The sequence below is a fragment of the Paenibacillus filicis genome (assembly GCF_038070315.1).
Lineage (GTDB): Bacteria > Bacillota > Bacilli > Paenibacillales > NBRC-103111 > Paenibacillus_G > Paenibacillus_G filicis.
In genome coordinates this window covers 56,724-114,394 of record NZ_JBBPCC010000020.1, presented here as the reverse complement: position 1 = coordinate 114,394, position 57,671 = coordinate 56,724, and the positions used below count along the sequence as shown (strand labels likewise).

Genomic DNA, 57,671 nt, shown 5'->3' with positions numbered 1-57,671 from the left:
GGGCATTGTTGATATTCGAACCGAAGAAATAGACCGCCACCAGCAATAGCACGCCGAAGGCATACAAATAATGCGAAATCTTGGTCAAAATCCGATAATCAAAGTAAGCCATGCCCAAGAAAGCCAAAATCGAGATGATATAAATTACCGTGCTCTTCTTCACATCGAATGCAAACTTGGGATTGCCCACCCCGACACTGTATTGCAGAAAAGCACCGATCAAGATGAGCACAATAAGCAGCGCAACGATCAGGGGATCTATCTTCTTAAACTTGTGCAGCACCTTGCGTTCATCCTATCCCGAAAAACTTTTTCATTTTCCCGAACATCCCCGCACGATCTTCCAGCTGCATCAAAGGCACCGTGTCCCCGAGCATACGGCGTGCGATGTTCCGGTAAGCGATGGCCGCTCTCGAATTCGGATTCATTACAGTCGGTTCCCCAGAATTCGCGGCCTTGATCACATACTCATCATCCGGCACGATCCCCAGCAGATCAATCGCTAGCACCGAGCAGATTTCGTCGATATCCAACATCTCGCCCTTCTTCATCATAAGCGGTCTGATCCGGTTGATGATCAGCTTAGGCGACTCTACATTCGGCTCCTTCTCCAGCAATCCGATAATCCGGTCGGCATCCCGCACCGCAGCATTCTCCGGGGTGGTGACGACGATCGCTTTGTCCGCGCCGGCTACGGCATTCTTGAAGCCCTGCTCAATCCCTGCCGGACAGTCAATAATGACGAACTCGAACTCACGCTTCAGTTCCAGCACGATCTGCCGAACCGCATCCGGAGAGATAGCGTGCTTATCCTTGGTTTGGGCAGCAGGAAGCATATACAGCTCGTCAAAGCGCTTGTCCTTCACCAGGGCTTGAGCCAGGCGACAGCGTCCTTCGGCCACATCGATCAGATCATAGATGATCCGGTTCTCTAGCCCCATGACGACATCCAAGTTACGCAGGCCGATATCCGTATCGACCATCACAACCTTCTTCCCTTGCAGCGCCAAAGCCGTCCCAATGTTAGCCGACGTCGTCGTCTTGCCAACGCCGCCTTTCCCTGAAGTGATGACGATTGCCTCTCCCATAGGTCTCACTCCTTCGTAAGCCTTTATTTATCTGTCTGTTCGATTAGCGGGATTGCACGCATGACATACCCCCTACAACCGGCTCCATCCGTTCAGACCGGATGCGGAAGTGAAAACCGGTGCATATGATGCACCTTATCGATTTCCATCTTGCCTTCCTTGATATACGCAAACTCCATGTACGCATCAAAAGCTTCGCTGAGGTCCCATTCGTCCGGCGGACGAGAGATGATCCCCCCAATGCGAAGCTGCGTTGGACGCATGTGTGAAGCTGCGATGATCGTCCGCTCGTCGCCGTCCGAACCGGCATGGGCCATCCCGCGCAAAGATCCCATAATATAAATGCTCCCCGTGCTGACAATCGCACCGCCTGGGTTCACATCGCCCAGGAACAGCATATTGCCCTCATGTGTCAGCGTTTGACCGGAACGAACAATGCCCCGGATAATCTTGACATCCGTAGGGTCCGGCATGGCCTTCTCATGCGACGGGTCGAGCGTCTCCATCGATTGAATAAGCAGGTTGCCCTTCTGGCCGATAATACGGCGGACCTGCTCTTTTTGTTCATCTGTCACGGCCCGCTTGCCGAGCTTGACATATACGTGAATGATCGGCCCTGTTAATATTTGCTGATGCGTCTTCTCCAGCTTGTGGCTCAGCTCATCGAGCACTTCGGAGAATTCGCAGGCATCGTCCAGCAAAAATACGAGTCCGTCCTTCACTCCCTTGATGGTCACATGATGTTTCGCTGCCGTCATAAACGTTCCTACCTCCTAAGCCTATACAATTCGGCCTGGCGCAGAGGTTCTCCTGCCGAAGAAAGGAAATTTTATTCCTCCTTCTCCGCCGGCTTTCCAGGCAGGCTTTCGAACATGCGGCGGACCGGAACGTAGATGGCCAGTGCAAAAAGCAGGTTAATCAGCATACTGGGCAACATCTGGTGAAGAAAGACCCATTCGAAGGGCACATTGGTCACACGGAACAGCCGATTAATGCCGTATAAGACCAAATCGTAGAACAGATGCCCGCTCCCAATCACGAACATGCTGATCACGATGCTGGAGTACATGCGTCCCTGCATCAACCCGGCCGCATAACCGGCGACCCCCATCGCGAACGAAGTCGGTCCCAGCATCGGATAAGATAGAAGAAAATCATACAGAAATCCAAAAACAAGACCATACGCCAACGCTACATGCCTGCGTATGTATAAACCCATATAAAGAATAACGACCAGGACAAAGTGAGGGTTGACCTCTACATTTGTCTGCCAGCTCAGTGGTATCAGCCAAGGAAGCAGCGTCGGTTCCAGTAAAAACAATACAGCGAGCAGCAACCACAGTTTTGTATGATTCATCATCGGCTACTTCAGCTCCGGTACTTCAACAACGAATACTTCACGAAGGTGATTGAACGAGGCTAGCGGTTTGATCATCGCTACGTGTGTAATCCCGAGGTCGCCTTCCTTCCGCTCAACGACCGTCCCGATCTCAATCCCGCGAGGGAACACCAAGCCTGCTCCGGAAGTGATGATTTTATCGCCTACCTTGAGCGGGTCGTTGCGATCAATCTTGGTCATCACCAGCATCTGGGTATCAGGGTCGTAGCGCTCAATAAGACCGAAGGATTCATTGACACTTCCCTTGGATGTTACCGCTATTGCCTTAGAAGCCAGCGTAGTCCCTTTGGAATCAATGGAAGCCTTGTCGTCAATACCTGTAAGCAGCTGCACATTCGAATAAAATGGCGCTACCTCTGTGACACGGCCAATCAAACCTTCTACCGAGACTACAGCCATATTCGTGCGGATGTTGTCCTTCGCACCTAGATTAATCGTGATCGTCTTGCCCTGCTGAATGAACTGCACGACCTCCGCGATGCGGAATTTGTACTTGTTCATCTGCTTCTGCTGCTCCGTGAAGCCCAGGTCATTCATAAGACTCTGGTTCTGCAGCTCCAGGTCATTCAAGCGGGTCGTATCGCGCGCATACCGCGACAGCGTCTCCCGAAGAACGCGATTTTCTTCATAAACCGTACGAAGACGGCCAATATCCTGGAAATATTCCACAACCGCACCCGTCGGTTTGTAGATCAGTCCTTGTACGAACGACACCGTATCCTTGACAAATTTCCCCGGCCAGGTTTGATACCCGCTTTTCCCGTAAGTCAATCCCATGAGCACGATGAAGCAGATCAGACCGAGCATCAGGATCAACAGTCTTTTGTTCCCCAATAGCTTCAATGCTTACACCTTCCATACTTACGAACTTAGTGGCTGCCGGAAGCGGACCTGGGCTTCATGAGCTTGCAGGTCCGCTAAGGCGGCCAAGGATTAACGGCGTGCTCTGCTAGCAGGACCGGATTTGCGGAACAGATGAATATTTTCAAGCGCGCGCCCTGTCCCGATTGCCACACAGTCTAGCGGGTTCTCGGCCACCAGTACAGGCATGCCTGTCTCACGGGCCAGCAGCTTGTCCAGGTTGCGGAGCAGCCCTCCGCCTCCGGTCAAGACAATACCGCGGTCCATAATATCTGCGGACAGCTCCGGCGGACATTTCTCCAGCGTGACCTTCACCGCATCGACAATGCTGTTTACCGTATCGGCCAGCGCCTCCGTGATTTCGTCGGAGGATACCGACATCGTTTTCGGCAGGCCCGATACCAGATCGCGTCCGCGGATCTCCAGCTTAATCGACTGCTCCATCGGAAGCGCCGAGCCGATCTCCAGCTTGATCTGCTCGCTAGTCCGCTCACCAATCATCAGGTTATATGTCCGCTTAATATATTGCGTAATCGCTTCGTCCATCTCATCGCCAGCTACCCGGATCGACCGGCTGGTCACGATGCCTCCGAGGGAAATGACAGCAACCTCCGTCGTTCCTCCTCCGATATCGACAACCATACTGCCTGTCGGCTCCCATACCGGCAGATCAGCGCCGATCGCCGCCGCAAACGGCTCTTCGATCGTATAAGCGTCCCTTGCCCCAGCCTGCCGCGTCGCATCCTCGACGGCACGCTTCTCCACGGCCGTAATCCCGGAAGGCACGCACACCATCACGCTTGGATGGCGCTGGAACAGCAAGCGCTGCTTCTGCGCCTGACGGATGAAGTATTTGATCATCGTGGAGGTTGTTTCAAAATCAGCAATAACCCCGTCCTTCATAGGGCGAATGGCGCGAATATTGCCAGGCGTGCGCCCGATCATTTTCTTGGCATCGTTGCCGACAGCCTCAATGGTCTTTGTATCAGTACGGATCGCCACAACAGACGGTTCTCTGACGACGATCCCCTTTCCTTTCACATACACCAGCGTATTGGCGGTACCTAAGTCGATTCCTAAATCCTTGGTGAATCCTCCGAATCCGAACATCAATGTTTCTCCCTTCTCTATTTGAAGGCGTGTTGCACGCGTCTGCCTATTATATTACATCAATCCGAGTTCCTTCAAACTCACAAAACGACGGTCGCCGATCACCAGGTGATCCAAAATTTCGATCCCTACGATCTCGCCGGCCTCCACCAGCCTCTGGGTTAATTGTATATCTTCTGGACTCGGAGTCGGATCGCCGCTCGGGTGGTTATGCGCGCATACGATGGATGCGCTGCTGCGTTTAATCGCCGCTCGGAATACTTCCCTCGGATGAACAATGGAAGCATTCAGGCTTCCCATCGACAGCGTCTCTTGTCCGATCACATGATTTTTTGTATTCAGAAACAAGCACACGAAATGCTCCTTCTGCAAATAACGCATATCTTCCATCAGCAGTGCGGCTGCATCCTGCGGAGAGCGGATCGTCACGGTCTCATTCATCGCCGATCGGGCCATTCTTCGTCCGAGTTCGATGCCTGCTTTAATCTGCAGCGCCTTCGCGGCGCCGATTCCTTTAATCTCGGTCAACTGCTCGATACTGACGTCGGCCAGCTTACGCAAGCCTCCGCTTTCTCTCAGCAGGCGCTCGGCCAGTCGGACAGCCGATTCGGCAATCGTGCCGGTGCGCAATAGAATGGCGAGCAACTCCGCGTTGCTCAAAGCTTCAGCCCCATGCTGCAACATTCGTTCTCTAGGTCGGTCTTCATTCGGGACATCGCGCAATGTAAAATTGAGCGATTCCATGTATTCCCCCCTTTTCCATTCGAGCTTTCATTATACCATTTCATCGGGTTAAAAAACAGCAAACAAATAATCGGTAAGCGGGCTCGACGGGAGCTCTTCTCCCGTGCTGGTTCTCGTACTCCGGTTGGGGTTTTGGCAGTTCTCTATGTAAAGATTAACCAGACTTATCCCGGTTATTCAGGGGATTCTTATCGGTGGGCTCCTCGACTTTAAAATATTCGTTGGGGATAGTGAAATTTAGTCTATTTTCGGAAAAAAGCATGATGTTTTTCAGCAATGCCTCTGTCGCCTTCCCACGCAACCAAACAAGCCGATTCGGGCTATTACCACGAAGCGGCTTGTATATCCGATCATATGACATCCGTCAGGCTGGACGCTAGAGAACATGAACGCCAAATTCCTCCAGCATATCGGACAGCAATGAAACAGGCAGTCCGACCACCGTAAAGAAATCCCCATGAATCTTCTCCACGAGGGTGGCCCCCAATCCCTGGATTCCGTAGCTCCCGGCCTTGTCCATAGGCTCGCCCGAGCGGATATAGCTGCGAATCCGGCTTTCATCTAGCGGCTTCATGAACACCTCGGTTTTCTGATGCGCTACCTGTTGCTTGTTTCCTCCGGCCTCCACAATAGCCACACCCGTGTACACCCAGTGGGCCCGGCCCTGCAGCATATCCAGCATGCGGTAAGCGTCCTGCTCATCCTGCGGCTTACCCAAAATTTCGCCGTCGCAGACGACGACGGTATCCGAACCGATCACCAGACCCTGGTCGTAACGGGCAGCGACCGAGCTGGCTTTACGGAGTGACAGGATCTCCACGAACTCTTCCGGCGCGGTACCGGGAGCTACGGTCTCATCCTCGTCGCTCGGATGCGTTTGGAAGTTCAGCTTCAACCCCTGCAGCAGTTCTTTTCTGCGGGGCGAAGACGAAGCTAGAATAACAGGAACTATCGACATAAAACGAGACCTCGTTTCGAAATATTGTAGAATCATGTAGAATGAGTATAAGTCTGTCCCAAAATCGGGCTAATTATAGCCTACGGAAGACCCAGAACCCTGCAGCAAGGCCCATAATACTGATCAAGTTAAGCCGGATATGAAGGTCAAGATCGTAACGGATCACGAGCAGATCGGCCTTCGGCTGCCAGGACAATTCGACCGATTTGGTCAAAAACGAAAGGGCCGCATACGAGGACAACAGCTGCCCGACAAGGGTTCCTGCCACGAGTCCGATCATGAGCAAGAGGATGAGCGTGAGCGTATTTTTTTTCACGGTAGGGATAACCTCTTTCCACAGCATAAGATTCAGGGGGCAGCTGGGCAAGCTGTCCGAACCCTTGTCATTATATCATATTCGTTACTTGCAGCGGTTTTTTTATGGGTAGGAAACATGAAAAGGAGTGGAAGGATTGAAAACAAAATGGCTTGGGGCTGCGCTCGCTGCATTTTGCTTGTGGGCCTCCCCTGGACAAGTCCTAGCAACGACCGTCGTCGTCGATGCTGGTCACGGCGGCACCGATCCCGGTGCGATCGGCGTGAATGGCTTGCAGGAGAAAACCGTCAATCTGGAGATTTCACGCAAGCTGCGCGACCTGCTCGTTCAGCGCGGCTATGATGTGCGGATGTCCCGGGATTCCGACACGTATCTCTCACTCAGCGAGCGTGTGGCTTACACGCAGGCACAAAAAGCGGACTTTTTCGTATCCATTCACGCGAATTCCTATAGCAACCCGGCAACAAGGGGGGCGATGGTGCTTTATTATGACGATGCGCATCCACAGGACAGCTATCCGGCCAGCGAAGCGATGAAGGCGCTGACACCCCAAAGCCGCGACCTGGCGCAAAAGGTACTGGACGGCTTCCTGAACAAGGCGGGCGGCGAGAACCGCGGCCTGGTGCCCAGTGCCGTCTATGTCGTAAGAATGGGAGACATCCCGAGCATTCTGGTCGAAACGGCCTTCTTATCGAATGCCCAGGATGCGGCGCTGCTGGCCACGGATGAGGCGCGTAGTAAGATGGCTGTGGGCATTGCCGATGGCATCGAAGCTTATATGTCCGCTTCGCTCTCGCCATTTCCCGATATTAAGAATCACTGGGCCCGTGAAGCGATCCTGCGGCTCAAGGAGAGCGGGATCGTCGACGGTGCCGCCGGCGGCCGCTTCGAGCCTGCGCGAGCGCTAACAAGAGCAGAATGGATCACCCTGCTCAGCCGGGTGTTCGATCTGAAGCATCCGGGACAAGCCTGCACAGACAGCAAGAGCTCCGTGTCCGGCGCGGTGTACGGAGATTGCACGCCGGCCAAGACCAGTGACAACGGCGCGGGTACAGGCAAGACCCCAGGTGCTCCAGGCACGACAGTGGATGCAGCCAAACCAGGAACGACTCCCGACAGGACCTCCTCTGTTCGAGGTGCCGCGGATGCAACAGGCAAAGCCGGCTCCGGCCAGCCAGGCGGCTCCCTGCTAAGTGCTTCTGCCTTTAAAGATGTCACCCCCAAGCATTGGGCATACGATCAGCTAGATCTGGCGGTGAAGGCAGGGCTGCTGGAGGGATATCCCGACGGCACGCTTCGCCCCAATCAGACGGTCAGCCGTGCCGAGGTCGCAGCGCTATTCCAGCGGCTGGCGAAGACTCCTGCGTCGACTATTACCGCTAGTCCGTTCCTCGATCTGCCAGCCGACCATTGGGCCGCTCAGGCTGTCGCCGCCTTGAAAAGCAGCGGGCTCATCGACGGTGCCACCGCGACGGGCTTTGCTCCGGATCGGTCCATGACCCGCGCGGAGGCTGCAACCCTGCTTGACCGTTACATCAGCCGCAAGGGTAAGTAACACCTGTCTGCCGCGAATCAATGTCAAAGTACCGTCATATGCGAAAAGAAAATAAGTATTAATCCGTAAGATTAAACTAGCTTCAACAATAAAAGCAGCGGTAGCCTTGGACGAGATCATAAGTCCTAGACTGCCGCTGTTTTATTAAGCTAACGTGCTGGTTTTAGCTTAAGCCCATTGTGTTATTACCAGCTTGAATTTTTGACGACTACCGCCTTCAGGACCATTCGGAATCGGTTCGTCTTGAGGTTCGAATCCAAACTTTTGATACAGCCGTCTTGCAGGCTGCCCATCTGGGATATCATCACCAAAAGTAATAACCGATATTTCTGCTGGGACATTAACACATTTCAGTACATGTTTCAGTAGTTCAGATGCTATGCCTTTATTTCTAGCTCGAGAGGAAACAACTAACCATCCTATCTTGTAGCTTGGTGCACCTACTGACGAGAATAATATTCCACCGAGTAAACAAGCTCCTGGAGCACCGTCGTTTTCCCTAATGCAGAATGCACTGCTGTAGTTCATATTTTTCTCTATGGCCCGAATAAATGTTGGATCGCTTACCATTGGACCAAATAAGTATTCAACTTCAGCAGCCAACTCTAACCATCCGTTCAAATCATCTTTTGTAGCACTCACAACGTTCATAATAAGCCCCTTCGAAAGAATGAATATGATTGGTGTAATTGTACCACATTATGGAATTACTCAATCCGTTAGTTGAACAACAAACCAGACATATGTATCAAATATCTTATTTTGTGATCATGTAACGAAGGCAGCTACCAAAACCGCAAGGGCATTCGACCGGCAAGGACTTGCTGAACAGCTGCACCAAGGATGAGATCGGGGAACGCGGCAACATCCATATCGTGTACTGACGCATTCCGAAATCCAATTCGGGAGTAGGCCATAATAATGTTAAAACGCTACTGACATACTGTTGTCAGTAGCGTTTTTATATAATCGGAGTAAGTAAACATAAAGGAGTGAAAGATAAATGCGAAGTATTCTGGCCCAAAATGATAGGATACGGTCTTGTATCATTTATTATAGGAAGGGTGGTATCTCGTGAATTTTGCTTCTGTACGCATCATTACCGACGACGTGGATCGTCTCGTCGAGTTCTATGAGAAAGTCATGGGTGTTTCGGCGGAACGCCCCGCGCCTGTCTTTGCCGAACTCGTTGTGCCTTCGTGCACCCTGGCGATCGGCCACTCCCAGACGGTGCAACTGTTCGGCGCCGGTTCCGCAGTGGCGGCCGCCAATCACACGGTCATCATCGAGTTCCGGGTCGACGATGTCGATGCCGAATACGAGCGCTTGAAACCGTTTATCGATGAGTGGGTAAAGGAACCAACCACGATGCCGTGGGGGAACCGTGCTGTGCTGTTTCGCGATCCCGACGGCAATCTGGTTAACCTCTTCGCGCCGGTGACCGAGGAAGCGATCAAACGGTTCAGCGGCAGACGTTGACGGACAGTTGAATAGGTATGCAAGAATTTTCATGGACAAGTCAAAGGAGCAGCTACGGCTGCTCCTTACGTTTGCCCCAGTCTAACGCCCTTACGATTGCATATTTATTCATAATAACGTATATTAATGTAATGATATATAGGAGGTTTACATGATGTCACTTGTCATAAGATTTGCTGAACTTGATGATTTGAATGGTTTGACCGAGGTCATGTATGAATACATCGTTGGTTTTTATAAGAACCCCCGACCTGCCACTGAAAAACTTCATCAGTTGATTCAAACGCTCTTGGAAAAACAAGAAGGTGTTCAGTTTGTGGCCTTACAGGATGGGAAGATAGTTGGTTTTGCAACATTATACTTTACATTCAGCACCATGAAAGCAGCTAAATACACGGTTATGAACGACCTCTTTGTCATTGAACAATTACGGGAGACAGAAGTGGAATCACAGCTGTTTTTAGAATGCCACAAGTACACAAAGGAGCATCAATTTACTCACATGACTTGGATAACGGCTGCTGATAATAAACGAGCTCAACAGTTTTTTGATAAAATGGGAGCCATTCAAGGTGATTGGGTCAACTACTCAATGAGATAAGTATCTGAATTCTTTAAGATTGAGAGCCATGGTTTGACTTATCTGCCTGGCGGTTTTCTTAACATGATATCCCTCGTCCATTAGGAAACTGCTATCGATTTCAACAAATCCTTCTCCGCAACCAGATACTGCATGATCGCCGTTTGGGCCTGCCACATCAGCGAGGTGGACGGGTTCTTCTTATATTCCTCCAGCGTGACCACAGCTGTATTGAGAGCGCTGTTCAGCTTGGGAAGTGCAGTTCTGCCCGCCTCGCCCAATCCATCGCTGATCGCGGATGCCGACTGGGACCATGACTGATGTGTCGTCTTGATGGTCTGCAGCGCCTGCTCGTCCAGGGGCTTAGGCTCCTTATCCACAACGTGGAGAGACGTTTGCGCAGCGATCAGCTGAACCAGCTTGCTGCCCTGATTCATGTACGTTGCGAACAGCTCAGGCTGCTTGCCCGTCCAGCGGATGTGCGAGACAGCTGGAATCTCATAAGGCTTCAGCATAACGTCAATTTGCTTGTCCTTGTACGTCTGAGACAATCCGAGCGATTCATCGCGGCTCGCAGCGACTCCGACAAATACCGTATACTTATCACCCGCTTCGCTCACTGCGGACAAGCCCTTCTTGCGGAAGTTGCCAACTTCCGTCTCAGCGCTTTGAGCTGTGCTGAACACGCCTCCCTGCAAGATCGTGTAGCTGCGTGCCGGGAGAGATACGGCTACGCCTGCTCCCGCCGTCGCCGGTACGGAGCCTCCACCGCTCGTGCCAGTCCCAGGCTTCGCAGCACCCGCTTGCCCGCCTGCAGAAGCCTGAGCGGACTTCTGCTGCTCGGGCTTGCCGCCCTTCACCTGCGAAGCCTGGTCTCCCTCCGGAGCCGAGAACATCGACAGCACCAGGAAGCCGAAGGCTACCCCGGTTACCACCGCTCCGGCGACAGACGCTGCGATACGCAGGAAGGAACCGCCTCCGCCCGGGGAACGTGTAATCCGCACATGACCCCCACCGTACCGGCTGTCCCGGCTTGGCTCGATTGGCCCCTTCATCGCGGGTCCATAACCCGGACTCGCTCCGCTGTCCTTCCGATCATGCCGGTCGTGCCTGCCGTCCAGCTCATAGTCAGGCTGATCCCGCCTAGTGTATCCGTTCTCAGGATGAACGGCAGCCTCACGAGAGCTGCGAATCATCTCCTCGACTCGGCTCGTTTCCTCATCAAAGGAGCTCTGCCAGCCTCCGTAATCGGTCGTATAATCGTTCAATGGCTTGACGCCGCTAGTATGAAGACCGGCGTCCGTTGCCGGTGAAGCTGCCGAAGGCTGCTCACTCGTCTCCTTGCGGAGTTCGTCCGTCCAGACTCCCCGATCTTGAGCAGCACGATCCGGCAGATGAACAGGCTCCTCCACGACGCGGTACTCCTCCGCATGAAGGGGGACGACCTTGGAGTCGCGATGCCTGCTCCGCTCCTCCGGCTTACGGTCTTGTGAAAAACGAAACGTCATCTTGGCTTTGTTCATAGCTTCAACTCTCCCTTGTTCAGTGATCTTGCTACTAGACTATGAGAGTTGTCCCGGGAATAGAACCAAAAAAAGAGGAAGACCCGGCACATGCCGAATCTCCCTCCCTTTCTATCCGGGCGCTGATGACCCGGCCTGGAACTATGCTTAGAAGCCGCCACCGGCGTCTTAACGTTCATGTTTGGATCAAAACCGTAACGACAGACCTGTGGGGAGCAGCTTAGCCCTTCGATGCCTCGCGCTCTTCCAGCGTCTTGGCAAGGCCCACAGCTGTTTTCCAAATATCGCCGGCTCCCATCGTGATGACCAGGTCGCCCGGGCGAACCGCATCCAGCAGATACGTCTGTACTTCTTCCTTCGTCGGAATATACTTGACATTGGAATTGCTATTCTCGCGGATCAGCTCTACCAGCTTGGCAGACGAGATCCCTTCGATCTGCTTTTCCCCCGCAGGGGAATAAATGTCCGTGATAATGACTTCAGCCGCCTCCGGGAACGCCCGGCTGAACTGCTCGAACAGGAAGTAGGTGCGTGTATATCGCTGTGGCTGGAATACCGCTACAATCCGTTTGCCTGTAGCCTTCGCCGCCTGAATCGTCGCCTCGATCTCGGTAGGGTGGTGAGCGTAGTCATCGATGACCAGAATATCGTTGACTTCACCAAGCACCTGGAAGCGGCGTTTCGCTCCGCGGAACTCGGTGATCGCTCCGGCTACCTGCTCAAAGGTCAATCCCGCTTCCATGCAAGTGATCAAGGTCGCCAAGGCATTGTATACGTTATGCTTGCCGGGAACCGATAATCGAATCGTCCCCAGCACTTGCCCGGACCGGACCACCTCGAACGATACCTTACGATCACCCAGCTCGATGTTGCGGGCGATAAAGTCAGCATCGGAATCGATGCCGAAGGTGATCACCTCACTGCGGATATCCGGCATCATCTCACGCAGGTACACGTCGTCCTTGCTGATGACCGCCTTGCCCTCCGGCTTAACCTGACTGAGGAACTGGGCGTAAGCCTGCTTTAGCTTATCGAAGCTTCCGTCATAGTTCTCCAGATGGTCGGCCTCAATATTATTAACCAGCGAGATCAGTGGCTGGTATTGCAGGAAAGAACCGTCGCTTTCATCCGCTTCGGCCACCACATATTCACCTTTTCCGGCCTTCGCATTGCTGCCTACGTTCAAAATCTCCCCGCCGATAATAAAGGTAGGGTCCTGACCGCATTCCTCCAGCACCAGCGCGATCATGGACGACGTTGTCGTCTTGCCGTGAGCGCCGGCGACAGCTATGCCTTTTCTTTCATTCATCAAGCGGGCCAGCATCTGGGAGCGGTGCAGGATCGGAATGTTCAGCTCTTCCGCTGCGACCATCTCCACGTTATCCTTGGACAGTGCCGTCGAGTAAACGACAATGTCCGCGCCCTTCACGTTCTGCGCCTCGTGCCCGATATATACCTGTGCGCCCTTGGCGGCAAGCTTTTCGGTCAGCTCGGCCTGCGCCAGATCAGATCCCGAAATTTGGTAGCCCATTTCCAGCATCACCTTGGCAATGGCGCTCATACCATACCCGCCGATGCCGATAAAATGGATGTGCTCCGATGTATTCACGCCCGTTTCACCAGCCCTTTTCAGAATCAGATTGATGCTTGATCCAGGAACGTACATCCCCAATCAAATATAACGTACCGGACACGACGGCCAGGTCATCCTGTCCCGTCAAGCGCTTCAGACGGTCCAGCGCCTGCTTCCAGTCCGGCTCGATCACAACTTCCACTTCTTCACGTCCGAGCTCCCTCAGCATCCCCTTGGCTAGCTCAGCCAGCTCCTCGGCAGATGCTTTCTTGAGCCAATTCGGTTCGGTCAAGATCAGGGTATCCACTATTGGCAGTATATGCCGGAAATACCCAGTATGATTCTTATTTGTCAGCATCCCCATCATAAAATGCAGCTTGTCCCGCTTGTAGGTATCGGTCAAAGCCGCAGCCAGCATTTCTGCGCCTTCGGCGTTATGCGCCCCGTCGATCAGGATGCGTGGCTCTGTGGAGATGAGCTCCAGCCTGCCCGGCCACTGGGTGGCCTTCAGCGCACGATCCAGATCCTCGTCGTCGATGATCAGCGCATAATACTGCCGCAGCACCTCCAGCGTCATCAGCGCAACGGCCGCGTTCTTCACCTGATGCGGTCCGTTCATCGTGATGGCAACGTCCGGAATACGGCGGAACAGCCCCTCGAAATGAAAGACCTGCTCATTCTCTGCCCGGGACACGAGCTCCGTCCGGTAATCGCGTCCTAACAGATACAGGCTGCTTTTCTTCTCGGCCGCCTTCTCCTCGATGACCGCAATCGCCTCCGGCTGCTCGACCGCACTGATGACAGGCACACCGGCCTTGATGATCCCCGCCTTCTCCCCTGCGATCGCAGCGAGTGAATCGCCGAGAAAGTCCATATGGTCATGACCGATATTGGTAATGACGGAGACAAGCGGCGTCACCACATTGGTCGAATCCAGCCGCCCGCCCATCCCTGTCTCCCAGACAACGAAATCGGGATAGGCCGTGCGCGCGAAGTACTCAATCGCGACCACTGTTGAGATTTCGAACATGGACGGCTGTCCGTATTCGCGGGTGACCTCATCGATGATAGGCTTCACCTTGTTAATCGTCTGCAGCAGATCCTCGTCGCTGATATTCTGACCGTTTAACCGGATGCGCTCGTTGTAGGACTCGATATAAGGGGACGTGAACGTCCCCACATCATAGCCCCCCGAACGGATCGCTTCGGTCAGAAAGGCGCATACGGAGCCTTTGCCGTTCGTTCCAGCCACATGAATAAACTTCAGGCGTCTGTGCGGGTTATCGAGCAGCTCCATAATCTTCTCCATCCGCTCTAGACCGAACTTGATGCCGGCCAGCGGGATGAATCGGACGATCCAGTCCACCGCTTCCCGGGCTGTGCTGAACGCCTGCTCAGCTGCCCGTCCTTCAGTTTCTTCGATAGTCATCGGCGGCTCACCCCTTCAGTTCGGCGATGCGCGCCGTCACTTTATCGCGTTTGTCCGCATAGTCCGCCAGCTTCGCTTTTTCTTCTTCGATGACTTTAGCCGGAGCCTTCGCCACGAAGCCTTCGTTCGACAGCTTCTTCTCGATCCGCTCAACCTCGCCGTGCAGCGTCTTCAGTTCCTTATCCAGACGCGCTATTTCCTGGGCAATGTCGATCAGACCCGCCAGCGGAAGGAACAGCTCTGCACCCGTCACGATGCCTGTCATCGCTTTATCCGGCGCAGCTAGCGCCGCATCGATCGACAAGCTAGACGTGTTGCTGAAGCGGCGCAGATACTCTTCGTTGCGCTGAAGAATATCGAGCGTTTCGCCGTCGGTCGGCTTCACCAGCAGCTCGATCTTCTTGCTCATCGGCACATTCACTTCGGCACGTATATTGCGAACTGTGCGAATGATATCCATCAGCAGCTCCATCTCTCGGACAGCCCCCGGCGCTTCAAATACGCCGTCGAAGACCGGCCATGGCGCCAGCATGATCGTCCCGCCTTCATGCGGCAAATGCTGCCAGATTTCCTCGCTGATGAACGGCATGAACGGGTGCAGCAGACGCTGCGTACGGTCCAGCACATAGGCCAGCACGGATTGCGTCGTCTTCTTGGCGGCTTCGTCCGTTCCATACAGCGACAGCTTGCTGAACTCGATGTACCAGTCGCACAGATCGTCCCAGATGAAGTTGTACAGCAAACGTCCGGTCTCCCCGTACTCGTACACATCCATCAGACGCGTCACATCGCGGACCGTCTCGTTCAGGCGGTGCAGGATCCAGCGGTCGGCCGTCCCTAGCTTGCCGCTCAGATCGATCTCCTCGTAGCTGAAGCCCTCCAGATTCATCAGGGCAAAGCGAGACGCATTCCAAATCTTGTTGGCGAAGTTACGCGCCTGCTCGACCTTCTCCCACCGGAAGCGAAGGTCCTGCCCCGGCGTCGAGCCAGTGGACAGCATAAAGCGCATCGCGTCCGCGCCATATTTCTCGATCACCTCGAACGGATCGACGCCATTGCCCAGCGACTTGGACATCTTGCGTCCTTCGGCATCGCGTACCAATCCGTGGATCAGCACGTCCTTGAACGGAATACGGTTCGTCAGCTCCAACGAGCTGAAGATCATCCGGGATACCCAGAACGGGATGATATCATAGCCGGTAACCAGCACGTTGTTAGGGAAATAGCGCTTGAAGTCCTCCGTCTCCTCCGGCCAGCCCATCGTCGAGAACGGCCACAGCGCCGAGCTGAACCACGTATCCAGCACGTCATTATCCTGACGCAGATGCTGGCCTCCACAGTGTGGACAAGCCTCTACGTCGTCCCTCGAGACGATAACCTCTCCACAATCGTCGCAGTACCAGGCCGGGATGCGGTGTCCCCACCAAAGCTGGCGGGAAATACACCAGTCGCGGATATTTTCCATCCAATGCGTATACGTTCTATCGAAGCGCTCCGGCACGAAGTTTGGACCTTCGCCAGACTTCTGCACCTCAACCGCCCGCTCGGCCAGCGGCTTCATGGCGACGAACCACTGCGTGGACAAATACGGCTCGACGACGGCGCCGCTGCGCTCGCTGTGGCCGACCTGATGGACATGCTCCTCGATCTTCAGCAGCACGCCCTGCTCCTTCATGTCCGCAACGATCTGCTTGCGGCAGTCGAACCGGTCCAGGCCGTTGTAAGGACCTGCGTTCTCGTTCATCTTGCCCGATTCGTCCATGACTAGCACCTGTGGCAGATCGTGGCGAAGCCCGACCTCGAAGTCGTTCGGATCATGGGCCGGCGTAATTTTGACCGCGCCGCTGCCGAACTCCTTCTCAACATAGTCGTCACCGACAATCGGAATCTCGCGGCCGACGATCGGCAGCACCAGCGTCTTACCGATCAGATGCTTGTACCGCTCATCCTCCGGATGCACAGCCACCGCCGTATCGCCGAGCATCGTCTCAGGACGAGTTGTCGCTACCACGATGAATTCGCTGCTATCCTTGACCGGATATTGCAGGTGATACAGAGCCCCTTGCACTTCCTTGTATATGACTTCAATATCCGAGAGCGCCGTGCGCGCTGCCGGGTCCCAGTTAATGATACGCTTACCGCGGTAGATCAGGCCTTCTTCGTAACGGCGCACGAATACCTCGCGTACGGCCTTGGAGAGACCTTCGTCGAGCGTGAAGCGTTCGCGCGAATAGTCCAGCGACAGACCCATCTTGGCCCACTGGTCGCGGATGTTATTCGCATACAGATCCTTCCACTCCCATACCTTCTCCAGAAATTTCTCCCGTCCGAGATCGTAACGGGTCAGCCCTTCCTCGCGCAGCTTCTGCTCGACTCGGGTCTGTGTCGCGATGCCCGCATGGTCGGTCCCCGGCAGCCACAGTGCGTCGTAGCCCTGCATACGCTTGAAGCGGATCATGATGTCCTGCAGCGTTATATCGAGCGCATGGCCGATATGCAGCACGCCCGTCACGTTAGGAGGCGGGATGACGATGCTGTAAGGCTCGGCGTCAGGCCGGTTGCCTGCCTGAAAATATTGTCCTTCAAGCCAGAAGTCATACCACTTCTTCTCGCTTTCCTTCGGATCGTACGTCGTGGGCATGGAGGTTTCCGGCGCCGCTTGTTTGTTCTCTTCCATCCTGATTCACTCCTTGAGCAAGTATAAAGTTATGACATGTTCTTGTCGTCCGCTGACCGGTGCGTGAAGCTGGCATCGTACCTGATTCTCCGGACTTCCTGGAGCCTATATGACTTTCCGCTGCGCGCTGCGCGAAAAACATGAAAAAAAGCCTGTCGCCGCAAAGGACGAAGGCTTACGCTTCCGTGGTACCACCTTTATTCCGCATGCAGGATCGCTAACAAGCGGGCAGCTCCCGCCGGACTGCGTGCATACGGCTCTTGTACAGATAACGGCTGTGACCGGCCGAATCTAAGCTCAGCGCTTCAATCCGGCAACTCCGGGGCGACTTCAACAGGTACGTCCTGCAGAACCTCTCAGCTTATGGCCGGTTCCGCTCTCTGAAGGATTCGCTGCTTACTACTCCCTTTCCACGTTATTACAGCATCTTATGCGTTCTATGATAAACAATCCCAGGGTGAGAGTCAATATAAGCCTTGTTCATCCAAGCCTCTCCCTGCTACCAGTATAGCCAAAAAAAGCCCGGACCAAGCCTCTGAAGGCTAATCCGGACCGTTTTTTTTGTTCACATCCCCATCCGCTACCGCGGAATATATACAATCTGGCCGGCTGCCAGCTCGTTATCTCCGAGCCGGTTATATAGAATAAGTTCCCTCGGATTTAGCTCGTATTTCTTGGCGATCGTCTCCAGCGTGTCCTCCTTCTGTACAATCACCAGCCTGACCTTCTTGAACTCCTGCTGTTCTCCACGCCGGGATAACAGCAGATTGCGCAGCTCCACCTTCTGCGCCGATGCGGCCTCGGCGGCAGCCTGGGCCTGGGCCGCCTCTTCCGCTGCGCGCGCTTCGGATTTGGACGCGCTGTAGTTGATCAGCGAGGACAGCCCGAAAGCCCCCGTCTTCGGACTTACCGGTGCCGGTGTTTGTGCCGCGGCAGTCTGCTGCTCTTCGGAGGTTTTTTTGCTCCCGAAGCCAACCTTCAGCTCCTTCTTCTCTTCCTCAACTGCGGGCGCTGGCTCCGGAAGCCATTCGTTCACAGCTTCTTCCGATTGCACAACCGGTACAGGCTCGGCTTCTTCCTCCTCGTTCTCGTGCTCCGCCGCACTCACCGGGGGGTGAGGCTCCTCGTGACGGCTGCCCTGCCAGCTTGCCGGGTCCGCCGCCGGCTCCTGAAAAGCCCCCTGCTCCTCCTCACGCTGCCTAGTCTCGACATCTGAGATGTATTCCTCGAGCTGTGCTGCCGAAGGCTCGTGCACGAACACAACCTCTTCCTCCGTCTCCCGCCACGCCGGCTCGGTTCCGTTGCTCGAGCTGGACACCTCCAGCCCGTTCAGCGACAGCACCCCGGTAATATTCAGGCTTCGCGGCGACAGCAGGTCCACGTCGAAGTTCTCGATCTCTACGGCGATTTCCTCGACGCGGGTCACGCGGCTCATCGGCAGCGTGATTTCCACGGGAATCAGATGCTCCAGCCTTTGCCCCTCGCGCTCCTGCTCATCCACATAGCTCCCGGTAAGGAGCAGATTGCCGCGCAGCAGAGCTTGTTCTCCCTGCGAGAGCACCTGAATATGCGGAACCAGCTCAACGCCCTCCAACTGCCTGATGCCGAGCACTTCATCGCTGACGTGCACCCGTTCGTAAATATCGAACCGCAATCCGTTTGATGGTGTTGTCAATGTCATGTCCTCCCTTTCGTCATCCTATCTCGGGCCGTAGAAAAGAAGATGCCAGAGCGCCGTTGTCCTATCCCATTTATATGGCACTCCCGGAAGGAGCATGACATCTATTTTTGCAATCGCGTCTGGAGCGCCTTCAGATCCATAGGCCATGGTGCCTCCACCCCAATACGCTCGCCAGTCAGCGGGTGGGGAAAGGTCAGTCGTTCTCCATGCAGCGCCTGACGCCCGATCGGGTCTGCGGGACCGCCGTAGAGCGTATCTCCGAGCAGCGGATGTCCCAGATGGCTCAGGTGAACGCGGATTTGGTGGGTGCGCCCCGTCTCCAGCGTCAGCCGGACCAGCGTTGCCCCCTTGAAGGTCTGCAGCCGCTCGTAGCGCGTTACGGCACGGTCGCCCGTAGGCGACACCCTCCGCCGCGTCGGATGATGCCGGTCGCGTCCGATACTGCCGTCCAGCCGGCCCTTCGGACGGACTACCTGCCCCTGGACAAAGGCCACATACGTGCGGTCGATCCGCTTCTCGCTCATCCACACATCCAGCTTGCTCTGCACCCATGCATACTTGGCAAAGAGCACCGGGCCAGTCGTATCCGCGTCCAGCCGGTGAATATGGCGGGGACGGCATGGTCTTCCCTCCCGCTCCAGCAGCAGGCTTAACGTCTGGGACAGCGAACCACTCTCGCCTGGCTCCGTCGGATGCACCTTCATTCCGGCGGGCTTACCCGCTACCAGACAGAAATCATCCTCATACAGCAGCTCAACCTGTTCGGCCGCTTCTGCTTCATTAGAGCTATGCTCGCCGCTCTCCTGCGGAAACAGATGCAGACGGAGACGGCTGCCGTTCCAGAGCATGCCTTCACTGTGCAGCAGCGTCTTACTCCATTTGTCTCCGATCAGTGCTGCCGCAAGCTCCAGCGCCTGCTCGCGGCCCTCCAGCTCGCTGCTATGCTTAAGCTCCAGCCACTCTCCTTTTCGCTCCCAATTCATGACGGGTTCGTCTCCTTTGCGGCCTGTTGCCGGATTTGCTTGCGGAATCGGCTGTGTTCATAGAAGGCGTAGCCCAGAATGATCACCAGCGCTAGTCCCACCAGTCCGAAAACCAGCAGCGTTTCCAGGGTCAGTCCAAAAAAACTATATCGTTGCAGCACATGCTCAGCCCCATTCGTTCATATACGTGTACTACATGTCATTCTACCAAAGGCACAGGCGATTCTCAAAGCGGTTACACTACCAGTAATCCCTTCATCTGACTCTCGCATTTCCTGTTAAATACAGTCGAGTTATGATAGAATGTATGGAAGATTCACAGACACATTAGGGCAAGAGCCCTATTACGGGAGAGGAATGCATTTGAACGGCAGTTTGCAAGCGATTCGTCAGTGGAGTTTGATCAAGAAGACATTGTTTGTCATCGCGCTGCTTACCTTTGTTACATCCAGCTTTCTGTACCTGACCGCTCCAGGCGGCAAGATCCGCCAGTGGCTTGCGGAAACCGTCATTACAACTCAGCATCGTAGTTGGGCCTGGATCTTCGTTGGCGCAGAGCGCCGTGACCTGATGGTCAAGAAATTGCAGAACGACATCGAGCTCGCTGCAGCGGAGGAGCAGAATCTGGGACTTGTTTCCGTACGTAAACATGACCAAAAACACCGTTCCATCAATGAACTTATCAAGGTGGAGGATATCTCGTCACAGTTCTATAAAGGCAAGAAAATGTATGTATATGACCCAACCACTATCAAAATCATGACCCCGAGCAAGGTTGGCGAGGGCGAGCGGATCACCTCTATGGTCAATCGAACCGGTGCGGTCGCTGGCCTCAACGGCGGTGCGTTTAATGACCCCGAAGGACTCGGCAACGGCTTTGCGGCACTGGGCATGATCGTTTCGGAAGGCGAAATAATTTTCACCGATCAGGACGGATCCATCCCCCAGCATATCGTCGGATTTACGAAGGAAGGCCGTCTGGTCGTCGGCAAATACGACGCCTTCGAGCTGCGGGATATGGGCGTTACGGAAGCCGTTTCCTTCTACCCCCGGCTGATTGCCAACGGCAAGCCGCTTATCACCAGCGGTGACGGCGGCTGGGGACGCGCACCCCGGTCGGTTGTAGGGCAACGGGCAGATGGAACCGTGATCTTCATCGTCGTCGACGGACGGCAGACGCATAGCGTCGGGGCGACCCTCAAGGAAATGCAGGATTTGCTGCTAGAGGAAGGCTGCGTCATTGCAGGCAATCTGGACGGCGGCGCTTCCTCGGAGCTCGTCGTAGACGGAGAACTGGTTACCAAGCCATCCAGCCGGTACGGCGAACGCAGATTGCCGTCGGCCTTCCTGGTCTATGATAACCCGGGCTCTGTCAAAGCCCCGAGGATCTGGGATGGTATCGACAAAATCGATGCAGGCGGCTCCTATGACCATCCGGACTTCCTGCGCGAGCAGGCCGAGAAGAAAGCCAAGCAGCAGAACAATCCTTCCAACCCTCCGGCCAAACCGGCTACGGAGACGGACAAAACGAAAACAACGCCAGGCAAGCAGGACTCAGTCAAGCATGATACGGAAAAAACACCGAATGGCAGCGGAACTCCAGCTGACAACAAAGACGGTAAAGATAACAAGGATAATAAAGCAAACACTCCTACCGGCGGCAAAACATCGCCTCCAACAGGGACAACAGGCAAAGGAGCAACAGGTTCTCCCGGCAAGGGAGAAGGAACTGGAATCGGCTCTGGAGCAGGCTCCGGCAACCCTGCCAACGCGGAGGGGGACAAAGAAGGAAGCGGCGGCATAAGTGATAACAACAAGGCGCCTGCCAGCAATACGCAATCTCCAGGCAAGAGCGATTCGAATCCGAGTGAGACGCCTGCCGGCTCCAAGGGAACGACGCCCGGAAACAACACAGGAACGGGAGCCGCAGACTCCTCTTCCCCCCCGCCGTCAGGCGGACAGGCCAATAATCCAGCCAAGACTGGCGAACCCCCTTCGGGTTCCACAGGCTCTAACGCCTCCGGGCAATCCCCGGCTTCGGGCAACAACAATCCGGAGAAGTCCGATGCAGGCAAAACAGCTCAAGATCCCAACCCGCCTGCGCAACCGCCAGCCGGCACGAAGACACCTTAGCTTGCTCGTACATAGTGTGCGTGGGCCGAGCACCTTGAGCCCGAGTCGCTTGTATGCATCAGCAAAGAACCCTCCAGCCAGTTAAGGCTGGAGGGTTCTTCTTTGGTTGTGCTGCGATTATAGCGAACGAAGGGCTTCACGGTGCGCCGCGATGGTCGCTTCGATATCTTCGTCCGTGTGGGCAGCCGATACGAACAAACCTTCGAACTGAGACGGAGGAATGCTGACTCCCTGGTCGAGCAGCGAAGCGAATACTTGGTTGAATCGCTGCAAATCGGACGTTTTGGCCAGCTCGTAATTGGTAACCGCCTGTTCCGTGTAGAATGGGCACACCATGGAACCGATCCGGTTGATCGTAAGCGGGATGCCCCGCTCAGCCGCATTGGCGGCGAAGCCCTCTTCCAAACGCGCTCCGTGACGCTCCAGCTTCTCGTACACGCCGGGCTCACCTAGCAGCTTCAACGTCGTATAACCAGCCGCCATCGCGAGTGGATTGCCTGACAGCGTGCCGGCCTGGTAGATCGGGCCAGACGGTGCGATCCGCTCCATAATATCCCGTCTGCCACCATACGCGCCGACGGGCAGTCCGCCGCCGATGACCTTGCCGAGACAGGTCAGATCCGGAGTAATGCCGAATCGCCCTTGAGCACAGTTCAAGCCGACACGGAACCCGGTCATCACCTCATCGAAGATGAGCAGGCTGCCGTGAGCCTTCGTGATGTCCCGCAGGCCCTGCAGAAAGCCGGGCTGTGGCGGGACGACCCCCATATTGCCGGCTACCGGCTCGACGATAACCGCCGCAATCTCGCTGCCGAATTTATCGAAGGCAGCACGGATCGCTTCCAGATCATTGTACGGCACGGTGATCGTATTCACGGCCACGCTCTCCGGTACCCCAGGGCTGTCGGGAAGTCCTAAAGTAGCGACACCGGACCCCGCCTTAATCAGCAGCGAATCCGCATGACCGTGGTAGCAGCCCTCAAACTTCACAATCTTGTTACGTCCGGTATAGCCGCGAGCCAGACGCAATGCACTCATCGTCGCCTCTGTGCCGGAGCTAACCATCCGTACCAGATCCATCGACGGGACCCGCTCAATGACCAGCTTAGCCATCTCCGTCTCAAGCTCCGTAGGGGCACCGAAGCTGGTCCCCAGCTCCGCGGTGCGCTTTACAGCCTCAATAACCTCGGGATGGGCATGACCGAGGATCAGCGGGCCCCAGGAGCCGATATAATCGATAAACTCGTTGCCGTCGATGTCATAGACGCGCGACCCTGCTCCTCTTTTCATGAACATCGGCGTTAGGCCGACGGATTTGAAGGCACGGACCGGACTGTTCACACCGCCCGGAATAACCTGCTTCGCTTCCTCAAATGCAGCTGCGGAGCGGGCATCCGACCGCTTGGAAGTTTCACTCATTTCCTCCCACACCTTTCCCATAAATTAACTTGAAAACTAAGAAAAACCGCTATATAATGAACCGGAAAATGGGCGGAATCTGCTGGACAGACCTGCCGGTCCCCTTCCGATACAGAGAGAAACGAGGAGAAATCATGATTGATTTTCTAAGGAATGTTCCACTGTTCAGCAGCCTGAGTCCCCAGCAGCTCGACAGCATCGCGGCGATCTGCCACAAGAAAACCTTCGCAGGCGGAACCGTCCTGTTCGAAGAAAAGGAGCCCGGCTCCATCTTCTACATCGTGTTCAGCGGTTCGGTCAAAATCTACAATCGCTCGCAAAGCGGAGAAGAGAAAGTATTGTCAGTGTTCAAGGCCGGCGATAGCTTCGGAGAGCTGTCCCTGATCGACGGAAAGCCCCGTTCCACCTCTGCCCAGACGCTGGAAAACAGCGTGATGATCACCTTGGCCGCCTCCAGCTTCCTGGCGCTGCTCCGCACCAACTTCGATATCTGTCTGCTCATCATGCAGGAGCTAAGCGGACGGCTGCGTGAGACGAACCAACATGTGTATGATCTGACTTTTCTCGATGCCCGGTCTCGCGTGATCAAAAACCTGATCAAGCTGGCCAATAAAAACGGCACCCGGCAAGGTCATATCGTCACCATCCGCACCATGCTGGACTACAACGAGATTTCGCAGCTTGCCGGGGTTCAGAAGCCGGTACTGATGCAGGTCATCCGCGATCTTCAGGAAAAGCAGATCCTGACCTTTCAAGGCAGCGATATGATCTTGAATCTAAGCAAGCTGGGCACCGCCTGAGCAGACGCGGCAGGCCGCTCCCTCACTTGAGGCCTGCTGGCTTCAGCCGCTTGGCCAGCTGCAGCGCCGTCTCCTTGCCCTGACGGATACAATCGGGCAACCCGACGCCGTAGAAGGCCGCTCCGGTCGCCAGCACGTCAGGCAGCTCGGCGGCCAAGCTTTCACGGACACGGCGAATCCGCTCCAGATGACCAACCGGGTACTGCGGCATCGAGCGGAGCAGCGGCGTCATCTCCGTGAAGAGCGGCTCTGCCGAAATCCCCATCGTTTCCTTCAAATCCTTGCGCACCGCGCGGATCACTTCATCCTCGGTCATATGCATCCACCGGTCGTCGCCGGAACGGCCGACATAACAGCGCAGCAGCACTTTCCCCGTAGGGGCCGTATGCAGCCATTTGACCGACGTCCATGTACATGCGGTGATGAATCGCCCTTCCCCGCGGGGGACGACGAAGCCTGAGCCGTCCGGCTTCTCCTTCAGATCGTTCTCGTCGTAAGCCAGGACGATATTGGCGACCGACACGTGCTGGATCGCCTTCAGTTCCTCAGCAGCTCCGGGCGCCGCTTCCGCCAGCAAGGCAGCCGTCGCATAAGCCGGCAGCGTCACGATGACGCCATCAGCCTCCTCCAGCTCCCCATCCTCCCGGACAAGCTCGTATCCATCCCCAGCTCGCGTAATCGATGAGATGCCACAGCCCTTCACGAACCGCACATTATCCAGCGCACCGATCAGCCCGTGGATGATCGTCTCCAATCCGTCCTTGAACGTCAGGAACGTCGTATTCTTTGCAGCTTCAGGCAGTGTGCGGCTTTCTGCACCGCCTTCCTTGCGGTTCTTCATCATGCCCAGAATCAGGCTCCGGTGCTTCTGCTCGATGCTGTGGAACTGAGGAAAGGTTGCTTGCAGGCTCAGGGAATACGTATCCCCGGCATAGATGCCTGCGAGGAGCGGCTCGGCGATCTGCGACAGCACCTCAGGCCCCAGTCTCCGCTCCAGAAAGGCCCCCAGCGACTCATCCTCGGGCGATGTACGCTTCGGCAGCACCAGATCGAGCGCCGCTCTCAGCTTCGCCTTGGGCGACAGCAATCCGGTGCGCATGAAAGGTCCGAGCCGGGTCGGGATGCCCAGCATCAGCCCCGGAGGCATCCGGTGCAGCTTGCCTCCGGACAAAATATAGGTTTTCTTCGCATTCGGATTCGTGCCGGTCAGATCCTCCTCAAGACCGAGCTCACGGGCCAGCTCCACCATCGCGGGCTTGCGGGCCAGGAAAGAATCCGGTCCCTGCTCGATCACGAAGCCATCCCGGTGGAGCGTCTTGATTTTGCCGCCGAAGGAGTCGCTTTTCTCATAGACCGTGATCCGGTAAGGCACTCCGTCCGCTTCCATCTGTTTTTTCAGATAATAGGCCGCGCTCAGACCGGTAATACCGCCTCCGATAATGACCGCGCGCCTGGGACTCGTTTCCATAGTCGTCATTCCTTTGCGGCGAACGCACGCTCATACACGACATCGCTCAAGGTTTCCATGTAGAGAGGATCTGTGTTCAACGAGCGCGTGCGTTCCAGATGAATGCCAAGCTCCTTGGCCGTACTCTGCGCTTCAATGTCGAGGTCATAGAGCACCTCCAGATGGTCGGAGACGAAGCCGACCGGACAGACGAGCACATGCTCTGCCCGCTGCTCTTCCTTAACCGTGCGCAGCACGTCCAGCAGATCGGGACCAAGCCAAGGAACGCCGGTCTGACCCGCGCTCTGCCAGCCGAACTGCCACTGCGTGACGCCGGCCTTCGCCGCGATCGCCCTCGAGGTTTCCAGCAATTGCTCCGGGTAAGGATCCTTCATCTCCAGTATCTTCTCCGGAAGACTATGGGCTGTGAACATGACCAGCACCTTGTCCTTAGCCACGCCTTGGAAGCGGGTCAACGTTTCCTCCACACGGATCGTGAGCGCTTCGATCAGCTGCGGATGCAGATGATAGCTGCGCACGAAGCTGATGCTAAGCCCCAGCTCATCCGCCTTCTCCTGTGCGCGCTTGATATAGCCGCCCACGCTCATGATCGAATAATGCGGAGCCAGTACGACGCCGACCGCTTCCGTAATGCCGTCCGCCACCATCCGTTCGACGCCGTCCTCGATGAGCGGAGACGCATGCTTAAGGCCCTGGTAACAAACGAACTCGGCGTCCGGGTGCTTCTCGTTCAGCCGGTTCTCCAGCGCTTTGACCTGATTGTCGGTATTCTCGCGAAGCGGGAAGACCCCCCCGACGATGGCTTCATACCGGTCGGTCAGGTCCTTAAGCTGCTCCGGCGACGGGGGATTGCCTCTCCGGATATGGGTATAGTAAGCCTCGACCTGCTCGATGCTCTCGGGTGTCCCGTAGGACATGACGAGCACGCCGATTTTCCGGCGGCCCGTCTGGTTAGTCGTCAGATCGCTCATCTTATGCGCCGCTCCCTTGTTTGACCGCAGCCTGCTCCTTCAGCGCCTGCCGCGAATAGTCATGTACGAAGTCCGTTAGCTCCTTAAGCTTCTCCAGGGAAGCCTCCGGGAACAACCCATGGCCGAGATTAAACACATAGCCCGGCTGGCGCACGCCCTCATCGATAATGGCCTTGGCCTGCTCCTGGATCACCGACATCGGTGCCGTCAGTATATAAGGGTCCAGGTTGCCCTGTACCGCGTAGCCGCCGCCCAGACGGCGTCTGCCCTCGTTAATCGGCACCCGCCAGTCCAAGCCGATGACGTCCGCCTGGAGACCCTGCAGCTCAGGCAGCAGCTCTCCAGAGCTGACGCCCGGGAAATAAATCTTAGGCACGTCCAGATGGCTTAGCTCGCTAAAAATACGGCGCATCGTCGGCAGCACAAATACGCGGAAATCCGCCGGAGAGAGCGCACCCACCCAGCTGTCGAATACCTGGAACGCTTTCGCGCCCGAGGCGACGTGGGCCTTCAGGTACGTAATCACCATGTCTCCAAGCTTGTCCATAAGCTGGAACCACACCTTCGGATCACCGTACATCAGCGACTTGGTCCGGATATAGCTCTTCGATGGCCTGCCTTCGATCAGATAGCTCGCGATCGTGAACGGAGCGCCTGCAAAGGTAATGAGCGGTACCTCGAGATCGGCTACCAGCAGCTCGATGGTACGCAGGATGTGAGGCAGATCGGCCTCCACCTGGATCGGACGTAGTCTCTCCACGTCAGCCGCCGTCCGGATCGGGTTGTCGATGACCGGCCCGATATTCTTCACAATATCGAAGTCAATGCCTAGCGAAGCAACCGGATTCATAATATCGGAATATAGAATCGCCGCATCAACACCCAACTTCTTCACTGGCATCAGCGTGACTTCAGCTGCCAGCTCCGGCTGCTTGCAAATTTCCAGCAGGCTGTATTTTTCCTTGATCTTCCGGTAATCCGGATCGTATCTTCCCGCCTGACGCATGTACCAAACCGGCAGCTGGTCGACGGGCTCACTTTTACAAGCACGTATAAATAAATCGTTATAACTCATGGATGCATCCTCTTTTCCGCAAACTTCCAAGCCTATACCTACCATTATGCCCTATTTGGAAACGGGTAACAACGCATGACCGGGTTCGTTTTCCGACAAAAGTTTGACATTGCCCGGCCTGGCTGCAAAAAACGTCCTGGCTCCCCGAGAGGAAACAGGACGTTGAGCAGCCGGGATACCTGGCTAAGCTTGCAGCCAGCGAACGATATCCTTGGCAAAATACGTAATGATGAGATCCGCGCCGGCGCGCTTGAAGCCGACCATCGTCTCCAGCACGACAGCCCGCTCGTCGATCCAGCCCTGAGCTGCGGCGGCCTTGACCATGGAATACTCCGCGCTTACGTTATAGGCGACCAGCGGCAGCTGATAGCGGTCGCGCAGCATGCGCAGCACATCCATATAAGCGAGCGCAGGCTTTACCATCAGGAAGTCGGCGCCCTCGGCGATATCGCTCTCCGCCTCGCGCAGCGCTTCTCTCGCATTGGCCGGGTCCATCTGGTACGTCTTGCGGTCGCCGAATTGCGGCGTCGAATGCGCGGCGTCACGGAACGGCCCGTAGAATGAGGACGCGTACTTGACCGAATACGACATGATCGGTACATCCTCATACCCTGCTGCATCCAGGCCTTGACGGATCGCATGGACGAAGCCGTCCATCATATTGGAAGGCGCGATAATATCCGCTCCGGCCTCCGCCTGGGAGACGGCCGCCCGGGTCAGCAGCTCCAGCGAAGGATCATTCTTCACATCCGCTTTCCCCTTAGCCTCATCCACATGGATCACGCCGCAATGGCCGTGATCCGTGAATTGACACAGGCAGGTATCGGCCACGATCAGCAGCTGCGGCGCCCAAGTCTTGATCAGCCTTGTCGCCTGCTGCACGATACCGTTAGGGTCATAGGCCGAGCTGCCGTGTGCATCCTTGTCGTGCGGCACGCCGAACAGCAGCACCGCCTGAATGCCCAGCGCCACGATCTCGCGGATTTCCTCTTCAAGCCGGTCCAGGGAGAAATGATACACGCCCGGCATCGAAGAAATTTCATCCTTCACGTTCGTGCCATGTGTCACGAAGATCGGGTAGATCAAGTCATTCACCGTCACGGCGTTCTCGCGCACCAGATTGCGCAAAGCGGCCGAGGAACGCAGCCGGCGGTTTCGGATGATCGGAAAACTACTCATGGTAAATCTCCTCCTTGCCGTTCTCGGACGGCACAGATTAATCGGGATTGGACGGCTCCAGTATGCTGTGGACCAGGGAATCGACTGTAGCTTCGTCCGCCACATAATCGACCTTCAGCCCCAGCTTCTCCGCCGTTTGGGCCGTGAGCGGCCCGATACAGGCGATCTTGCAGCCCTTCAGCAGCTCCAGCGGCTCCTCCACCTCAAGACGCTTTAGCGCCTGAATGAGATTCGTAACCGTCGATGAGCTCGTAAAGGTAACGATATGAATCATGCCTTGCTGCAGCAGCCCGACGACCTCGTCGCCGCCTTCCGTCTCCAGCACATTTTCGTAAATATCGATTTTGACGACGTCCATCCCCAGCTCCCGAAGCTTCTCGGGCATCGCCGTACGGGCGATATCCGCCGTCGCGAGCAGCACGCGTTCTCCCTGCTTCAAGCGGGGAACGAGCGTCTCCAGCAGCGCATCGCCTTGGAACACCGGCGGGATGGCTTCGACGAGCAGCCCTCTCTCTTCTAAAGCCGCCGCTGTCTTAGGTCCGACAGCAACCAACCGTGCACCGGCCATGGAGCGGATATCCAGACGCAGCTCCTTCAAGCGGTCAAAGAAGGCCTCCACCCCGTTCACACTTGTGAAGATGACCCAGTCGAACGTGCCAAGGCTCCCCAGCGCTTGGTCGCGAAGCTCCCGCGCTTCCAGCCGGCTCGGCGGCTGCGTACGGATCACCGGAAACTCCACCGCCTCGCCGCCCCGCTCCTCGATCTGGCTGACCAGCTCGCTCGCCTGACTGCGCGCCCGTGTTACGAGAATACGCCGCCCGAACAGCGGCTTCTTCTCGAACCAGGCCAGCTTATCGCGGAGCCTCACGACCTCGCCGACGATCGTGACGGCAGGCGACTGGAATCCGGCCGCCCGGACCTTCTCCGCGATATCGGCCAAGGTGCCGATCAGCGTTTCCTGCTCCATCCACGTTCCCCAGCGGATCAGGGCTACCGGGGTCTCCGGGGATTTGCCGCCCTGCATCAGCTGCGCACAGATCGTCTCCAGGTTGGCTACGCCCATCAGGAAGATCAGCGTTCCGGACGCTTGCGCAACATTGGGCCAGTTAACGCTGGAATACGTCTTGTTCTTATATTCATGTCCAGTCACGATCGAGAAAGAGGACGTGAAATCGCGATGGGTCACCGGAATGCCCGCATAGGCCGGTACAGCGATCGCAGAGGTGATACCCGGTACGATCTCATAGGGAATGCCGTGCTCAGCGAGAAGCTCCGCTTCTTCCCCAACACGTCCGAACACGCTCGGATCGCCGCCCTTCAGCCTCGTCACGGTCTTGCCTTGAAGCGCGAGGTCCACCAGCAGCTGATTGATCTCTCCCTGCTTCATCATATGCTTGTCCGGCAGCTTGCCGACGAAAATTTTCTCCGCTCCCCGTTTCATGTGCCGGAGCAATCTCGGATTGGCAAGCCGGTCATAGACAACAACATCGGCCCGCTGGATCGCCTCCAGTCCGCGCAGCGTGATGAGCTTCGGGTCGCCGGGACCCGCTCCTACCAAATAAACGGTTACGTTGCTCATGAGACGCTTTCTCCCCTCACCCTGATTATCTCTCTCTCTGATATGCCGCCGCTACTCCCGGGCAGCATCCAGCAGCTCGGCCGCTCCCCGGCCGATCAAGATCTCAGCCAGACTCGTTCCAAGCAATTCCGGGTCATAGCCGGTGACGGTGTCCTTCAAAATCTGCTTGCCATCCGGCGAGCCGACCATGCCGGTCAATTCGATACGCGGACGCCGTTGTCCGTCCAGCTCCCCTGTCAGCTTCGCATAAGCGCCGATCGGCACCTGACAGCCGCCGTTCAGCTTGCCAAGGAAAGTGCGCTCAGCCTCGGAGACGATTGCCGTTTCCTCATGGCTGTACTTGGCGAGCAGATTCAGCACGAACTCGTCGTCGCTGCGGCACTCCATGCAAAGCGTTCCTTGGCCCACGGCCGGCAGGGAAAGCTCCGGCTCCAGGTAGGCGGAGATGTGGTCCTGCAGGCCCAAGCGGTTCAGCCCGGCTACCGCCAGCACGATCGCATCGAAGCCTTCCGTCTCCAGCTTGCGCAGCCTGGAATCGATATTCCCGCGCACCGGCTCGATCTGCAGATCGGGACGCGCATGCTGGAGCTGGCTCGATCTGCGCAGGCTGCTGGTGCCTACCTTTGCGCCCTGAGGCAGGTCGTCCAGTCCGTAGCCGTCCCGCATAATCAGACAATCGCGCGGGTCCTCGCGCTCGGGTATGGCTCCGAGCACCAGCCCTTCCGGCAGCTCAAAGGGCATATCCTTCAAGCAGTGTACAGCGATGTCCGCCTCGCCATCCAGCAGCGCCTGCTCGATTTCCTTCACAAACAGTCCTTTGCCGCCTACTTTGGACAAGGTCACGTCGAGAATCCGGTCGCCCCTTGTCACGATTTTCTTGATCTCGAATTCCGCTTCTATGGCATGCTCGGCGCACAGCTTCCGCAGATGCTCCATCACCTGCTCAGCCTGCGTTAACGCCAGCGTGCTTTGTCTCGTTGCTATTACGATCTTCCGCATCGATGATTGCCCCCCCGTTTTTATGTATAGTCGTGCTTTCCCAATTCTTCGAGCCATGTCCCGATCCTTCGAATCCCATCCGCTGTAGGTTCGCCATGCAGACGCTTCATCAGCTCTTCGAACAGTGGCCCGGGCAAGCGCTCTCCATCCTTCATATGCGGCCTGAGATTCCACTGCAGCATGCCGCGGAACATCGACTGGCGTTCCCGGGAGTCGGATACGAGCTGCTGAACGGCCAGCCTCAGCTCCAGCAGTACCTCCAGGTAAGCGTCATATCCATCGCCGAGCCAGTCACTAATCTCATCGCGGACAAGCTGCGCCATCCCGGGGCTTGCGCCTGCCGTGGACACGGCGACGGTCAGCAAACCCTGCCTCAGCACCGCAGGCAGCATGAAGTCACCATGCTCGGCCTCGTCCGCTCCGTTCACCCAGATGCCGAGAGCGATACCTTCCTCGCGAACGGCAGCGTTGACAGCCGGGTCATCGGTTGCTGCGAAGAGCAGCGACGCCTTTCCTGCCTCCGCCATCCCGCGCTCAAAGGGGCTGTCTATCCATTGCAGCAGCCCTTCTCCAGCCAGCCGCCTCAGCTCCGCTGTAACCTGGGGACTGATCACGGTTACATCAGCACCGGCCCTGAGCAGCCCGGCTGCTTTACGCTCGGCTACTCTGCCACCGCCGACCACACAGCAGAGCTTCCCTTCCAGCCGCAGCATGACCGGATAGTATAACGTCATCTCTGAGGCCTGCTTTCCCTACGACCACTGATGGAAGGTCGAGTAGTAGTTGGTTAATACAAAGTTAGCCAGCATAATCACGAAGGCCCCCAAATTCCACAACGCCAGCCGGTTGCCCGGCGACTTCAACAGCATCCGCTGGAACAAATAAAACACGTAAGCCAGCAGCACAAACCATGAATTCAACACCTTCGGATCCAGAAACAGCGCGTAGTCCCCTTGGATGGAGATCCAGACAATGCCCAGCGAGATCGTCATCAGCATGAGCGGAGCGCCGATGAGTACCGATACGAATGCAAAATGATCCATCCGCTCCAGACTTGGCAGACGCTGCATCCGCTGCGACCACTTTTTCTCCTTCAGCCTGCGGTGCAGGAACAGATACATGCCCGAGAAAACGGCCGATACGACGAAAGCCGCATACCCGGCCACCGCCAGCGAGATATGGATGAACAATAGCTCGTCCTTAATATTCCAGTGAGACAGCGCAGGCGACAAGCCCGGCTTGGAGAACATATTGAGTGCCAGTACCGCAAACCCCAGTACGTTCACGAAAAACACAAACAGCTCGATCCGGAAAAACCGGCTGATCGCCAGTGACACGGTCACAAGCAGCCACGCGAATATAAACAGCGTCTCAAACATCGAGAACGCGGATAAGCTGGCATGGGCCGCCAGGCTGGAGATCAGATAGCCTGTCTGCAAAACCCATACAAAAAGAAGCAACCCTGTCCCCATCCGTTTGGCGCTTCGGTTCGGATTGCTGAAATCCGCGAAGTAAAACAGGAGGCTCAGGGCATACATATAAAGTATTGCATCGTAAAACCAGGTTTGGGTGACCATGGTCTATCCTTTCCGGATCAGGCCTTAGCCAGCATGTCGCCGGGCACGGATACTCGCACTTTCGCAAGCAAATCCTCTTTGGCGCGCTCTTGCGCAGCCTCCGCTTCCCGCTGCCGCAGTTCTTGCTCCGCCTGTTTCTGCCCATCCAATTGCTCCTCGAGAGCAAAGATTTTCGTGAACATCTCCAGCGCCTCGTCTCCGTGACGCTCAGCGGCCATTTCTTTGATGCGGACGATCGGATCGCGCAGCATCTGATTGACGATGCTTTTCGTTAATTTGCTGATGACTTTGAGCTCGCGCTCATCCAGCTCAGGCAGCTTCTTCATAAGGCTGTCCATGGTCTCCTCATGAATCACGGATGCCTTGGACTGCAGCGCCTGGATGACAGGGCTGATACCTAGCGTTCTGGACCATTGCTCGAAAGCTGCCAGCTCGGTTTTGATCATTTCCTCAATCTGGACAGCCGCTTTATGTCGCTCTTCCATATGGGCATTCACCAACGATTGCAAATTGTCGATATCGTACAGAAATACGTTCGGCATGTCGCCGAGACGAGGATCCAGGTCCCGCGGAACGGCAATATCCATCATGAACAGCGGCCGGGACCTACGCCGCTGCAGAATACAGGATACTTGCTCGGCGGTCAGCACATAACCCGCCGATCCGGTCGAGCTGATGACAATGTCAGCTTCCTCCAGGTGGAGCGACAGCTTGTCCATCGTACTTGCCACGCCTCCGAAACGTTCTGCCAGCTCTTGGGCACGGCTTAAGGTGCGGTTAACGACGATCACCTTGCTGGCACCGCTGCTGCGGAGATGCTTGACCGTAAGCTCGCTCATCTTGCCCGCCCCGATAATCAGCACCTTCTTGTTCTCGTAGCTGCCGAAGATCCGCTTGCCCAGCTCTACCGCCGCATAGCTGACCGAAACCGGATTCTCGCCAATCCCCGTCTCGAAATGCGCCCGCTTGGCCATCGTGATCGCTTGCTTGAACAGCGTATTGAACAGCACACCCGTTGTTTTGAGCTGCTGCGCCAGCAGGAATGCATCCCGCATCTGGCCGAGAATCTGAGTTTCGCCGATCACCATCGAGTCCAAACCGCTCGTCACACGCAGCAGATGCTCAATCGCCTGCTCATTCTCATAGATGTATAGATATTGGTTAAATTGCTCCTTGGGCACATTGAACCATTTCTCGATAAAGGTTCTGAGGTGATGGCCGCACAGATGCTGCGTATCGACCGCAACATACAATTCCGTCCGGTTACAGGTGCCCACGACGACGCATTCCATCACGCTCCTGGTTGCTTTTAGTTCTTGCAGCGCCAACGGCAAATCATGTTCGGCGAATGTGAATTTTTCGCGAATAGAAACGGGTGCCTTCCGATAATTTAAGCCCGCCACGACGATATGCATCTGGTTCACCTGCCCCCTCCTCATAAATTCAAGCTTCATTATATCATAGCCCTGTGCGGTTCTTCGACAATATTTATGAAAACTTTTTTAACGTTCCGCACAAAGGTCGGTCCTGCCATTTTTAGTTTCCTCTGAAAATGCCCGTCGTATACCTCTCTAAAGCTCTCAATTCAATGTTTAGAGTCATGATTCAATGTTTAGAGTCATGCTTCCGAACTGCATGCAAAGAAATAACCCCGGAGTGACCTCCGAGGCTACCATATGTGAGTGTCTGATTACTTCATCCATTCAGCTTGCTGCATGACCGGTGTTTCAACTTGCAATTCGCCAATGCCACGAACAATTTTCTTCGCATGTACCGTGTCAGGCTTCAGCACGGACAGCATGTACTCGATCGCAAGTCCGGGATCAACCGTCTCGCCGCAAGTATAACAATCTAGTGCTGCGAATCCTCTCTCAGGATACGTATGAATGGAGAGATGACTTTCCGAGAGCAAGACGAGAACCGTTGCTCCTTGGGGTTCAAATTGCTTGGACTGTACCGACATCACAGTTGCACCACATGCTTCAGCTGCTTCTACCATTTGCGCCTGTAGCCATTCTGCACTGTTGAGAAGCTCAAAATCAACTCCCCATGCGTCTACAGCTACGTGTCTTCCGAAAGTTGAGTATTCCATCTTTCGGTTCCCCCTTCCTAGGAATAAAATGTTTTGAAAATTTCATCCGCTAGGACCTACGTCATTCACTTCTCGAGGGAGCAATCTCTCGTAACATTCGATGTCCTGAGTGAATCCTGGTTCCTATTTTGTTTTCAACGAAAATAAAAATAACATCTATTGACCAGAAATGCAATGCTTTTTGGGAAACTAAATTTTGAAGATTTTTCCGCAGACACACATGAGCACAATATGTACGAAGCTTGGCTATTGTGACACCCTCTCCACCTGCCCTTTTGACAGAAAAGAACCCGCCCTCCCGTACAGACTGGGAAGCGGGTTTCCTGACAGATGGGCATGGCTCATATATAGACTAAGATTAGGCTTCGAGTACGAATAAGCGATGCGTCAGCTTATTCAAGCGGCCGTCGATCTGCTCGCGCAGACCTTCGTCCTGCTGTTCATTTCTCAAATCCAGCAGTTGGTTGATTTGCCCCCGGATCGAACCGATTTCAGCCTCCACCTCGTTTTTGTGGAAGAGCCGCTCAAGCTGGCCCAGCGTATCGCGGTATTCGTAGACCACTTTTTCTGCTGCATCGGTATTTTCCGTGATCTTCACTACCGAACCTTGCTTATACGTATAGATCATCTTATAACCTTCATAAATCCGGTGAACAACCGCATCTCCCTTGAACAGGGCCACGGCTTTCCGCATGGCGTTGACGATATTTTTGTTATGAATGCGGCAGGTTCCTTGGCAGATGTACATGTTCATATGACGCTCGAACGACAGGACGATAGCCTGACCGGCGTCATCCTCCAATACCACCTCTTGATTGCCGTTTTCCAAAACTTGAATTTGCATAGAAGCTCCATGGTCCTTAAACATCCGAATAAAGCTGTTCATTTCAGCTTCCGTTAACTGTAGGCAGGTTTTGACGTATTCAGTCGCTAACCTATTTGCCATAAAAATCCCTCAATTCATCGGTTTCGAACCTTGAAGCCTTCAATGATTTTGGTATTGTTCTATACACATTATACTACATATTAATTTAATATTCCTGTCTGTGACCCTGAGTATTTCGCCGGAAATCAGAAAAATCCGCTTTTTACCGGAAAAGATTGAAAAAAACAACCTGAATACTCGGTTTTCCTCCCGATGTCCCTTTCTCTGCCTGCTGCGCAATATGAAGGCGGATTAGTGCGTGCCCGTTTTTATTAACTGGGAAGCCGTCGTTTACAACACTATTCAAAGCGTTGCAAGCCTTTCCAAGGTTCTGGCGGTCTTCGAGCCCTTACCGGTTCAGGGTCTCCTCTTCATTGGTGCAGTGGCCTTGGGACAAATCGAAAAGACCTCACCCGTCCAGGTAAGGTCCATGCGTATGCTATTGCCTAGCCAGGTGCTCGATTACTCTCCTGCATCGGTCAGAGCTTCAGCTGCTGGCTCCCCGGCAGTCTCATCGGCCACACCATAGCCGATATACTGCTCAATCACGCTCCACAGCTCGTCCTTGCCGAGTCCGAGCTCGGAGGAAAACAGAATGAACGGATCATTCTTATCCGCTCCGAGCGTCTCCCGGACAATCTTGGCATGCTTCTGCCACTTGCTCTTGGGAATCTTGTCCGCCTTGGTCGAGACGATACAGACCGGCACGCCGTTGTGTTTGAGCCAGTTGTACATCGCCTGGTCGTCCTTGGACGGAGGATGTCGCAGATCGATGATCTGCAGGACGAGCTTGAGCTCCTCGCGGCCGCGCAGGTAAGCCTCGATGAATTTGCCCCACTTCTCACGTTCTGTCTTGGACACTTGGGCATAGCCATAGCCGGGCAGATCGACGAAATATAAATCTTGATTAATCCGGTAGTAATTCAGCTGCTGCGTCTTGCCCGGCTTGGAGCTGGTTCTAGCTAGATTCTTGCGGTTGATCATCCGATTGATCAGCGAGGACTTCCCGACATTAGAACGCCCTGCCAGAGCAAGCTCCGGCAAGGCATCCACGGGGTACTGACTCGGACCAACCGCGCTGATAATAAACTCAGCCTGATTGACCTTCATTGATACTCACTCATTTCTACCATTCATTTCACTCTGCTTACACGCTATATGCGATTCGCCTGTTACACCCGCGCAGGCTTGACGAGCGCATGCTCGAGCACTTGATCCATATGGGAAACCGGGTAAAAGGTTAGCTCGCGGCGCACGCTTTCTGGAATTTCCTCGATATCCTTCTCGTTGTCCTTCGGCAAAATAATCGTCCGGATGCCGGCGCGATGTGCAGCCAGACATTTCTCCTTCAGTCCGCCGATCGGCAGGACGCGCCCGCGCAGCGTGATCTCGCCCGTCATCGCTACGTTGCGGGATACCGGAATATTCGTCAGCGCCGAGATCAGCGCCGTTCCCATCGTAATCCCTGCGGAAGGCCCATCCTTAGGTATTGCACCTTCCGGGATATGAATATGAATATCGAACTTCTCATGGAAATCCGGCTGGATGCGGAATTGATCCGCCCGTGACCGGGTGTAGCTGAACGCAGCCTGAGCCGATTCTTTCATCACGTCGCCGAGCTTACCTGTCAGCGTCAGCTTGCCGTTGCCGGGCATGACGGTCACCTCGATAACCAGCGTATCGCCGCCTACCTCAGTCCAGGCGAGACCGGTGACCGCACCGATCTGATCCCGCTCCTCGGCAACGCCGAAGCGGAATTTGGCTGGTCCCAGGAAATCCTTCAAGCTGTCCGTCGTCACATGGACACTAGGCGTTCCTCCGACGATCTGCTTGGCAGCCTTCCGGCAGACCGAAGAGATCTGCTGCTCCAGATTCCGCACGCCGGCCTCGCGGGTATACTCCCGTACGGTCCGCATCAAAGCCGCTTCCTCATAAACGAGCTGCCCGTCCTCCAGGCCATGATCGCGCTTCTGCTTCGGCAGCAGATAATTCTGAGCGATGTTCAGCTTCTCGATTTCCGTATAGCCTGGGATGTATAGCACTTCCATCCGGTCGAGCAGCGGCCGCGGAATATTATGAATCGCGTTGGCCGTCGTTACAAACATAACATTCGATAAATCGAACGGCACCTCGACGTAATGGTCACTGAAGGTCGAGTTCTGCTCCGGATCGAGCACCTCAAGCAGCGCAGATGCCGGATCTCCCCGGAAGTCCATCGCCATCTTGTCGATCTCATCGAGCAGAAATACTGGATTGCTCGTACCTGCCGTCTTCATGCCCTGGATGATACGCCCCGGCATGGCACCGACATACGTACGCCGGTGACCGCGAATCTCGGCTTCGTCACGTACGCCGCCGAGCGAGATCCGTACGAATTCGCGTCCGAGTGACCGGGCGATCGAACGGGCAATCGATGTTTTACCGACCCCGGGCGGTCCGACCAGACAAAGAATCGGCCCCTTCAGTTTCTTCACCAGCTTCTGGACGGCCAGATACTCCAGCACCCGCTCCTTGGGCTTCTCCAGCCCATAGTGATCCTGATTCAGAATCTCCTCGGCCTTGTGAATGTCCAGGTCATCCTCGGTCGTATGTGTCCAAGGCAGCCCGAGCAGCCAGTCGATATAGTTACGGATGACGGAGCCTTCTGCCGACGTAGCCGGCATTTTCTCCAGCCGCTCGATCTCCTTCTCGATCTTCTCGCGCACCTTCTCGGGAACTCCGCTTTCGCTGAGCTGGCTGCGCAGCTCATCGGCCTCTCCCGCGCGGCCTTCCTTCTCCCCAAGCTCCTTCTGGATCGCCTTCATCTGCTCGCGGAGATAGTACTCCTTCTGCGTTTTCTCCATCTGCTTTTTGACACGCTGGCTGATTTTACGCTCCAGCTCCAGCACTTCGCGTTCATTGTTGAGGATGGCGAGCAGCTTTTCCAGCCGCTTCTTGACGTCGATCGTCTCCAGAATTTCCTGCTTATCTTTAATTTTCAAGGACAAATGACTGCAGATCACGTCGGCCAGCCTGCCCGGCTCATCGATATCCGATACCGCTGCGAGTGTCTCCGGCGTCACTTTCTTGGATAAATTAATATAATGCTCGAATTGATTCAGCACCGTACGCATCAGCGCATCGATCTCCGGATCGGATGTCTCCTGCTCCGGCAGCTCCCGAACATTGACTTCATAATACTCCTCATTGGTCAGGAATTCGGCGATTTCAGCACGCACGACTCCTTCCACCAGCACGCGGATCGTCCCGTTGGGCAGCTTGAGCATCTGCCTAACCTTGGCAATCGTACCAATCCGGTAAATATCCTCAGTCTTCGGTTCCTCGATGTTCACCTCGGACTGCGAGCACAGTAAAATCATGCTGTCGTCGACCATCGCCTTTTCCAGCGCACGGACCGACTTTTCTCTGCCTACGTCCAAATGCAGAACCATACTCGGGTACACAAGCAGCCCCCGCAGCGGCAGCAGCGGCAACCGGCGCATCTTTTGTTTGCTCGGCCCCATAACCCGGCACCTCCAGACTGTACTGACTTGCTGATTTCTTCACACATCATTCATACTTTCTTTATCTTAGCAAAATTACTCACAAAACACCAATGAGGAGGAAGCCATCCTTAACGAAGTTTCTCCCAAACGCATCCGCGCTATAAGTGGGAATGGGTGCACAAATACACAAAGACGCGCTCTACTCGAGCGCGTCGGCATGCAAAATTTTCACGGAAACGGGAGCCGTCCCCTCTGTAATCAACGGATCATGATCGGTGCGCTCGACGAATTGAAGTCCGAGCGATTGATGAAGGGCCTCCTCGATGGAATCGATCGGGACAACCTCCAAGCCGTTCAATCCGGCGAAGATTTCCTGCCAGTTTTCTTGGGGAATCAGAACCTTAGTCGCGCCAGCTTGGAAAGCTGCTTCGACCTTGGCGATCACCCCACCTACCGGCTTCACCTTGCCATGAATACTGATCTCACCCGTCATGGCGATATGGTTGTCCACGGGAATTTGCTTGATGGCCGACGAGATCGCGACTGCCATCGCTACGCCTGCGGAAGGCCCATCAATCGGGATACCCCCAGGGAAATTGATGTGCAGATCATAATCGTAGGGCCTCAGATTTTTCCGCCGCAGCACCGTCAGCACATTCTCTACCGAGCCGCGGGCCATACTTTTACGCCGCAGTGTCCGCGAGCCGCCGCCCATCTCTTCCTCATCGACGACGCCGGTGATCGTAAACTGGCCGGCTCCCGGCTGAACCGCAGGAATAGCCGTGACCTCAATGTCGAGCAGCATGCCCATGTTGGGACCATAGACTGCAAGACCATTGACCAGCCCGATTTCGGGTCGGCTTTGAATTTTCTTCTCGGGCCGCGGCGAGATTTGGGAGCTATTGACCACCCACTCCACATCCGCCGCCGTCAGCTCGCGCCGTTGGTCCGTCAAGGCCATGCCGGCGGCCAGCTGAATCACATTCACCGCTTCCCGGCCGTTGGTCGCATAGCGCTTGACGACCTCGATCGCAGCAGGGTTATCCGGGAAGCCGATTTTCTTCAAGGCCTTAGAAGCAATCTGGCCGATCTCATCGGGCAGCAGCGGACGGAAGAAAATCTCCATGCAGCGCGACCGGATCGCAGGAGGAAGGTCCGACGGATTGCGTGTTGTCGCTCCGACAAGCCGAAAATCGGCAGGCAAGCCATTTTGAAATACATCATGGATATAGCTCGGCACATTCGTATCTTCCGAATTGTAATAAGCGCTCTCCAGAAATACCTTGCGGTCCTCCAGCACCTTCAGCAGCTTGTTCATCTGATGCGGATGCAGCTCGCCGATTTCATCAATAAACAAGATACCTCCATGCGCCTTGGTCACGGCACCCGGCTTGGGCTGCGGGATTCCCGCCACTCCCATAGCGCCGGCACCCTGATAAATCGGGTCATGAACGGAGCCGATCAGCGGGTCCGCAATCCCCCGCTCGTCGAAGCGCGCGGTCGTAGCATCGATTTCCGTGAACTTGGCGTCGGGCCGGAACGGCGATTCCGGATTTTTCTTCGCTTCCTCCAGGACGACGCGAGCCGCCGCCGTCTTCCCGACACCGGGAGGGCCATATACGATAACATGCTGGGGATTAGCTCCGCATAGCGAGGCCTTCAAGGCACGTAAGCCTTCTTTCTGACCGACGATATCATCCATCGCCTGAGGTCTTGTTTTCTCCGCGAGCGGCTTATTCAAGGAAATCGCCCGCAGACGGCGGAGCTTTTCCAATTCCTTCTTGGATTCCTTATCCACGGCCGAACGATTGGTTTGTTGATTGCGCAGCAAATTCCAAAAGTACAAACCGATGACAATGGCAAAAAACAGCTGAATGACCATTAAAACCAAGCTGATATTCATTATTTCCTTCTCCCTCCTGCTTGCGAACTATAATTGGTAGTATTGCCCTCTGCTGACAGCATTAATCCCTATAACACACAAACTTTTTCGGAAATGCTAAGGCAAGCCTTACTACTCGAGCCGGAGTTCCGGGAAAGGAAGCCACTATGATCCAACCAACCGTTCGAACGTTATGCCGGATTGCCGTTTTCGGCTTCTTGCTTTTCTGCCTGCCCACAGCCGTTACTTCGGGGGCGGCGATGCCGGACTCCTTTTATTTGCCTGAAATCAAAACCGATCATCCCGCTTTATCCGATGTAGATATCGTCATCGACGTAGGACATGGAGGGATCGACAGCGGTACCTTTTATGGAGACATTCTAGAGAAAGACATCAATCTGTCTATTGCCAAGCGCACCTACGAGCTGCTTCGCCAGCAGGGCTACCTGGTGCTGATGAACCGTATTGACGATTACGCCCTCAGCGGCGAAAATTTGTGGCTGCGATCCAAATCCCGGCATATCAAGGACCTGGCCCAGCGGGCTCATATGGCCAATGAGGTGAATCCCAAGCTCGTGATCAGCCTGCATGTCAATGCAGCCAAGCGCCCCTCCACCCGCGGAGCGATCATTCTGCATCAAAAGGACGAGCGCAGCAAAGCACTCGCCTCCTCTCTGCAGAATAAACTCAATGCCTATTACGGCATTGAGCATGATCCGGTTTATGGCCGGACCTACTACCTGCTCAAATATTCGAAGGCGCCGACCGTCATTGTCGAGGTAGGCTTTCTGACCAATGCCGAGGACCGGGCGTTGCTGACCAGCTCCGAAGGCCAGCAGGCCTTGGCCGTCAAGGTAGCTGAAGGCGTGGTTGCTTACCTGAAAGAACAGGAGAAGGGCTCACAGCCCTAACTTCTTTTGACTCTTCAAAGGTAAGTAGCGAATCCCGATCCCGAGTTTAATGCATCATCTCGGAGATCGGGACAAATTTGGCTCCCGCTTGCTGGATGCTGGGAATCGTTTGCTTCAAGATATCAGATGTATGCTTCCCGGGAGCTCCCACATGACCTATGACGATGGTATTTGGCTGGCTTGCCGCCAGCTTCTGCAGCTTAACAGCTTGTTTGGCGATATGGCTGCGGGTATATACATCATCCATAAACATATTATTGGCTGCCGTCGGAACCCCTAGCTCAGCCGCCAACTTGCCAACTACACTCTTGTCAGTCGTACGGCTGTCCAGCATGAACAGCCCCTTTTCCTTGCATACAGTCAGGATGATCCGCATAATCCGCTCATCCGCAGTTACCTTGGACCCCATATGATTATTGATGCCGACGGCATGGGGGACATCCTCGATAGCTGCTATAATCCGCTGGCGAACCTCCTCATCCGTCAGGTTGACGGTGATGGCTCCGGGTCCGAGCCATTCCGGCTTGCCCTTATTCGGCTCCATCGGAACATGCACCAGCACTGTCTGCCCGATCCGGTGCGCCCATTCGGCATCCCGCTTGGTTGTAGGCAAGAAAGGCATGACAGCCGCCGCGAAAGGAACGGAAAGCTCCATCATCTGCGTGGTGCCTTGCATATCATTACCGAAGTCATCGATGACCAGCGCCACGCGGCGAATGTCAGGTGTCTCTTCGGCAGCCTTAGGCTTCAATGGAGAGGCAACCGTTGCCGGAGGAGATATCCAAGCAGCCATCCACAAGGAGGCCATTAGAAGTGCAGCAGATTTCAGATTCAAGATGCTCGCCTCATTTCCTAGGATTTAGCCCATAGCTTTATTTGTTTGCTAAACCCGGCAAAACTATGCAGACATGGGAGAGACAAAGCACTGCAACCCTAAGCTACCGAGAGTGTGTCGATGATCGCATGACCGGTGTACACAGGCGGTGCAAAAAATACTGTGGGGAACGCTGCAGCCTGAAGCCGATGATGATGTGGGAGTCGTTTTTGCGCAGCAAAAAAACTGCCCGGGTTCTCCTACAAACCGCGGTCAGCTATTGAGAAGACCAAGACTAAACATCGTATAAGGCTGCTGCCACTCGTGCTACGGTACTAAAATAACTTCGACTAGTTGCCGAATTAATTGCCGCAGCTCATCCGAATTTTTAGCGACGATCTTGAAACCGCGTAAAGAGCTTGTTAATAGATAAGCCAGCTGCTGGGGAGTTAGCCCTTTGCGTATTTCATGACGTTCGAAGTGTTCTTGTATCAGAGAAGCCAGTACCCATTCAAATTTCTTATAGCTCATGTCTAACGCTTCACGGGCAAATTCATAGGAGCTGTCCGTAATTTCTCTAATTTCCAGTGAATGTAGGGCCTGATCAAATATCTTGATCGCCCAAACCTCAAAAGCATAAAAGATTTTTTCTTCGGGTGTGCTCCTCTGCGGCAGCCCTTTTTGTATTTCCTCAATCAGGCTGTCCCCATTGAAAAGAATCGTTGAGCTAAAAACTTCCTCTTTACTCTTGAAAAATAAGTAAAGACCCGCCCGTGAGATTCCAGCTGCCTGAGCGATATCATTCATCGATACACGCTTATAGCCATATTTGAAAAACACCTCAAGCGCGGTCGAAATAATATGAAGCTTCTTTTGATCATCCATCCAACGCCGCTCCAATCTAGATTTTCTGTCTTATTATTATATAGACACTTTACAATAACTGTCCACTCGTTTATTATATACAAATAGACATTTATCAATATTTGTCTAGTTGTTTAACTGAACTTAAAAAGGAGCGCACTACAACCAATGCGTACAGAACAAAAGCCATTACTATCAGGTTTCGGATTTCATACTACTGCACAGGAAGCTTTAGCTGGGCGTGATCTTCACGGGAAAGTAGCCATGATAACAGGCGGCCACGGAGGCATTGGACTTGAAACTACAAGGGTACTCTCGGAAGCCGGAGCTACAGTTATTGTCGGAGCTCGCCATGTGCAGCAAGCACTGCAGAATGTAAGTCTTTTCAAAAACGTAGAAGTCCTTCAATTAGATCTTTCCGATCCAGCATCCATCGATGCATTTGCTTCCGAATTTCTAAAGTCCGATCGCCAGCTTGATATTCTCATTCATAATGCGGGTGTTACTGCTCCACCAGAAAGTAAAGATTTCCGTGGATATGACAGTCAGCTGGCAACCAATTATTTGAGTCATTTTCAATTGACTGTTAGAGTCTGGGAGGCATTGAAAAAATCAGGCAGCGCTCGGGTAGTCTCCCTTTCCTCCATTGGCCACATGGATGGGCAGATCGATTTGAGTGATCTTAACTTTAATACTAGACCTTATCACTGGGGCATTTCGTACGGACAATCTAAAACGGCTTGCTCACTTTTGGCCATTGAATTGGATAAACGCGGGAAAGAGCATGGGATCCGAGCATTTGCTGTCCATCCGGGAGGTATCTTGACAGGCTTGACCCGCCATATATCGGATGAGGATCTCGCACTTTGGGGCGTTCATCGTGATGCCTCAGGAAGCTTTATCCAACCTGAAGGGTTTAAAACCATCGAGGAAGGTGCTGCCACAACGGTCTGGTGTGCAGCGAATCCTATCTTGGAAGGAAAAGGCGGCGTATACTGCGAGGACTGCGATATAGCAGAGATTGTTCCTGATGATTATAGTATGCGCAAAGGGGTACGCAATTGGGCCATTGACCCCGAACTGGCAGAGTCGCTGTGGAAAACAAGCGAAGAGCTGCTTAACATTCCTCACGGAGCTATCCCTCAGGCTTCGAATTAATTATATGCCTGCGAACAAGGACGAGGGTTCCAACTCCATAGCTTCGCTTGTGATATCAGGGTCAGAGCTCCCGCGTTCTCTTGGTTACCGCCATCGTATAACGACCATCAAACAAGGCCAGCCCGAATATTGTGGCTGCACACCAAAAACTCCCTTTCAGGCAGACGTGTCAAGTGCATCTGAACAACGATGTCCTTGATCCGTCACCTAAAAGGGAGTATTCTTCATGAGCTTTCGTTATCATCTTCTGGGAAGCCGTTTACACCCCAGCATGATGCTTACGTCCCGGAATCTCGCCCGTGCGCTCGAAGTGCTCGACGATGATGTCGATTTCCTTCTTCAGCTCGGACAGCAGTTCAGCCTCCGGTACCTTGCGGATCATCTCGCCGTAGCGGAACAGCATGCCTTCGCCGCGGGCGCCGGCAATGCCGATATCGGCTTCGCGCGCTTCACCCGGGCCGTTCACGGCGCAGCCCAGCACGGATACCTTGATCGGCACCTTCAGCTTGGAGATGTACGCCTCGACTTCATTGGCTATCGAGAACAAGTCAATGTCCAGACGGCCGCAGGTCGGGCAGGATACCAGTGTAGCCGCGTTCGTAATCAGACCGAAGGACTTCAGCAGCTCGCGGCATACCTTAACCTCTTCGACCGGGTCCGCACTCAGCGAGATACGAATGGTAGAGCCTAGTCCCATGCTCAGCAGGGCTCCGAGACCGGCAGCGCTCTTGACCGTACCGGAGAACAAGGTTCCGGCTTCGGTAATCCCCATATGCAGCGGATAGCGGAATGCCGAAGCTGCCTGCGTATAAGCTGCGATGGCCATCGGCACATCGGATGCCTTCAGGGACACGATAATATCGTGGAAATCCAGCTCCTCCAGAATACCGATATGGTACAGCGCGCTCTCCACCATCGCTTCCGGCGTCGGATAGCCGTACTTCTCCAGCAGATGGTTCTCCAGCGAGCCGGCGTTAACGCCGATCCGGATTGGAATCCCCCTCTCCTTACACGCCTTGACGACCGCCTCCACCTTCTCACGGCGGCCGATGTTGCCCGGGTTGATCCGGACCTTATCGATGCCGTTCTCGATGGCCAGCAGCGCAAGCCGGTAGTCGAAGTGAATATCCGCCACAAGCGGAATGGAAATCTGCTTCTTAATTTCCTTGATCGCTTCGGCGGCCTCCTTGTTGTTGACCGTTACGCGTACAATCTGGCAACCGGCTTCCTCCAAACGATGAATCTCTGCCACGGTTGCTTTCACATCAGCCGTTTTGGTCGTGCACATGCTTTGAATGATGACCTCGTTGCTTCCCCCGATGGTCAAGTTGCCGACTTTAACCGGAATCGTTTCCGCTCTGTGGAACATGTCAGTTTTTCTCTCCCATGAACCCAAAATCCTCCGCTTCACAAGGCGAAACTCGCCTTCGATGAAAAGGGGTTCCGCCCGCAAATTGGAGGTGTCTGGTTTGTTTACATTCAAGGCGCTTACGCGCTTTCTTCCTTCTTCTTGACCGGTGGAGCATCGAGCGCCGTGATCGGCGGAGCGATTTTCTCCTGTACCGCTTCTTTCGTTACGACGCACTTGGACGACTCCGTACGCGATGGCGCTTCGTACATCACCTCGAGCATGATGCCCTCGATAATGGCACGCAGTCCACGCGCTCCGGTATTCCGCTTGATCGCTTCCTTGGCGATTTCCTCAAGCGCCTCGGATTCGAACTCCAGCGTCACGCCATCGATTTCAAGCAGCTTCTGATACTGCTTCACCAGCGCGTTGCGAGGCTCGGTCAGAATACGGACCAATGCTGCTTCGTCGAGCGGCTCCAGCGTAGAGATAACCGGAAGACGGCCGACAAACTCAGGAATCAGACCGAATTTGAGCAAATCTTCAGGCAGAACAAGGGACAAGTACTCGCCCGGCTTCAGGTCGGCCTTGTGGCCGTCTGTGCCGAAGCCGATCACCTTTTTGCCGATCCGGCGCTTGATGATCTGCTCCAGACCGTCGAACGCCCCGCCGCAAATAAACAGGATGTTCGTCGTATCGATCTGGATAAATTCCTGATGCGGGTGCTTGCGTCCGCCTTGCGGAGGAACGGAAGCGACCGTACCCTCGAGAATTTTCAGCAAAGCCTGCTGAACCCCTTCACCCGATACGTCACGAGTGATAGACGGATTCTCGGACTTGCGGGCTACTTTATCGATCTCGTCGATATAGATAATGCCGCGCTCAGCCTTCTCTACGTCGTAGTCGGCAGCCTGAATCAGCTTGAGCAGAATGTTCTCGACATCCTCACCCACGTAGCCGGCTTCCGTCAGAGAAGTAGCGTCCGCGATGGCAAAAGGAACATTGAGAATTTTGGCCAGCGTCTGTGCCAGCAGCGTTTTACCGCTGCCTGTAGGACCGACCAGCACAATATTGGACTTCTGCAGCTCGACCTCGTCCGTCTTGCTGCCTTGCGAATTAATCCGCTTGTAGTGGTTGTATACCGCTACCGACATCGATTTCTTCGCCTGCTCCTGCCCAATCACGTAAGAGTCAAGAATGGCCCGGATTTCCATCGGCTTCGGTACATCCTTCAGATCGAGTTCTTCCTCGTGACCCAATTCTTCCTCAACGATTTCGGTACAAAGCTCGATGCATTCATCGCATATATAAACGCCGGGACCGGCGACCAGCTTGCGTACCTGCTCCTGCGACTTGCCGCAGAACGAGCACTTCAGCTGGCCTTTCTCATCGTTAAATTTAAACATGGGATCACTCCTTTTCTAAGTCAAATCACTGCGAGTGATAACCGCATCAATGAGCCCGTAAGACTTGGCATCCTCAGCGCTCATGAAGTTGTCACGGTCCGTGTCGCGTTCGATTCGTTCGTAGGGCTGACCGGTGCGCTCCACGTAAATCTGATTGAGCTTCTGTTTCGTCTTGATAATCCAGTCCGCATGAATCTTGATATCCGAGGCTTGCCCGCGGACACCGCCCAGCGGCTGGTGAATCATAACCTCGCTGTTCGGAAGCGCAAAGCGCTTGCCCTTGGCACCTGCCGTCAACAGCAAAGAACCCATGCTAGCCGCCATCCCGACGCAAATCGTGGATACATCCGGCTTAATGAACTGCATTGTATCATATATACCCATACCGGCAGTCACCGAACCGCCCGGAGAGTTAATGTACAAGCTGATATCCTTCTCCGAATCCTGCGCAGTCAGGAAAAGCAACTGAGCGATGATCAGGTTGGCGACGTCGTCGTCAATCGCGCTTCCCAGAAAAATAATGCGGTCCTTGAGCAGACGCGAATAAATATCGTAAGATCGTTCGCCCCGACCTTCCTGTTCCACAACCATAGGTACCAGAGTCAAATGTCCCAACCCCTTTACTTCTAAAGAATGCAAAGCAAAATTTCGCCTTACGCCATATTGTAACACGTTTGACTTCCAAAGTCATATCCCGGACGAGGGCTTATGGCACTCCCGATCCGATAGGGCTGTCCGCCCCAGACGGAGCGGACAGCAGGTTGTAACTCATATGTATGTAGCTGGGTGAAGACGTAATCCTATGTCGTTGGAGCGTGGAGCGAAAATCCGGGCGCATCTACAAAACAAAGGCACGCATAGGAATACACGTGCCCTTGTTGTCTATGTTGCGCCTTAAGAAAAGAACGCTTAAGCCGTTTTGCTGTTATCTACCAGGAATTTAACCGCTTTGCGTGCCACGACATCTTGAACCAGCGTAGCCAGCGTTCCGTTTTGCGAGAAGATCGCACGGATCTCGTCAACGGAGCGGCCGTACGCGCCAGCCAGGTTGTTCAGCTCGGCTTCGATTTCCTCTTCGGAGGCTTCGAGGCCTTCCGCTTTGGCAACGGCTTCGAGCACGAGGTTGTTGCGTACGCGCTTCTCAGCATCGCCTGCCATTTGGCCTTTCAGGTCTTCGGACGTTTGGCCGGAGAACTGATAGTACATCTCCAGGTTCATGCCTTGGGAACGCAGACGGTTCTCGAATTCTTTAACCATTTGCTCAGCTTCGTCGTCAACCATGATTTGTGGAATTTCCACTTGGGCTGCTGCTGCAACTTTCTCTACAGCGTCCGCTTCTTTTTTGCTGTTGTTCTCAGCTTGCTTGCGCTCGCCAAGCTTCGCAGACAGATCGGCCTTGTACTCATCCAGCGTTTCGAATTCGCTGACGTCTTTGGCGAACTCATCGTCCAGAGCCGGCAGGTTTTTGCGCTTGATGTCATGCAGCTTGATTTTGAATACAGCTTCTTTGCCCTTCAGCTCTTCCGCATGGTAGTTCTCAGGGAAAGTTACCGTAACGTCCTTCTCGCCGTCTTTGGCCAGACCTACCACTTGCTCCTCGAACCCAGGGATGAAGCTGCCGGAACCCAGCTCCAGCGAGTAACGCTCAGCTTGTCCGCCTTCGAAAGCTACGCCGTCTACGAAGCCTTCGAAATCGATGACAACAACGTCGCCATTTTGCGCTTCGCCTTCTTCGACAGGAACGAGCTCAGCATGACGACTTTGGAGACGCTCCAGCTCAGCTGCAACTTCTTCCTCGGATACACTGGCGTCGCCAGCTTCGAGCTCGATGCCTTTGTACTCGCCCAGTTCAACTTCAGGTTTAACGACAACCTTAGCTTTGAACTTCAGGATTTGTCCTTTGGCAAATTGCTCCACGTCCACTTCAGGACGGTCAACCGGCACGATGCCCGTTTCTTGTACGGCTGCCACATAAGCATCCGGTACGATGATGTCGAGTGCATCCTGGTACAGGCTTTCTACGCCGAACTTCGATTCGAAAATCGAGCGAGGCACTTTACCTTTACGGAATCCTGGAACGTTAACCTTAGCTACAACTTTCTTAAACGCCTTGTCCAAAGCTTCGGCTACCTGCTCCGCATCCACTTCGATGTCAAGAACTCCAACGTTCTTCTCTATTTTTTCCCAACTTGCTTTCATTTTATGCCTTCCCCTCCAAAAATGGTCGATAATCAATTTTCACGTCCTGGCTGCCTAGTTCCGTTATACGGACAAGCCGCCAATATAACCATTATATTATACCCATAATGCCTGCTGTTTTCAAGATGGTTCGCTCTCCAGGTATTCATTCCCCGGAAATCCCCTACAATCTGCGTGTGAACACCCTTGACGCGAACTGCTGCATAATCCGGTAAGCCTGCTCCCACTGAAAAATCAGGTCGGAGGTGATCCCGTAGAGCTCCAGCAATTCTTCTCTGTCGCCCCCGTCGAATACGCGCTCCAGCAGCGTCAGATGCAGAGCGGCTGCCCACACGTCGATACAGGACGCTTCCTGCCTCAGCATCTGCCGGTAAGCCGAGGTCCCATAGATATAGGCAAGAAATTCATTCCACGTCTGCGAGGCAAAATAAGACAGCGCAGGATGCTTGACTTCGCTGATTTCCTGCACGCGGGCAATAATCTCCTGAATCTGCGAAGGAAAGCGTTCGAAATCCTCCGGCGTATCCTCAATATCGCAGACCAGGCTTTCGCCGTTCTTATGTAAAGTAACGGAGCCTGCAGCTCCTCTCTTCTTCAACGTCTGCAGCGTCTTGAACTGGATCAGCGGATGCAGCTCCCCCTCACGGAGCTGCCGGATCAGCGCTTCGTCGATCCCGTCATGCTCCAGGAAAGCCAGCTGGTCCAGCGCAAGCATCAGCTTGTCAGGCGCCTGTCCGCTGCGGATCGTCTCCAGCAGACGCTCCGCGTAGGCCTGTCCCTCTTCGCCTCGGGCGAGCAGGTGACCGCGCAGGAGCTCAGACTCAGACTCGTCCGTCTCCTCCTCTCCCGGTTGGCCGGCAGCCAGATCGGGAAACATCATACGCATCCAGTCCAGCAGCGACTGCCACTCTTCCCTGGCGGTGTCATCGTCCGACTGACAGCCCAGCAGAAAGACAAGCAGCTTCATCGCTTCCCCGTAGCGCTCGGCCTCAAGCAGCCGGGTAAGCTCATACTGGTAGTACTCTACCGTTTTGGGAAACAGGATGACATTGTCATGAGGCAGCGAGCCCATCATAAACACCGCCTTTCATCGGGGACTCTTTGAGAGCAGTGTACCGGAAATTGGGGGCGAAAGCAAAACTTCCGAAGCTTTACCGCTCGCTGTACATCTTGTATTTGCCACCCGAAACAATTCTGGCTTTGACGGTCACATGCTGCAGAGATGCCTCCGTCAGCGACTCTGCTGCAGCCTCTGCCCGCTGGCGTGTCCAAGGGACCATCAACAAAGGGCGTCCATGCGGCTGGAGCTGGTACAGATCCGAGCCCATACGAATTCCGTTAACGAATGTCCTTCTGATCTCTTCCTCAATGGCTTGACTGGTTTTCTCCGCCAGCTCCTTCTCGGATATAAACCGCTTCAGTTCATTAATCGTACCCTCCACCGTAACGCGAATATCATAACGCATGAGGCCGTCCTCATACCGCGGCAAAATCCGGATCTTGGGATGCTGCATCCGGATGCTTGCCAGCTGCTTGCCCTGCTCCATCACGCTGACCGTCGCGCGCATCGTATGCTTATCCAGCCAGCGCAATCCCTGCAGCTTGCTCAAGGCCAGAAATCCGCTATGCCGCTTTTCTGCAAATACGTGAACGCCATTCACCGTCATCGAACTCAGCGGCTTATCGTTCTTGCTCCACACCTTGTCCGACAGACCCAGACAGGGAAGAAGCGCGGTCCGGCGGGTGCCGCTGTACATTTGCAAAAAACGGTTCAACCGCATAGGCTCAACCATCGATATCACTTCGTAATGTGCATCGGGGGAATGAAGCTGCATCGTCAGCCGGCTTTTCTCGAAATTGGGCGCCGCACTGAACAGCTGGATCATATCCTCGCTCGTACTGAACGTCCACATCGTATATCTCAGGGCGTAATACCTCATGAACGTTTCAAGCACCTCGGTCAGATTCTGCGTGCGTAGCAGGCCATCACCCAGCACGATGGACGTCACATGTCCCCAGTACAGCTTCCGCTCGGACATATTGTAGATCTGTTCGATCGCCTCCAGCAGGGTCTCCCCCTTGCCGGTCGCGATCCATGCCGGGACGGGAGAGGGCGACGTGCTTCCTGAGGTATCTTTGGCGATTTTGGCAAAGCTGATCAATTGAATATGAATCCAGAACTCCTTTTCCTTCTCCTTGTATTCGATGCCTACCGCGTTCACATAGTCCTGATCGTCCACATCGCTGGCATTCCAGCAGCCGGTGAGCAGAAGCAGCAGCATAAGCCCCGGGAGCAGCCGACTCACGATGACCGCTCTCCCTCTACCCCGTCGGTCGGACTTGGCACCTTGTCGTCCAGGAAATTCGGACGCTTGCGCTTCTCCCCTCGCGGAAAGCGAATCGAGAAGTAGCGGAGCGCGTCCAGTCTGAACGGAGACAGGGGCACGAGATAGGGGATGCCGAACGAGCGAAGATTGGACATATAGATCAGAATCGTGATCACGCCGGTGAAAAATCCGAACAGACCAAAGAAGGCGGACAGCAAGAAAATATAAAAGCGCAGCAGCGTGACGGCCAGTCCAAACATCCCGCCCATGAGCACGAACTGGCTGGTCATGGTGGCCGAAGCCACGACGAGGGAGGCCGGCGAGGACAAGCCGGCGCGGATGATGGCATCGCCGATAATCAGCCCTCCGACCACCGAGATGGAAGGGCCGAACGTCGAGGGAAGTCGGGCTCCGGCCTCCACGAACAATTGAAACATCAGCAGCATGATCAGCAGCTCCACAGGTCCCGAGATTGGCGTTCCCGTATTAGCCATCGTAATCGTAGCCAGCAGCGCCAGCGGGATCTGATCCTGATGATAGGTCGTCAGCGCCGTCCAGAAGCCCGGCAGCAGCAGGGCGATCAACAAGCCCGCAAAGCGCATGATCCGGCCGACCATCAGCACAGGCGCGGGAAGATGCGTATCCTCCGGACTCGACATCAGATAGGAGATCTGGACGGGAGCAATCAGGGCATTGGGCAGACCATCGGTCAGCAGCGCAAACCTTCCGGAAACCAGGCTCTCCACCACCATATCTGGACGGGACGTGTTGTACATCAGGGGAAAAAAGGCGAATCCGGGCCGCAGCAGCATATTTTTCAATTGCTCACTGGTCAGGACGACCTCCGGCTTGATCGCAGTCAGCCTCTCCCGGATTTGCTTCAAGGTGCTGTCGTCGAGCAGATCCGTCATATATAGCAAGGCAATCTTCGTCTGGCTGCGGGAACCGACTGTATACATCTCGCAAGCCAGCATCGGGGTCCGCAAACGCTTGCGGATTAAGGCTATGTTGACCTGTACACTTTCCACGAAGGCATCCTTGGGCCCGTAGTTGGTCGGCTCCGTCGTAGAAGCATTCGGCTCCCGCTCGGGACGCTGACTGCTGTTGACTGCGAATAATAGCCCTGTTTCTTCCAGATAAATCAAGCCCCAGCCCGCAAAGACGAGTCCGGACAAATGGTCAGCGTTCGCATCTACAGCTACCTTCGTTACCTGAAAAGGAAGAAAGGATCCATCGCGCCAACGCATGGCCTCTCCCGCGATCCGCAGCTCCCACTCATGCCCCAGCGCTTCTTCGATATTTTTCAGGCTGCTCAGCCCGTCACAGTACAGCAGGATGCCGGCTCTGCCGGGAATGGAGTAGATGATGACATCATCACAAAACCCGAACAGCGCGGTCAGCCTCTCCCGGTCCCAGGCTGTCTTGTCGCCCACAGGTGCAGCATTCCCATTCATCAGACTCGTCCCTCCTTTCGTTTGGACAGACGCGCAAGGACATAAAGCCATATCGTGATTAGAATCAGCAGACCCAGTGCGCCCCAGAAATATTGATTTTTGAGCCATAAATAAAAGGCATTATCGGTAAAGGGATACAGTGCAGACACCGACAGGACCGATAGGACGGCCAGCATGCCGATGTCCTTCCGGCGGGTGCTCCTCGTCATGCCGGTCCATTCCGCAAAGATGCAGAGCGAGGTCGATATCCGGACAAATGCGCCCGCATACCATTGGTAAATCGACAAAAAATCAAGCCTTTCGATATTGTGAGCGATGATTAGCAGCTTCCATTGCTCAAATACGGGGTACCGCTGCTTGATGGCCTCATTCGTTCCGAATTCGGCGATCGCTCCGGTAACCGGTCCCAGCGTCAATCCGACAAGAATCAGTCCCGTCAGGGCCAGGTGGACGAAGCGTACCCGCGTGGAGACATGATGCTGGATGAATAAGAACAGCGTCAGTTCCCCAAAGCCAGCCAAGGCTGGCACGCAGCCCTGCAGCATGGGGATATATCCGTGCTCGAAGATCGGGAACAAAAAGGAATAGTCCTTATTAGGGGCATTGCCGATCCCGACGAAGAACCCGAGCAGGACGATGATCGGCAGCAGAATGCCGGTAATGACGGCAATCGCCATAAACCCGGAGCGTGCCGCGAAGAAACAAAGCAGGCAAAGCAGCAGGCAAAGCACGACTGTCGGCGTTTCCGGCAAGTATGAATCCTTCGCCCAGAAGATGGTATCCTTCAGCGTAATCAACATCACTATAAGCAAATACCCGCCCAGGAGTATTCTGATGATGAGATCGGAAGCCCGGCCTCCTTGGCTGCGAATCCAGGCGGCCATCGGCTTCTGCCCGCTGCTGCGCACGATATAAGCAAGCATAGCTATCCAGAGCATGTAGGGAAGCACGGAGACAAGCGCCGATACCCAGGCATCTCTCCGGGCAGCGTCCAGCATCACGGGAATGATCAGCACATGATTCATCAAACCGACGAAGGTCATGATGATCATGACGGCTTGCCCCATCCGAATGGAGGTGGACAGTTGAAATCCCTCCTAAATTTGCCTGCATACTTTAGGTTGCCAATCCGCGTGTCCGGTTATACGAAAAAACGGACGGCCGGGATTATTCCCGGCCGTCCGCCATGTGCAAGGCGACTATTCCATCTTCATCGCAGCCTGGATCAGCTGCGCCTTAATATTCGGATTCTCGTCGATGAACGCATACATGCGGTCAACGGACTCTTTGTTTTTCAAATAATCGCGTTCGTTGCGGATCATCTCGTGCGACCACTCGAGCAGAGCCTTCTCCGCAGCGCCGAGGCGGTTCAGAGCCGTATGCAGGCCCGTATCCTCGACCAGACGCTCCATCACGTCCTGATCGACTTTGCCAAGCTTCTTGGTCGTAGCGAGCTTTTTCTCAAATTCGCTGTTCGCCGCCTGGAATAGCTCTCTGGCCTCTTTGTATTCCTTTTGTTCTTCGGACATCGTTTTCTTCATCGTGACGACCACCTTTCTTGTTGATCCCTAGAGTCACCCAAGTCTCGCGATATGCTATGTAGGTTGGGATAAAACCGTCCCTTTCTATTCATAGAGGAACGTGCGGGAGTTTCCAATAATTCCATTGCCCTTAGTGTAGCTTGTCCGCGCCCGTTTGTCCAATCTTTCCCGAACCGAACAGAGGGCCAATACCGGGGCTTGGACAGACATGATACGACCGGCTGACGCATAATCTTAATCATCTCGCGCCTCGCCTGCAACAGGCAGGATCAGCCGTCACTTCTAGACCAGAGAGGATGAAGACCTATGTGTGGCATCACGGGGTGGATTGATTGGAAACGGGATTTGACCCAGCATCCGTCCATTCTAATTAACATGACGGATACGTTGACACCGCGCGGACCAGACGCCTCGGGCACGTGGATTACGCCACGCTGCGCGCTCGGGCACCGCAGGCTGAGCGTCATGGACCCGGCGAACGGCGCGCAGCCCATGATCCGCAAATACGGGGACAACACGTTCGCCATCGTATATAACGGAGAGCTGTATAACGCACCTGAGCTGAAAAAGGAGCTGGAGACCCGCGGACACCGGTTCTCCACCAATTGTGATACGGAGGTACTGCTGGTCTCCTTCATCGAATGGGGACGGAGCTGCGTCGACCGGTTTAACGGCATTTTCGCCTTCGCCGTCTGGAATGACGAGGAACAATCGTTGTTTCTCGCCAGAGACCGGCTCGGCGTGAAGCCGTTGTTCTACTCGTATGTCTCCGGCCGCCTGCTGTTCGGCTCCGAGCCGAAATCGATTCTGGCTCATCCCGATTTTCCAGCTGAGATTACAGGGGAAGGACTCGCGGAAATTTTCGCTGTCGGACCGGCCCGTACGCCCGGTCACGGCATCTACAAAAACATGAACGAGCTGAAGCCCGGCCATGCGATGATCATGGATGCGGGAGGTCTCCGGATCAACGCCTATTGGAAGCTCGAGAGCAAGCCTCATGAGGATGATGTGGATACGACAGCAGCCCGGGTTCACGACCTGCTGAAGGATACGGTCATCCGCCAGCTGGCCTCGGACGTTCCGATCTGCACCCTGCTGTCGGGCGGGCTGGACTCCAGCGCGCTGACTTCGCTGGCCTCCGCCTACTACAAGGAGCAGGGCCTCGGTCCGCTGCATACGTATTCGGTCGACTATGCCGATAACGACAAGCATTTCAAGGAGAGCATCTTCCAGCCGAATTCCGACGCCCCATGGATTCAGCGGATGACCGACTACTTGGGCACGATCCATCATGCCAAGGTATTTGACACGCCCGAGCTTGTCGAATCGCTCAAGACCGTCGTCTTCGCCAGAGATACGCCAGGCATGGCCGATGTCGACGGGTCCCTGTACCTGTTCTGCCGGGAGATCAAGCAGGATGCCACCGTTGCGCTGTCCGGCGAAGCGGCCGATGAGATCTTCGGCGGCTACCCGTGGTTCCACCGGGAGGAATCGCTGAATGCGGACACCTTTCCCTGGGCGCTGGCTACCCCCGAGCGGGTCGCGCTGCTCTCCCCTGACTTCACGGATTGGGTGAAGCCGGAGCAGTATGTGAAGGACCGCTACCGGCAGGCTCTATCCGAGGTACCCCGCCTGGCCGGAGAGAACCAGCAGCAGAACCGGATGCGGGAGATGTCGTATCTCAATATTACCCGCTTCATGCCAACGCTGCTTGACCGCAAGGACCGGATGAGTATGGCGGTCGGCCTGGAGGTGCGGGTGCCGTTCTGCGATCACCGCCTGGTGGAGTACGTCTGGAACATCCCGTGGGAGATCAAAACCTCCGGCGACCGGGAGAAGGGCATCCTGCGCAAGGCGCTGAGCGGCGTGCTGCCCGAGGATGTGCTGACACGTAAGAAGAGCCCGTACCCGAAGACGCATAACCCTAACTATCTGAACGCGGTGCGCACTTGGGTGCTGGACATTCTGAACGACTCCAGCTCCCCTCTGCTGCAGTTCATCGACGTGAAGAAGATCCGCGCTCTCGCGGAAAATGATAACGGCCAGTTCAACCTGCCATGGTTCGGGCAGCTGATGACGGGACCTCAGCTGTTCGCCTATCTGGCCCAG

At 55.0% G+C, this 57,671-nt stretch carries 51 protein-coding genes and 1 other annotated feature (2 of these 52 cut by a window edge); of the genes, 8 read left to right on the top strand and 43 right to left on the bottom strand.

From position 1 onward, the window contains the following. The 9 genes from WMW72_RS25955 to WMW72_RS25915 form a co-directional block, all read right to left on the bottom strand. Positions 1-283 carry the beginning of an FtsW/RodA/SpoVE family cell cycle protein gene (locus WMW72_RS25955; RefSeq protein WP_341418488.1) on the bottom strand. It extends 860 nt beyond the left edge of the window, so only the first 283 of its 1,143 coding nucleotides appear in the window; its start codon is at positions 281-283; its stop codon lies off the left edge, out of view. Positions 284-290: 7 nt separating this feature from the next. Next, positions 291-1,088 (bottom strand): septum site-determining protein MinD, encoded by a 798-nt coding sequence (gene minD / locus WMW72_RS25950; RefSeq protein WP_341418487.1) that lies wholly within the window; start codon positions 1,086-1,088, stop codon positions 291-293. Positions 1,089-1,180: 92 nt separating this feature from the next. Then, on the bottom strand, positions 1,181-1,846 hold the full coding sequence (minC, locus tag WMW72_RS25945) for a septum site-determining protein MinC (RefSeq protein ID WP_341418486.1): 666 nt from the start codon (positions 1,844-1,846) through the stop codon (positions 1,181-1,183). A 71-nt stretch (positions 1,847-1,917) separates the two neighbouring features. Next, on the bottom strand, positions 1,918-2,448 hold the full coding sequence (mreD, locus tag WMW72_RS25940; RefSeq protein ID WP_341418485.1) for a rod shape-determining protein MreD: 531 nt from the start codon (positions 2,446-2,448) through the stop codon (positions 1,918-1,920). A 3-nt stretch (positions 2,449-2,451) separates the two neighbouring features. Then, positions 2,452-3,330 carry a rod shape-determining protein MreC gene (gene mreC / locus WMW72_RS25935; protein ID WP_341418484.1) on the bottom strand — a complete coding sequence of 293 codons (879 nt, stop codon included), beginning with the start codon at positions 3,328-3,330 and terminating at the stop codon, positions 2,452-2,454. A 90-nt stretch (positions 3,331-3,420) separates the two neighbouring features. Then, entirely contained in the window at positions 3,421-4,458 is a 1,038-nt protein-coding gene (locus tag WMW72_RS25930; RefSeq protein ID WP_341418483.1) for a rod shape-determining protein, read from the bottom strand. 54 nt (positions 4,459-4,512) lie between these two features. Beyond that, a complete protein-coding gene (gene radC, locus WMW72_RS25925) occupies positions 4,513-5,202 on the bottom strand; it encodes a RadC family protein (protein ID WP_341418482.1) in 690 nt (229 codons plus the stop codon). A 376-nt stretch (positions 5,203-5,578) separates the two neighbouring features. After that, positions 5,579-6,160: a Maf family protein gene (locus WMW72_RS25920; protein ID WP_341418481.1), complete on the bottom strand. Its 582-nt coding sequence runs from the start codon at positions 6,158-6,160 to the stop codon at positions 5,579-5,581. 73 nt (positions 6,161-6,233) lie between these two features. Further along, positions 6,234-6,476, bottom strand: a complete 243-nt coding sequence (locus tag WMW72_RS25915) for a DUF4321 domain-containing protein (protein ID WP_341418480.1) — start codon at positions 6,474-6,476, stop codon at positions 6,234-6,236. A gap of 136 nt (positions 6,477-6,612) precedes the next feature. On the opposite strand from WMW72_RS25915, the gene WMW72_RS25910 reads away from it, so the two are divergent. Continuing rightward, complete coding sequence (locus WMW72_RS25910) at positions 6,613-8,031, top strand: N-acetylmuramoyl-L-alanine amidase (RefSeq protein ID WP_341418479.1); 1,419 nt, start codon at positions 6,613-6,615, stop codon at positions 8,029-8,031. A gap of 168 nt (positions 8,032-8,199) precedes the next feature. On the opposite strand, the gene WMW72_RS25905 is transcribed toward WMW72_RS25910, so the two are convergent. After that, a complete protein-coding gene (locus WMW72_RS25905) occupies positions 8,200-8,682 on the bottom strand; it encodes a GNAT family N-acetyltransferase (protein WP_341418478.1) in 483 nt (160 codons plus the stop codon). A gap of 423 nt (positions 8,683-9,105) precedes the next feature. Here WMW72_RS25905 and WMW72_RS25900 point away from each other — a divergent pair, with 423 nt between their 5' ends. Both WMW72_RS25900 and WMW72_RS25895 read left to right on the top strand, forming a co-directional pair. After that, a complete protein-coding gene (locus tag WMW72_RS25900; RefSeq protein ID WP_341418477.1) occupies positions 9,106-9,510 on the top strand; it encodes a VOC family protein in 405 nt (134 codons plus the stop codon). Between the two features lie 154 nt (positions 9,511-9,664). Next, positions 9,665-10,111, top strand: coding sequence for a GNAT family N-acetyltransferase (locus WMW72_RS25895; protein ID WP_341418525.1), 447 nt, complete (start codon positions 9,665-9,667; stop codon positions 10,109-10,111). 80 nt (positions 10,112-10,191) lie between these two features. Here the strand turns inward: WMW72_RS25895 and WMW72_RS25890 are convergent, their stop codons facing one another. The 7 genes from WMW72_RS25890 to WMW72_RS25860 form a co-directional block, all read right to left on the bottom strand. After that, the gene (locus WMW72_RS25890) at positions 10,192-11,613 is read right to left on the bottom strand and encodes an SPOR domain-containing protein (RefSeq protein ID WP_341418476.1); all 1,422 of its coding nucleotides are present in this window, start codon (positions 11,611-11,613) and stop codon (positions 10,192-10,194) included. A 220-nt stretch (positions 11,614-11,833) separates the two neighbouring features. Further along, positions 11,834-13,222 carry a UDP-N-acetylmuramate--L-alanine ligase gene (gene murC / locus WMW72_RS25885; RefSeq protein WP_341418475.1) on the bottom strand — a complete coding sequence of 463 codons (1,389 nt, stop codon included), beginning with the start codon at positions 13,220-13,222 and terminating at the stop codon, positions 11,834-11,836. 7 nt (positions 13,223-13,229) lie between these two features. Next, positions 13,230-14,615: a bifunctional folylpolyglutamate synthase/dihydrofolate synthase gene (locus WMW72_RS25880; protein ID WP_341418474.1), complete on the bottom strand. Its 1,386-nt coding sequence runs from the start codon at positions 14,613-14,615 to the stop codon at positions 13,230-13,232. A 7-nt stretch (positions 14,616-14,622) separates the two neighbouring features. After that, positions 14,623-17,292, bottom strand: a complete 2,670-nt coding sequence (locus WMW72_RS25875; RefSeq protein ID WP_341418473.1) for a valine--tRNA ligase — start codon at positions 17,290-17,292, stop codon at positions 14,623-14,625. Positions 17,293-17,452: 160 nt separating this feature from the next. After that, positions 17,453-17,714: a binding site (T-box leader), on the bottom strand. 158 nt (positions 17,715-17,872) lie between these two features. Then, positions 17,873-18,967 (bottom strand): LysM peptidoglycan-binding domain-containing protein, encoded by a 1,095-nt coding sequence (locus WMW72_RS25870; protein WP_341418472.1) that lies wholly within the window; start codon positions 18,965-18,967, stop codon positions 17,873-17,875. A 107-nt stretch (positions 18,968-19,074) separates the two neighbouring features. After that, entirely contained in the window at positions 19,075-19,956 is an 882-nt protein-coding gene (locus tag WMW72_RS25865; protein WP_341418471.1) for an RluA family pseudouridine synthase, read from the bottom strand. Next, positions 19,953-20,117, bottom strand: a complete 165-nt coding sequence (locus WMW72_RS25860; protein WP_341418470.1) for a hypothetical protein — start codon at positions 20,115-20,117, stop codon at positions 19,953-19,955. The genes WMW72_RS25865 and WMW72_RS25860 overlap by 4 nt, the downstream gene beginning before the upstream one ends. 196 nt (positions 20,118-20,313) lie before the next feature. Here WMW72_RS25860 and WMW72_RS25855 point away from each other — a divergent pair, with 196 nt between their 5' ends. Beyond that, positions 20,314-22,089 (top strand): phosphodiester glycosidase family protein, encoded by a 1,776-nt coding sequence (locus WMW72_RS25855; protein ID WP_423227599.1) that lies wholly within the window; start codon positions 20,314-20,316, stop codon positions 22,087-22,089. 117 nt (positions 22,090-22,206) lie between these two features. On the opposite strand, the gene hemL is transcribed toward WMW72_RS25855, so the two are convergent. Next, complete coding sequence (hemL, locus tag WMW72_RS25850) at positions 22,207-23,508, bottom strand: glutamate-1-semialdehyde 2,1-aminomutase (RefSeq protein ID WP_341418468.1); 1,302 nt, start codon at positions 23,506-23,508, stop codon at positions 22,207-22,209. A 134-nt stretch (positions 23,509-23,642) separates the two neighbouring features. Here hemL and WMW72_RS25845 point away from each other — a divergent pair, with 134 nt between their 5' ends. Next, complete coding sequence (locus WMW72_RS25845) at positions 23,643-24,308, top strand: Crp/Fnr family transcriptional regulator (protein ID WP_341418467.1); 666 nt, start codon at positions 23,643-23,645, stop codon at positions 24,306-24,308. A gap of 22 nt (positions 24,309-24,330) precedes the next feature. Here WMW72_RS25845 and hemG read toward each other — a convergent pair whose 3' ends face one another. The 14 genes from hemG to lonB all read right to left on the bottom strand — a co-directional run bounded on the left by hemG (position 24,331) and on the right by lonB (position 41,561). Continuing rightward, positions 24,331-25,776 (bottom strand): protoporphyrinogen oxidase, encoded by a 1,446-nt coding sequence (gene hemG / locus WMW72_RS25840; protein WP_341418524.1) that lies wholly within the window; start codon positions 25,774-25,776, stop codon positions 24,331-24,333. A 5-nt stretch (positions 25,777-25,781) separates the two neighbouring features. Next, positions 25,782-26,747: a ferrochelatase gene (hemH, locus tag WMW72_RS25835; RefSeq protein WP_341418466.1), complete on the bottom strand. Its 966-nt coding sequence runs from the start codon at positions 26,745-26,747 to the stop codon at positions 25,782-25,784. A gap of 1 nt (position 26,748) precedes the next feature. Beyond that, positions 26,749-27,822 carry a uroporphyrinogen decarboxylase gene (hemE, locus tag WMW72_RS25830; protein WP_341418465.1) on the bottom strand — a complete coding sequence of 358 codons (1,074 nt, stop codon included), beginning with the start codon at positions 27,820-27,822 and terminating at the stop codon, positions 26,749-26,751. Positions 27,823-28,005: 183 nt separating this feature from the next. After that, entirely contained in the window at positions 28,006-29,001 is a 996-nt protein-coding gene (gene hemB, locus WMW72_RS25825) for a porphobilinogen synthase (RefSeq protein WP_341418464.1), read from the bottom strand. Between the two features lie 37 nt (positions 29,002-29,038). Continuing rightward, a complete protein-coding gene (gene cobA, locus WMW72_RS25820) occupies positions 29,039-30,580 on the bottom strand; it encodes a uroporphyrinogen-III C-methyltransferase (protein ID WP_341418463.1) in 1,542 nt (513 codons plus the stop codon). Positions 30,581-30,631: 51 nt separating this feature from the next. Beyond that, positions 30,632-31,579 carry a hydroxymethylbilane synthase gene (hemC, locus tag WMW72_RS25815; protein ID WP_341418462.1) on the bottom strand — a complete coding sequence of 316 codons (948 nt, stop codon included), beginning with the start codon at positions 31,577-31,579 and terminating at the stop codon, positions 30,632-30,634. Positions 31,580-31,599: 20 nt separating this feature from the next. Continuing rightward, a complete protein-coding gene (locus WMW72_RS25810) occupies positions 31,600-32,313 on the bottom strand; it encodes a precorrin-2 dehydrogenase/sirohydrochlorin ferrochelatase family protein (protein WP_341418461.1) in 714 nt (237 codons plus the stop codon). A gap of 18 nt (positions 32,314-32,331) precedes the next feature. Next, positions 32,332-33,156, bottom strand: a complete 825-nt coding sequence (locus WMW72_RS25805) for a cytochrome C assembly family protein (RefSeq protein ID WP_341418460.1) — start codon at positions 33,154-33,156, stop codon at positions 32,332-32,334. Between the two features lie 17 nt (positions 33,157-33,173). Then, positions 33,174-34,571, bottom strand: coding sequence for a glutamyl-tRNA reductase (gene hemA / locus WMW72_RS25800; protein WP_341418523.1), 1,398 nt, complete (start codon positions 34,569-34,571; stop codon positions 33,174-33,176). 275 nt (positions 34,572-34,846) lie between these two features. Then, positions 34,847-35,248, bottom strand: coding sequence for an adenosylmethionine decarboxylase (gene speD / locus WMW72_RS25795; protein ID WP_341418459.1), 402 nt, complete (start codon positions 35,246-35,248; stop codon positions 34,847-34,849). Between the two features lie 358 nt (positions 35,249-35,606). Next, the gene (locus WMW72_RS25790) at positions 35,607-36,194 is read right to left on the bottom strand and encodes a non-ribosomal peptide synthetase module (RefSeq protein ID WP_341418458.1); all 588 of its coding nucleotides are present in this window, start codon (positions 36,192-36,194) and stop codon (positions 35,607-35,609) included. A 441-nt stretch (positions 36,195-36,635) separates the two neighbouring features. Beyond that, positions 36,636-37,283 carry a ribosome biogenesis GTP-binding protein YihA/YsxC gene (gene yihA / locus WMW72_RS25785; protein ID WP_341418457.1) on the bottom strand — a complete coding sequence of 216 codons (648 nt, stop codon included), beginning with the start codon at positions 37,281-37,283 and terminating at the stop codon, positions 36,636-36,638. A gap of 62 nt (positions 37,284-37,345) precedes the next feature. Next, the gene (lon, locus tag WMW72_RS25780; protein WP_341418456.1) at positions 37,346-39,676 is read right to left on the bottom strand and encodes an endopeptidase La; all 2,331 of its coding nucleotides are present in this window, start codon (positions 39,674-39,676) and stop codon (positions 37,346-37,348) included. 181 nt (positions 39,677-39,857) lie between these two features. Then, positions 39,858-41,561 (bottom strand): ATP-dependent protease LonB, encoded by a 1,704-nt coding sequence (gene lonB, locus WMW72_RS25775; protein ID WP_341418455.1) that lies wholly within the window; start codon positions 41,559-41,561, stop codon positions 39,858-39,860. Between the two features lie 146 nt (positions 41,562-41,707). Here lonB and WMW72_RS25770 point away from each other — a divergent pair, with 146 nt between their 5' ends. After that, positions 41,708-42,451 carry an N-acetylmuramoyl-L-alanine amidase family protein gene (locus tag WMW72_RS25770; RefSeq protein WP_341418454.1) on the top strand — a complete coding sequence of 248 codons (744 nt, stop codon included), beginning with the start codon at positions 41,708-41,710 and terminating at the stop codon, positions 42,449-42,451. 46 nt (positions 42,452-42,497) lie between these two features. Here WMW72_RS25770 and WMW72_RS25765 read toward each other — a convergent pair whose 3' ends face one another. Then, a complete protein-coding gene (locus WMW72_RS25765; protein ID WP_341418453.1) occupies positions 42,498-43,286 on the bottom strand; it encodes a divergent polysaccharide deacetylase family protein in 789 nt (262 codons plus the stop codon). 306 nt (positions 43,287-43,592) lie between these two features. Then, positions 43,593-44,150, bottom strand: a complete 558-nt coding sequence (locus WMW72_RS25760) for a TetR/AcrR family transcriptional regulator (protein ID WP_341418452.1) — start codon at positions 44,148-44,150, stop codon at positions 43,593-43,595. A gap of 147 nt (positions 44,151-44,297) precedes the next feature. On the opposite strand from WMW72_RS25760, the gene WMW72_RS25755 reads away from it, so the two are divergent. Further along, positions 44,298-45,287: an SDR family NAD(P)-dependent oxidoreductase gene (locus tag WMW72_RS25755; protein WP_341418451.1), complete on the top strand. Its 990-nt coding sequence runs from the start codon at positions 44,298-44,300 to the stop codon at positions 45,285-45,287. A gap of 259 nt (positions 45,288-45,546) precedes the next feature. Here WMW72_RS25755 and ispG read toward each other — a convergent pair whose 3' ends face one another. The 9 genes from ispG to WMW72_RS25710 all read right to left on the bottom strand — a co-directional run bounded on the left by ispG (position 45,547) and on the right by WMW72_RS25710 (position 55,562). Further along, positions 45,547-46,656 (bottom strand): flavodoxin-dependent (E)-4-hydroxy-3-methylbut-2-enyl-diphosphate synthase, encoded by a 1,110-nt coding sequence (ispG, locus tag WMW72_RS25750; RefSeq protein WP_341418450.1) that lies wholly within the window; start codon positions 46,654-46,656, stop codon positions 45,547-45,549. Positions 46,657-46,775: 119 nt separating this feature from the next. Beyond that, the gene (clpX, locus tag WMW72_RS25745; protein ID WP_341418449.1) at positions 46,776-48,041 is read right to left on the bottom strand and encodes an ATP-dependent protease ATP-binding subunit ClpX; all 1,266 of its coding nucleotides are present in this window, start codon (positions 48,039-48,041) and stop codon (positions 46,776-46,778) included. Positions 48,042-48,056: 15 nt separating this feature from the next. After that, positions 48,057-48,647, bottom strand: coding sequence for an ATP-dependent Clp endopeptidase proteolytic subunit ClpP (gene clpP / locus WMW72_RS25740; RefSeq protein ID WP_341418448.1), 591 nt, complete (start codon positions 48,645-48,647; stop codon positions 48,057-48,059). 303 nt (positions 48,648-48,950) lie between these two features. Beyond that, positions 48,951-50,240, bottom strand: coding sequence for a trigger factor (gene tig, locus WMW72_RS25735; protein WP_341418447.1), 1,290 nt, complete (start codon positions 50,238-50,240; stop codon positions 48,951-48,953). Between the two features lie 163 nt (positions 50,241-50,403). Next, entirely contained in the window at positions 50,404-51,315 is a 912-nt protein-coding gene (locus WMW72_RS25730; RefSeq protein WP_341418446.1) for a hypothetical protein, read from the bottom strand. Positions 51,316-51,391: 76 nt separating this feature from the next. Further along, complete coding sequence (locus WMW72_RS25725; RefSeq protein ID WP_341418445.1) at positions 51,392-52,546, bottom strand: Ger(x)C family spore germination protein; 1,155 nt, start codon at positions 52,544-52,546, stop codon at positions 51,392-51,394. Next, entirely contained in the window at positions 52,543-54,021 is a 1,479-nt protein-coding gene (locus WMW72_RS25720) for a spore germination protein (protein ID WP_341418444.1), read from the bottom strand. The genes WMW72_RS25725 and WMW72_RS25720 overlap by 4 nt, the downstream gene beginning before the upstream one ends. Next, positions 54,021-55,088, bottom strand: a complete 1,068-nt coding sequence (locus WMW72_RS25715; RefSeq protein ID WP_341418443.1) for an endospore germination permease — start codon at positions 55,086-55,088, stop codon at positions 54,021-54,023. The genes WMW72_RS25720 and WMW72_RS25715 overlap by 1 nt, the downstream gene beginning before the upstream one ends. A 132-nt stretch (positions 55,089-55,220) precedes the next feature. Continuing rightward, positions 55,221-55,562 (bottom strand): hypothetical protein, encoded by a 342-nt coding sequence (locus WMW72_RS25710; protein WP_341418442.1) that lies wholly within the window; start codon positions 55,560-55,562, stop codon positions 55,221-55,223. Between the two features lie 306 nt (positions 55,563-55,868). Between WMW72_RS25710 and asnB the strand changes: the two genes are divergently transcribed. Further along, positions 55,869-57,671: the 5' portion of an asparagine synthase (glutamine-hydrolyzing) gene (asnB, locus tag WMW72_RS25705; protein ID WP_341418441.1), read on the top strand. It continues 42 nt past the right edge of the window; the window shows 1,803 of its 1,845 coding nt (coding positions 1-1,803); its start codon is at positions 55,869-55,871; its stop codon lies off the right edge, out of view.

What these genes read in the sequence shown, in the direction of transcription:
- ispG (WP_341418450.1), bottom strand. Translation starts at nt 46,656, where the DNA reads ATGTTCCACAGAGCGGAAACGATTCCGGTTAAAGTCGGCAACTTGACC.
- hemH (WP_341418466.1), bottom strand. Translation starts at nt 26,747, where the DNA reads ATGAGCGATCTGACGACTAACCAGACGGGCCGCCGGAAAATCGGCGTG.
- WMW72_RS25770 (WP_341418454.1), top strand. Translation starts at nt 41,708, where the DNA reads ATGATCCAACCAACCGTTCGAACGTTATGCCGGATTGCCGTTTTCGGC.
- WMW72_RS25905 (WP_341418478.1), bottom strand. Translation starts at nt 8,682, where the DNA reads ATGAACGTTGTGAGTGCTACAAAAGATGATTTGAACGGATGGTTAGAG.
- WMW72_RS25710 (WP_341418442.1), bottom strand. Translation starts at nt 55,562, where the DNA reads ATGAAGAAAACGATGTCCGAAGAACAAAAGGAATACAAAGAGGCCAGA.
- WMW72_RS25845 (WP_341418467.1), top strand. Translation starts at nt 23,643, where the DNA reads ATGATTGATTTTCTAAGGAATGTTCCACTGTTCAGCAGCCTGAGTCCC.
- WMW72_RS25930 (WP_341418483.1), bottom strand. Translation starts at nt 4,458, where the DNA reads ATGTTCGGATTCGGAGGATTCACCAAGGATTTAGGAATCGACTTAGGT.
- speD (WP_341418459.1), bottom strand. Translation starts at nt 35,248, where the DNA reads ATGGAATACTCAACTTTCGGAAGACACGTAGCTGTAGACGCATGGGGA.
- WMW72_RS25920 (WP_341418481.1), bottom strand. Translation starts at nt 6,160, where the DNA reads ATGTCGATAGTTCCTGTTATTCTAGCTTCGTCTTCGCCCCGCAGAAAA.
- WMW72_RS25895 (WP_341418525.1), top strand. Translation starts at nt 9,665, where the DNA reads ATGTCACTTGTCATAAGATTTGCTGAACTTGATGATTTGAATGGTTTG.
- WMW72_RS25880 (WP_341418474.1), bottom strand. Translation starts at nt 14,615, where the DNA reads ATGACTATCGAAGAAACTGAAGGACGGGCAGCTGAGCAGGCGTTCAGC.
- WMW72_RS25865 (WP_341418471.1), bottom strand. Translation starts at nt 19,956, where the DNA reads ATGAATTGGGAGCGAAAAGGAGAGTGGCTGGAGCTTAAGCATAGCAGC.
- WMW72_RS25760 (WP_341418452.1), bottom strand. Translation starts at nt 44,150, where the DNA reads ATGGATGATCAAAAGAAGCTTCATATTATTTCGACCGCGCTTGAGGTG.
- minC (WP_341418486.1), bottom strand. Translation starts at nt 1,846, where the DNA reads ATGACGGCAGCGAAACATCATGTGACCATCAAGGGAGTGAAGGACGGA.
- WMW72_RS25890 (WP_341418476.1), bottom strand. Translation starts at nt 11,613, where the DNA reads ATGAACAAAGCCAAGATGACGTTTCGTTTTTCACAAGACCGTAAGCCG.
- hemL (WP_341418468.1), bottom strand. Translation starts at nt 23,508, where the DNA reads ATGAGTGAAACTTCCAAGCGGTCGGATGCCCGCTCCGCAGCTGCATTT.
- tig (WP_341418447.1), bottom strand. Translation starts at nt 50,240, where the DNA reads ATGAAAGCAAGTTGGGAAAAAATAGAGAAGAACGTTGGAGTTCTTGAC.
- lonB (WP_341418455.1), bottom strand. Translation starts at nt 41,561, where the DNA reads ATGAATATCAGCTTGGTTTTAATGGTCATTCAGCTGTTTTTTGCCATT.
- WMW72_RS25720 (WP_341418444.1), bottom strand. Translation starts at nt 54,021, where the DNA reads ATGAATGGGAATGCTGCACCTGTGGGCGACAAGACAGCCTGGGACCGG.
- WMW72_RS25810 (WP_341418461.1), bottom strand. Translation starts at nt 32,313, where the DNA reads ATGACGTTATACTATCCGGTCATGCTGCGGCTGGAAGGGAAGCTCTGC.
- radC (WP_341418482.1), bottom strand. Translation starts at nt 5,202, where the DNA reads ATGGAATCGCTCAATTTTACATTGCGCGATGTCCCGAATGAAGACCGA.
- clpX (WP_341418449.1), bottom strand. Translation starts at nt 48,041, where the DNA reads ATGTTTAAATTTAACGATGAGAAAGGCCAGCTGAAGTGCTCGTTCTGC.
- hemC (WP_341418462.1), bottom strand. Translation starts at nt 31,579, where the DNA reads ATGCGGAAGATCGTAATAGCAACGAGACAAAGCACGCTGGCGTTAACG.
- hemB (WP_341418464.1), bottom strand. Translation starts at nt 29,001, where the DNA reads ATGAGTAGTTTTCCGATCATCCGAAACCGCCGGCTGCGTTCCTCGGCC.
- WMW72_RS25715 (WP_341418443.1), bottom strand. Translation starts at nt 55,088, where the DNA reads ATGGGGCAAGCCGTCATGATCATCATGACCTTCGTCGGTTTGATGAAT.
- mreD (WP_341418485.1), bottom strand. Translation starts at nt 2,448, where the DNA reads ATGATGAATCATACAAAACTGTGGTTGCTGCTCGCTGTATTGTTTTTA.
- yihA (WP_341418457.1), bottom strand. Translation starts at nt 37,283, where the DNA reads ATGAAGGTCAATCAGGCTGAGTTTATTATCAGCGCGGTTGGTCCGAGT.
- WMW72_RS25730 (WP_341418446.1), bottom strand. Translation starts at nt 51,315, where the DNA reads ATGATGGGCTCGCTGCCTCATGACAATGTCATCCTGTTTCCCAAAACG.
- WMW72_RS25790 (WP_341418458.1), bottom strand. Translation starts at nt 36,194, where the DNA reads ATGGCAAATAGGTTAGCGACTGAATACGTCAAAACCTGCCTACAGTTA.
- WMW72_RS25855 (WP_423227599.1), top strand. Translation starts at nt 20,314, where the DNA reads ATGCATTTGAACGGCAGTTTGCAAGCGATTCGTCAGTGGAGTTTGATC.
- lon (WP_341418456.1), bottom strand. Translation starts at nt 39,676, where the DNA reads ATGGGGCCGAGCAAACAAAAGATGCGCCGGTTGCCGCTGCTGCCGCTG.
- WMW72_RS25805 (WP_341418460.1), bottom strand. Translation starts at nt 33,156, where the DNA reads ATGGTCACCCAAACCTGGTTTTACGATGCAATACTTTATATGTATGCC.
- hemA (WP_341418523.1), bottom strand. Translation starts at nt 34,571, where the DNA reads ATGCATATCGTCGTGGCGGGCTTAAATTATCGGAAGGCACCCGTTTCT.
- WMW72_RS25755 (WP_341418451.1), top strand. Translation starts at nt 44,298, where the DNA reads ATGCGTACAGAACAAAAGCCATTACTATCAGGTTTCGGATTTCATACT.
- hemG (WP_341418524.1), bottom strand. Translation starts at nt 25,776, where the DNA reads ATGGAAACGAGTCCCAGGCGCGCGGTCATTATCGGAGGCGGTATTACC.
- cobA (WP_341418463.1), bottom strand. Translation starts at nt 30,580, where the DNA reads ATGAGCAACGTAACCGTTTATTTGGTAGGAGCGGGTCCCGGCGACCCG.
- minD (WP_341418487.1), bottom strand. Translation starts at nt 1,088, where the DNA reads ATGGGAGAGGCAATCGTCATCACTTCAGGGAAAGGCGGCGTTGGCAAG.
- hemE (WP_341418465.1), bottom strand. Translation starts at nt 27,822, where the DNA reads ATGAGTTATAACGATTTATTTATACGTGCTTGTAAAAGTGAGCCCGTC.
- WMW72_RS25875 (WP_341418473.1), bottom strand. Translation starts at nt 17,292, where the DNA reads ATGGAAGAGAACAAACAAGCGGCGCCGGAAACCTCCATGCCCACGACG.